This is a genomic window from Vibrio aestuarianus, from assembly GCF_012395185.1.
Taxonomy (GTDB): domain Bacteria; phylum Pseudomonadota; class Gammaproteobacteria; order Enterobacterales; family Vibrionaceae; genus Vibrio; species Vibrio aestuarianus.
Map to the genome: position 1 here is coordinate 1 of NZ_JAAZTU010000017.1, position 57,671 is coordinate 57,671.

Genomic DNA, 57,671 nt, shown 5'->3' on the forward strand with positions numbered 1-57,671 from the left:
GGACATCGCCAGGCTTTGAATATTGTCTAACCAGACACGCAGCGGAGCGGTAGTTCAGTTGGTTAGAATACCGGCCTGTCACGCCGGGGGTCGCGGGTTCGAGTCCCGTCCGCTCCGCCACTTTATTTAAGAGAAGTTTAACTCTTTAAAATAAATAAACGTTAGGGGTGTAGCTCCAATTGGCAGAGCAGCGGATTCCAAATCCGCGTGTTGGGAGTTCGAATCTCTCCACCCCTGCCATCTTAATTTTGCATAATAATGCAAATCAGAAAGCCCAGTTGATTGACTGGGCTTTTTTGTGCGTACTCTACTGCAACATAACTCCCAACGATCAGAACCTACTTTCTTGAGTTTTACGTTGTTGAACTCGAGTGTGGCTGCTTTTCCCTGTTGCTCAACCACATAGACCATGTTCATCGATTCGAAGTTCTGAACACGGTTTTTACTGTCGTTCTTAATGATGACCGATTTGCATGTATAAGCATATTGTCAAAGCTTGTGGCCATGATGCCGCGCGGGGGGAAGCTGGATACAATGGACGAAGGCCAAACCACTATATGTCGCGATGACTTGGCACATCTCGATTTTTGATTTCTTTCTGGGTGTGCAGCCGTCCTCAGTGTACAGCCTTGCTTGGCCGTTGGCGATCAACTCATTGCCAATAATCGCGACCAAATCGTCAGTCGCTGCAAAACGTACATCAAGCAGGTTTTTCACATCATCAATCAGCGTTTGGCTGGCGGTAGAATTGATATAAAAGCTCTCGGTGGCACTGCTCACGTTATAGCGTTTTTGAGAGTTGTCTTTATAGGTTTTGAGTTTGTTGATTGAGTCGATATTCATGGGGCTCCGGCTTTCTATGGCTGGAGATTATATTGAATCGATGTTAAAGCCGTCTTTGTATCGAATGGGGTTTTATATTCTCGCTTTAAAATGTGAAGCGAAAGCGGTATAGCATTAAGACGCTTTCTCGGTTGTATGGTGTAGTTCAAAGGACACTCTCGTTGAGTGGCCTTTTTTATGTCTGTCATAAACGCTCAGATAAAGTGCATGGTGGGCTTTTCTACTGGTTCAATCTAACCGCATAATTCGTTCTTTTCGCTGTGTAATCTCCGCCTGTAATTGTTCATCAGGCGGCTGGTAGTTTTCGCTCGATGAACGCTAACCTGTAAGCTCCTTTACTGTTTTCCCTGGGAACCCGTTGCGAACTTGAAGTCAGAGTCATCGAGCGTTTTTTCCACTGGGAAGCTGGCGAACTTAATTAGTGTTACGAAGGCTTTTACACGTTCGCCGTAATAGGGGATGGTCGTGTATCTGCTCACCTGGCAATGTCTCGGATTGGACGACAGGATCGACAAGTTCATTTGGTTTGTATTGTTTAATGTGCTCTTTGAGCATTGCTACTCCTCCGACTTCAGCCCAGTGATTTTAGCTCATTAAGTAAAACGGTTGCTGGTATCCAATGTGGTTTTTCTTGCACTTCATCCGATTTTATTTACATAAGTGACGTATGTAACTTTTAAAAAGTACTTGGTGATTTGTACTTTGTATAACCACTTTTTATATTTGTAGGTCGATTTCTCCTCTTTAGCGGTTAGAATAGCGACTGTAGTTCTAAGGAGATTATTATGGGTCAATTGTCTATATTAGGCTTTATCGCATTGGGTGGGGCGTTTGGTGCTTGCTCTCGTTACTTAATCTCCGAGTTGTGTGTGGTGCTTCTCGGGCGAGGTTTTCCTTATGGCACACTAATGGTAAACGTTGTCGGCTCATTTATTATGGGGTTATTGATCGCGGCATTTGAGAGTGAGTTACTTGCCACTGAACCGTGGCGACAAATTATTGGTTTAGGATTTTTAGGAGCGCTAACAACATTTTCCACTTTCTCTATGGATAACGTTCTTTTAATGCAGCAAGGCGCTTTCTTTAAAATGGGCCTTAACATTCTATTGAATGTCGTTTTGAGTATTTCTGTTGCTTGGATTGGCTTTCAATTGTTGAACAAAAGTTAACTGAATTAACGTTTCACCTTGGTTAATTAATCTGCTTTCTTTATAATGATTTCACTTGTCGGAGTGCCATAAGGCTGAGACCGTATTTTCGGGATCCGTTGAACCTGATCAGGCTAATACCTGCGAAGGGAACAAGAGAAGATAATCTTGCTAGTGATCTATCTAGTTATATCATCCTCAGATCAAAATTTTAATTTTGATCGACTCTTGTGTATCAATCCGCCAAGCATTTATCCCTAAAACAATGAAAGGAAAATGCTATGTCGAGTCGCAAACAAGCGAGACTAGAAGCCAAACAATTTATCGACACTCTATCTGTCGAGCCTTACCCTAATTCAACCAAAGTTTATATCGAAGGTTCACGCGCTGATATTCGTGTCCCAATGAGAGAAATTAGACTTGCCGATAGCTTAATTGGAGGGACTAAAACAGACCCTGTTTATCAGCCCAATGACCCTGTGTGTGTTTATGATACATCGGGTGTCTATACTGACCCATCCCACACCATCGATTTATACCAAGGTCTTCCGAAGTTAAGAGAGCGCTGGATAGTAGAGAGAGAAGATACCGAGTTGCTTCAAGGCGTTAGTTCTGTTTATGCAAAACAACGTTTAACTGACGAAACGTTAGACCAATTACGTTATGGTAATTTACCTTCTGTTCGTCGTGCAAAGCATGGCAGACGAGTCACTCAGTTGCATTACGCACGACAAGGTATTATTACTCCTGAAATGGAATACATCGCTATTCGCGAAAATATGGGGCGGCAAAAGTTTTCTGATGAACAACTTAACCAACAGCATCCAGGTCAGAGCTTTGGTGCTAACCTTCCACGAGAAATAACGCCTGAATTTGTCCGCCAAGAAGTGGCTCAGGGGCGTGCAATTATCCCAACTAATATTAATCACCCAGAATCAGAGCCGATGATTATTGGCCGTAACTTTTTAGTAAAAGTAAACGCTAATATAGGTAACTCATCGGTTTCTTCTTCTATTGAAGAAGAGGTGGAAAAATTAGTTTGGGCGACTCGCTGGGGTGGCGATACTGTGATGGATCTCTCTACGGGGAGAAATATCCATGAGACACGAGAATGGATTTTACGCAATAGTCCGGTACCAATAGGCACCGTTCCTATGTATCAAGCCCTTGAAAAAGTGAATGGTGTTGCTGAAGATCTAACATGGGAAGTGATGCGCGATACGCTTATTGAACAAGCAGAGCAGGGGGTTGATTACTTTACTATCCATGCAGGGTTGTTATTGCGCTATGTTCCTATGACGGCCAAACGTGTCACTGGGATTGTTTCTCGTGGAGGTTCAATCATTGCGAAGTGGTGTTTGGCTCATCATACTGAAAGTTTTCTTTATACGAACTTCCGAGAAATTTGCGAAATCTGTTCAAAGTATGACGTCGCATTATCTTTAGGTGATGGACTTCGCCCTGGCTCAATTGCCGATGCAAATGATGAAGCACAATTTGCTGAGCTTCGAACCTTGGGTGAGCTGACCAAAATTGCTTGGGAATACGACGTTCAGGTTATTATTGAGGGACCTGGTCATATTCCAATGCATATGATTAAAGAAAATATGGATGAGCAGCTTAAGCACTGCCACGAAGCTCCATTCTATACTCTAGGCCCACTTACAACGGATATCGCACCTGGTTACGATCACATCACTTCCGGTATTGGGGCGGCAATGATTGGTTGGTATGGCTGCGCAATGCTCTGCTATGTCACGCCTAAAGAGCATTTAGGTTTGCCAAATAAAGAAGATGTAAAAACCGGCTTAATTACTTATAAATTAGCCGCGCATGCTGCTGATCTTGCTAAGGGCCATCCTGGCGTTCAAATTCGTGATAATGCTTTATCAAAAGCCCGTTTCGAATTTCGTTGGGAGGACCAATTTAACCTTGCGCTAGATCCTGTTACAGCTCGTGCTTTCCATGATGAAACCTTACCTCAGGAATCAGGAAAAGTAGCGCATTTTTGCTCAATGTGTGGCCCAAAATTCTGTTCGATGAAGATCTCTCAAGAAGTGCGAGAATATGCTAAAAATAGCGAGCAAGTTGCTGCTGATGCAAAGATTTCTGTGAAATTATTGGATGATCCTTTAGAAGGTATGCGAAAAAAATCGCACGAGTTTAAGGCGGCAGGTTCCGAACTATATCATCTAGCGGTGAATAAGCAGACTGTTTGCAGTGAGGAGTAGCTATGACTCTGTTATTAATTCCTCGGCAAGATATTGCTTTAACCGGAGATATCCAACGCATTTTGCTGCTGGCTCAGCAGCAAGGCTTTGATATTAAAGATATAGCATTAGGTGTGAGCCCAACAACGTGCTGCCAACTTGATGATTGGACTATTGATAGTGACTGTTTGATGTCGTCACAAGATGTTTCTGTTTCTGGCTGTAATTTGTTCTTTCAGTATCAATCAGCGATTCCTTCTTCATGCTATGCAGTAAAGAATTTCATTCAACTTGCTCTTGGATCACTGGGTCCTCTTGAGTCGAAAGACCAATGGTACAAAGACCAAGAGCTGTGTTCTCTGCATTACTCTCGCTCATTAGAGTTATCTAATTCTGGTATTACTCATTTCGCTTGGGTTTTAGCCTTGCTGTCTCTTGATTTCCCACTTGAAGATGCTTTGGTACTGGCTCGTGCTGCAATGAATGTTTCACGTGAAACATGGCCTGTAGAAAGTAGCTATTTTCCAAAGCCGACTATTAAACAAGGTTTCCTTGCGACCAATGATGATTTAGCTTTCCCGGTTATGCATAAAGACAACTTGGGGCTATATCCCGTTGTCGATAGTGTCGATTGGATTGAGTGCTTGCTTAAAATGGGTGTAAAAATCATTCAACTGCGAATGAAAAACACAGAGCATCCAGACCTTGAACTACACATCATCAAGGCTATCAAGCTTGGCCAAAGATATGGTGCTCAAGTTTTTATTAATGATCATTGGCAACTTGCGATTAAACACCAAGCTTTTGGTGTCCATTTAGGGCAGGAAGATATTGAAACAGCTGACCTTGAGCAAATTGCAAAAGCTGGACTTTACTTAGGTCTTTCTACTCATGGTTACTATGAGCTTTTACGAGTTGCTCAACTTAAGCCAAGTTACATCGCTTTAGGTCATATATTTCCGACGACAACTAAGCAAATGCCATCTAAACCACAAGGATTAGTCAGACTTAAACTCTACCAACAATTAATAGATGATTTGGCTAAATCCACGGGGATAAATCCCATACCAACGGTTGCGATTGGCGGGATTGATCTCAATAACGCAGCGCAAGTTTGGCAATGTGGCGTATCAAGTTTAGCTGTGGTAAGGGCGGTAACTGAGGCGAGAAACACTAGATCTGCGATCCAAAGTTTCAATTCCATTATGCAAGTTTCTGAGTTGAATTTGCGTGCTGAGAGAAGGGGGACCCATGCTTTCTGATGCCCAGTTTCTTCGTTACCAGAGGCAACTTTCGCTTACTCAAATTGGTGAACATGGCCAACAGACTTTATTAACAAGTAAAGTGCTTGTTATTGGGTGTGGCGGTTTGGGTTCGGCGGCTGTTTTATATTTAGCGGCAGCGGGTATTGGACAATTTGTGATTGTTGATGATGATATTTTAGAAAGTAGCAATTTACATCGCCAAGTGATCTACCGAGAAAATCAAATTGGTAAATCAAAAGTAAGAGCCATGGCTGAACAGATAGCGGCTATCAACAAGGATTGTCGAGTCAGGCCAATAACAAAGCGTATTTTTGATAAACAGTTACAACTAGAAATTTTACTCGCGGATGTGGTTTTAGACTGTACTGATAATATTGAAAGTCGTCATATCATCAATCAAGCATGCCGCAAAGCAAATAAGCCTCTGATCTCTGGAGCTGCGATTGGTTGGCAAGGACAAATAATCACGTTTGATCACTTACCACCATCTCCCTGTTATCGATGTTTGGTTCCAGATGGCGAGCTACCAGCAACACAGCGTTGTGACGAACTTGGTGTCATTGGTCCTGTGGTTGGAGTGATAGGAGCGCTTCAAGCGCTTCAAACAATCAAGCTTCTAACAAAACAGCCTGATTACCAAGCTAATCAAATGACAGTGTTTGATGGCCAAACCTTTCAATTTCAAACATTCAACGTCCCTAAAGATTTGCATTGTAATGTTTGTTGTTTGCCAGTAGCAGATAACATAGGTGAGGAACAAAAATGTCCGATATAACGATAACGATCAATAATCAACCGCATCAAGTCAGTAATGGTTCAAGCCTATTGGATATTGTCACTTTGCTGGCCATATCGACCACTGGAAGTGTTTTTGCCATTGGACCAAATGTCATTCCACGTAGTGAATGGGCTACTACCTTGCTCTGTGATGGAGACACAATTTCACTGTTTCAAGCCATTGCAGGAGGCTAAATGTTAACAATAGCTGGTAGAGAGTTTAGCTCTCGTTTGTTCACCGGAACTGGCAAGTTTGCCAATCGTGATGTAATGGCGCGAGCGCTTGCTCAATCAGGTTCACAAATGGCAACTATGGCTTTAAAGCGTGTTGATTTGAACGATACGAATGATGATATTTTAGCGCCACTTATCGAATCTAATATCCATTTGTTACCTAATACTTCAGGCGCAAAAAATGCTAAGGATGCGGTTTTTGCTGCCCACTTAGCTCGTGAGGCATTAGCAACCAACTGGTTAAAATTAGAAATTCACCCCGATCCTAAGTACTTAATGCCTGATCCAATTGAGACATTAAAAGCAGCAGCGCAACTAGTAAAAGAGGGGTTCACTGTTCTACCGTATTGCCATGCTGACCCTGTGTTGTGTAAGAGATTAGAAGAGGTAGGGTGTGCTGCTGTGATGCCTTTGGGGGCTCCAATTGGTTCGAATAAAGGCTTAGTTTCAAAAGATTTCTTGGAAATTATTATTGACCAAGCCAAAGTTCCTGTCATTGTCGATGCTGGTATTGGTGCGCCTTCACATGCGTCACGTGCTATGGAAATGGGGGCTGATGCAGTGCTGGTTAACACCGCAATAGCAACTGCACGTGACCCTATTAGCATGGCAATGGCTTTTAAAATGGCGATAGAATCAGGACGAATGGCCTATGAATCAGGCTTAGCAACTCAATCTTGGCATGCGGTTGCCTCCAGCCCTTTTACCGCTTTTCTGGATGAGTAGTCATGAGTTTTTTGGAACGTTTTAAGCAGTTAGATTGGGATGATATTAGTTTATCGATCCGAACTAAAACGGCACGAGATGTAGAGCGGGCTCTAGCAAAAGATAAGCTTAATTTGGAAGACTTTAAAGCTCTGATTTCTCCAGCAGCTGAACCTTATATAGAGCAAATGGCGCAGAATTCTTATTCATTAACGCGTCAACGATTTGGTAATACGATCTCGTTTTATATCCCGCTTTATTTATCTAACCTGTGTGCCAATGCTTGTACCTATTGTGGCTTTTCAATGGAAAACCGAATCAAACGGCGTACTTTGAATAGGCAAGAGGTAGAAGGTGAAATTGCAGCCATCAAAAAGATGAAGTTTGATAGTGTGTTATTGGTAACGGGTGAGCATGAAACTAAAGTCGGGGTAGAGTATTTTCGTCAGATACTACCTGTGATCAAAAGTGAGTTTAGTTATGTAGCGATGGAGGTTCAACCGCTTCAGCAAGTACATTATGAGGAGCTTAAAACACTTGGTCTTGATGCGGTGATGGTCTACCAAGAAACGTATCATCCATCTACTTATGCTTCACACCATTTAAGAGGTAATAAGATGGATTTCAATTTCCGACTTGAGACACCAGATCGACTGGCTAGGGCTGGAATAGACAAAATAGGTATCGGCGCGTTAATTGGCTTAGAAGATTGGAGAACTGATTGTTTTTATGTTGCTGCTCATCTGGATTACTTAGAAAAAACCTATTGGCAAACCCGTTATTCCATTTCTTTTCCGCGTTTACGTCCATGTGAAGGTTCATTACAGCCTAAATCTGAAATGTCTGATAAGCAGTTGGTCCAATTGATTTGTGCATTTAGATTATTTAATTCGCAAGTTGAACTCTCTCTATCTACTCGAGAGTCAGCTCATTTTCGAGATAGTGTCATTCCTCTGGGGATTACCAGTATTTCTGCTGCATCAAAGACTCAACCTGGAGGTTATGCGATGAAAGATGTTGAGTTAGAACAATTTACAATTAGCGATGATCGTACTGCACATGAAGTCGAACTCGCTGTAAAAAATCGTGGTTTGCAAGCTGTGTGGAAGGATTGGCATAGTGCCTATTCGGGGTAATGTTTCACGTGAAACATCAGAGTAGATACTCGTTATATTCGGTAAATATCTAGATCACAATTTAGAAGGCGACCAGAGCTGGTCGCCTTTTTAATGGATAAAACATATTGAGTTGAACATGTGACAGAAATTTAAATATCAGTCATGTTTAATTGCGGAGGTTGCTTGGCGTAGCCACTCTTTAGTTTCACCTTCCACCAACGGGCTAACTTGTTGCCATACTTTTTGGTGATAATCGTTCAACCACGCTAGCTCTGGGCGAGTTAGCATATCAACATTAATTGCACGCTTGTCTATTGGACAACGAGTTAATGATTCAAACCCTAACACGCTGAAATCACCTTTGGTTTCCATTTCGACAACCAATTCCAGGTTCTCAATTCGAATGCCAAAGGCGTCTGCTCGATAATAACCAGGTTCATTTGAAAGCACCATACCCGGGAGCAATGCGACATTGTTGAACACTTTACTAATGCGTTGTGGGCCTTCATGTACACTGAGGAAGTGACCGACACCATGACCAGTACCATGATCATAATCATAACCATTAGCCCATAAATGTTGACGAGCAAGTACATCTAGCTGATGGCCACAAGTGCCTTTAGGGAAGCGAGCTCGTGCTAGCGCGATGTGCCCTTTTAATACCAACGTGAATTGCTGAATCATCTCATCACTAGGTTGACCAATGGCGATAGTACGTGTGATATCCGTTGTGCCATCAGTATATTGACCACCAGAATCGACAAGGTAGAGAGAGTTTAAAGCGAGTTGCCCTGGAGTCGCTTGGTTGATGTGGTTGTAGTGACACATCGCTGCATTGCTACCAGCGGCGGAAATAGTATCGAAACTAAGGTCTGCTAATGAAGCGTCTTCTTCTCTAAATGCTTGTAAACGATCAGAGAGAAAACCTTCATCATGGAGTCTTTGATTGGCGACTTCGTTATCTAGCCATGCGAGAAACTTAGCCATCGCAGCGCCATCGCGTACGTGGCAAGCTTTCATCCCTGCAACTTCGGTGGCGTTCTTGGCCGCTTTAGGCAATAAACATGGGTCAGCGTCATCAATTATCTCAACCCCTGAATTTTGTAGAACTAGCGTAAACCAAGCGTTGCTGGTTGCCGAGTCTACAATAACTTTCTGACCACTCAATACACGAAGTTGCGCTTCTAGTTGATCAGGATGGTGGACTCGAACATCTGCGCCTACATGCTGGGTAAATTCGCTTGGAATACGTGATGGATCAAGAAAAAAATCGACACTAGCGTCAACATGAATAATGGCGTGAGAAAGCAGAACTGGTAAACGTGATACATCGAGACCACGAATGTTCAATAGCCAGCAAATCGAATCTAATTCGGTGAGTATTGCCGCATCGGCTTTCTTTTTCATGAGTTGTTGCGCAATCAAGCTACGTTTGCTTTGACTATTTTGACCAACAAACTCATCACTCATAAGGCGTACAGGTGAAACTAAGGCCTCGGGACGATCCGTCCATAACTGATCGACAGGGTTGGTTGATGTCGCTACCAGTTGTAGCTCACCATCCAATTTTCTTTGTGCAGCTTTAAGCCAACTCGCACGATGCATGCGTGGGTCAAAACCAACCTTGCTACCTGTAGCAAGTGTTTCTTGTAGCCAATCGAGAAAGGGCTCTTCAATCAAGTGTCGATATTCAAATGTGCTTTCCGGCACTTGTTTGCGAACTTGAACGGTATAGCGACCATCAACAAAAATAGCGGCTTTATCTTGGGTGATCACGGCAGCACCCGCTGAACCAGTAAAGCCAGTTATCCAATGTAAACGTTCATTATGTTGTGGTACATACTCCCCAAGATATTCATCTTCATGAGGAATAATGACAGCATCAAGCCCTTGTTGTGTTAACCAGCCACGTAAAGCTGAAACACGTTCTGCGATCGAATTATGCATCTGTGTTATATCCTTTTTATAACAGTCCGTTGTATGAATCTCAGTACATCATTACTGAGTGGACGAGTGCAAATAAGCTACTCTTTTTATCTGACTCGCGCAAATTTCAAAATAATAATTATCTAAGGTGTAAGGTTTTGGTTTGGATCATCTGCCTTAACCAGCTTAATGCGGGGTCATTTTCTCTGTCTCTGTGCCAAAAAAGCGTATAAGCCATGGGGGGGAACTCCATTGGTAAAGGAAGAACAACCAGATCCATTTGTTGCGCGACTAGATGGGTAAAATGACTTGGCGCTGTGAAAATGAAATCAGTATAGGTACACAAACTGGCGGCGCTATTGAAGTCTGGAACCGTAATTGCGATATCACGCTCTTTGCCAATATCTGCCAGACGGTAATCGAGCAGCCAGCGGTCATTACCATCACATCGCACTTGTACATGACGCAGCGCAAGGTAGCTTTCTAGCGTCCAATTTTCACGTAAAACCGGGTGATCTTTTCTCACCACACACATTTGGTTGTCTCGGTAAATCTCTTGCTCGCAGATGTCACTGGGGGGCAGCATAGTTAGCTTGGCATCATTAATATCGATATCTTTGCCAGTGATACCTAAGTCGATTTCTCCTAGCTGTAGTTTTTTGAATGTTTGATCATCCCAAGAATGGGTATTGATATTTAAATTAGGTCCTTGGTTAAAAATTACTGGTAAAAAGTGTGGCAGAATCAGTGGGTAAACACTTTCTACTGCGGCTATTTGAAAACGATATTCACTGGTTTGAGGCGAAAATTCCTGCGGCTGAGTAATGATTTCAAGCTGATTAATTAGGATATCTAACTTGGGTTTCAAGAATAAAGCTTGAGGCGTTGCCTTTAGACCATGAGAGTTACGAATAAATAGCGGATCATCGAATTGTTGACGCAGTTTGGCCAGTGATTTGCTCACGGCTGACTGACTCAAACAGAGACGATGTGCAGTACGCGTGACACTCAGCTCTTCTAACAGAACGGTTAAACAAACCAGTAAATTAAGATCGATGCGAGATAACTTCTCAATATTCATCTGTTTTTCCAATTAGGAATAATTAGGATGATTATATGCCATTTCTGTTCATATCATCTTTGCGTTACTATGCATCAGTTCTCAAAGTTGTTCTTTCTTTATATTGGAGTGTTTCGTGAAACAAATAACATCTGGTGCAGACAGTAAGCGCCAGCTGACATTACTGGTTTTGTTGGTACTGTTCAGCCCGTTGGCGATTGATATTTATCTGCCTGCTTTACCGTTAATTTCACAAACATTTCACGTGGAACACGCTTATGCACAAGATACGATCACTTGGTTTCTATTCGCCATGGGGATAGGGCAATTATTTGCGGGCCCCTTGGCGGATAAACTCGGTCGTCGAACTGTTGCATTGGGAGGTATCAGTATCTATGCATTGAGTGCTTGCTTGGCGTGGGCAGCTCAAAGTATTGAGTGGATGCTGATGGCTCGGCTGCTACAAGGCTTCGGTGCTTGTGCAACATCGGTGGCAGCCTTTGCAACAGTTCGCGATATTTTTGGACCAGAACGCAGTGGTAAAATGATCAGCTACCTGAATGGGGCGATCTGTTTCATTCCTGCACTGGCACCAATTCTTGGAAGTTGGTTGACTCAACAGTTCGGCTGGCGCAGTAATTTTAGCTTTATGGCTGGTTTTGCTGTGGTTGTTGGCTCAATGATGCTGATAGGTATGAAAGAAACCAATCCTGAAACGGCAGAGAAGCAAGCATTCTTTAAGTTTTCGCGGTACTGGTCGGTATTGAAAACACCTTCTTTCCTATTCCATGCCTCTTTATGTATGTTAGCCATGGCGGTAATTCTTGCTTACGTAACCTCAGCTCCTGTGGTGTTGATGGAGGGCTATGGTTTAACCATGAACGAGTTCACTTTTTGGTTTGGAATGAATGCCATCATCAATATTGCTGCGTGTTTAACAGCACCTCAATTTATGGATAAATTTGGCACTCATAAAACTTTAGTGGTTGGCATTAGTATATTACTGATCGCCGGAACAATAATGCTTGTACTGGCACAGCAAAAAACTGCATTCGCCTTTATGTTACCTATCTTTATTTCGTCTATTGGATTTGCCTGGATTTTGGGAGCGGCAGCAGGAAAAGCGTTGGCTCCATTTGGCGACAAAGCAGGAACCGCGGCTGCATTGCTTGGACTATTTCAAATGAGTGGCGCTGGTTTATTAGTGGGCTCGCTACAGCGAGCTGGGTTTGAACCTCAGGTGTTAATTGCGTTGCATATGTGGATAATCGCCCCATCGCTATTAATTTTGTTATCAAAAGCAGGGCGATACTGGCATCAAATAGCAGTGCAGCAATAAAATCGGTTTATGCTATTCTATAATCGTTTTAACGAGTGTATATTTGGGCACTTAATTATTTCAATTGCACTTTGGAAGCGAAACAACAATGTCAATGACAACCTATGAAATGGCTCGTATTTGGGAACAGCTCGATGAGTCGCCAGAAAAGGTCATGTTCGGTAAATTGCTTAATGAATTAGGCAACCAAAGTAGTGAGCGTATTCGCAGTGCCGCAAAACAAGTACCACTACCAGTCCTACGTGATTTAGTGTTCCAGTTTCAACACGTGATAGAATCTCGCAAAGGTGAACAAGTGGAAATCATGGCAAAAGAATTGGCAAAGCAAGGTATTTCAGCAGAAGAGCTTCTAAATTACCTGAATAAATAACCAATCTATAAAGTAGATATTGTGGCCAGAGAATATATTCTCTGGCTTTTTATTTATGCGCAAATTATGGATTCACGTTACGGTTGATTGGGTTTTGCAATGAAATAAGTGTTTCAGTTGATTGTACTTCATCAATCGCTTGTAATTTATCGATGAGGACAAACTGTAATTCTTCAATAGAACGACACATCAACTTAACAAAGATGTTGTAAGCGCCAGTGGTGTAATAAGCTTCTACCACCTCGTCTAATGCATTCAGTTTTTCTAAAGCTGAGTGATAGTCTCGCGCTGCATTTAAATTAATGCCAATGAAGCAACAGACGTCATAGCCTAGTTTTTTGGTATTCACGACAACTTCTGTGCCTTGAATAATATCGGCTGATTTCATTTTTTCGATACGTACATGGATAGTTGCAGGGCTAACATTGAACTGTTTCGCCATCTCGGCATAAGGCGTGCGTGCATCTTCCATTAAAATTTTTAAAATCGCTCGGTCGAGATCATCAAGCTTCGCGGCTGTGGCATGCATGGCAAAAGTCCTTATAGTAATACAGCAATTTGAGTCTACCACTCACCATAGTTTCTCGTAAGTCATGGTCTGAGATTAGTTATTAGCTTTAGTCACATCCAGCAAAATTAGTTAAACTCAGGTTTCTGATTATTATCTCTGTTTTTGGAGTCAACTTGCAGCTACAACTGATTTGCGAAGCACCTACACAGCAGCCACGTTTGGATGACTTAGCTCATCGCTGGGGGCTTGAACATAGTCAAACGAGTCAATTTGCGTTGGTGTTAACCGAGTATCGACTTGAGCTACGTAAGTTGGATGAGCCTAAGTTAGGGGCTATTTATGTCGACTTAGTCAGTGGCGCGGTGGCGCATCGTCGCAAGTTTGGCGGAGGGAAAGGTCAATCCATCGCAAAAGCGGCTGGGCTGAATAAAGGTGTCACTCCTAATATTTTGGATGGAACGGCAGGGTTAGGGCGTGATGCGTTTGTACTGGCTTCCTTGGGCTGTAAAGTACAAATGGTTGAACGTCATCCTGTGGTTGCTGCATTGCTCGATGATGGCTTAGAAAGAGCAAAGCTTGATCCTGAGATTGGTACTTGGGTTGGAGAAAGAATGACTTTGCTTCATGCTTCAAGTCATGATGCCCTTGATAAGTTGGCGCAAGATCCTCGTTTTGAAAAGCCAGATGTTGTCTATCTTGATCCAATGTATCCTCATCCGGAAAACAAAAAGCAAACGGCATTAGTTAAAAAAGAGATGCGGGTTTTTCAGTCATTGGTAGGCGCAGATCTCGATGCCGATGCCTTATTAGCCCCCGCGTTGAGTTTGGCGAGCAAGCGAGTTGTGGTCAAGCGTCCAGATTATGCTAATTGGTTAGATAATCAAAAGCCGAGTATGGCAATCGAAACGAAAAAGAACCGATTTGATGTCTATGTTAAAGCAGCAATGTGTTAGCAAAGAGATTACGTAAGAGTAAGAAAATAGCGCCTACATTTTAGTAGGCGCTGTCATTTTATATGACTTCACTTAATTGGTCGTTTTACTTTGGGCCATGACTTTGCGTTTAACCCATGTTTCATTGACCCATAAGGAAAGTAAGATAATCGAGCCACCAATACCAAGGCGCATCAGGTCAACATCTCGGTTCCAAATCATAATATTCACTACCAAGCCCGCAGGAACTAGAGCATTGTTCATGATCGCAAGTGCGCCGGCATTAACCAGACAAGCGCCTTTGTTCCAAGCAAAATAACCAAGCCCAGACGCGATTAACCCCAAGTAAACCAAAATGCCCCATTGCAGCGATGTGGTTGGCAACTTATCACTGTTACCAAACAACAAAAAAGCAGTACTTGCCACTACTAACGCACCTAAATAGAAATAACCAAACACAGTATGCTGCGACAGCGTGACTGGCTGTTTTTCCATCACGTATTTGTATGCGACTTGACCGATGGCAAAACACAGGTTGGCACCTTGTACCACAAAGAATCCCGTTAAGAAGTTATCATTTATCCCTGCAAATTTAATAAATACTGCACCTACAACGGCAATGGCAGCTGTCACTAAATACCAGGGAGAAAAATGTCCTTTGAGTAAATCGTAAATAAGCGTGACATAAATAGGCGTAAAAACGGTAAATAACAGTACTTCTGGTACTGATAGCAGTAAAAAGGACTGATAATAGAAGCAATACATCAGTCCAAGCTGAATTCCGCCAATTACCATCAGTTTTAGGATCAATCGAATGGGAATAGATTTAAATTTAATAAATGGCAGGAATACAAGGCTTGCTAGTGCCACTCGCATCCAAACCGAGAACCAAGAGTCAACCTGACCAGCTAAGTAAACGCCAATCAGGCTAAAAGAAAATGCCCAAAGTAGGGTAACTGCAGATAAATAGATCATGATACATAACGATGATTAATTAATGCTCTGCAGTCTAACTGAGTTTTAGCTTGCCGTCAGTCGTGAAGTGGCACGACCAACATATCTACTGGTGAGCAGTTAATTAACTGACGAGTAGACGACAGTAATTTACTCCAAAAATCTTGGTGGTGACCGCAAACAACCAAATCAATGCTAAATTCATTGATCGTTTCGCACAGCTCATTACTTAAATCACCGCTGCCGACTAAGGTATGTCTAATCGGGTACTGTGCGTAATTTGCCAAAGCTTGCAGTTGTTTTTGAGATGATTCCATCGATTGGTGCTGAGTTTCTGCTAAATTGATATCGATAAGTCCGGTATATAGTTCGGCATAATTGACATCAATGTGGATAAAAGAAATCTCGGCTTCAAGTGGTTTTGCTAATGCTACGGCTTTATCTATCAATAGCTTGCTGTCTTCTGAAAGATCAATCGCAACTAAAATATGTTGATAACTCATAGTGCTATCTCCTGATGGGTTTTATATGAAGATTAGCATCGAGGTTGAGAGTTTTTTGTCGAAGTGATCCCATATCCATATACTGAGTACAAAGTGTTATGGTGGAGTTCATGGTATAGTCAATTCAAATCATAAGAGAAATTAGGAGTCGTCAATGCTGTCACAAGCTATGGTTGAACAATTGAATGAGCAAATTAATCTCGAATTTTTTTCATCCAATCTATACTTACAAATGAGTGCTTGGTGTGAAGACAAAGGATTTGAAGGTGCAGCAGAGTTTTTACGCGTTCACGCTGTAGAAGAAATGCAACACATGCAACGTCTCTTCACGTATGTGAGTGAGACAGGAGCACTGCCTATCCTTGGAGCGATCGCAGCGCCGAAACATGATTTTGCAAGCCTCGGAGAGGTATTTAGCGAAACTTATGAACATGAGCAGATGATTACTCAACAGATTAACAAACTGGCTCATTCGGCATTTACATCTCAAGATTACTCAACATTTAACTTCCTTCAGTGGTACGTGTCTGAACAGCACGAAGAAGAGAAGTTGTTTAAAGGGATTTTAGATAAGCTAGAGTTGGTTGGTGATGATGGAAAAGCACTGTTCTTCATCGACAAAGACCTAGCGGCAATGGCAAAAGCAGGCTCATCTTCTGTAATGGATGCCCAAGCTGTGTAATTTCAGCAAAAAGACTTAGAAGCGGTCGTCTTTTTCTTCGGGTTCTCCATACAGAGGTGTAGGGAGGAAAAGATGATCACTGGAGATACAATTTTATTAGCGTTGATGCTTGTAACAGGGGTAAACCTTGCTCGTTATTTTACAGCACTACGTTCACTTATTTATATCATGCGTGAAGCTCATCCGTTGCTTTACCAGCAAGTAGATGGAGGCGGCTTTTTTACCACGCATGGTAATGTCACTAAACAGGTCCGTCTTTTCCATTATCTAAAAAGTAAAGACTATCACCATCACCACGATCCAATCTTTACAGGCAAATGTGATCGAGTAAGGGAACTCTTTATTCTATCTATCTCATTATTAGCGGTAACCACCTTTGTTGCTTGTATCGTTTAAGCGTTAGAGTAAAGGAGCGAAATCGCTCCTTTACTTTGCCTGACCTAATTCCAATGCTGTGCAGCTAAATTTATTCGTCATTGTTTAGCATTATAAAAGCACTCCAACTATCCTTTAAACGATGATAAAAGGATGGATTCAATGGAAGAAAAAGCCTTATTTAGTCGTCTAAATGAGTTACCTCGTCTACGACAAATATTGCAAGAACTGCTTGAGATGGTTAACCAAAATGACGTTGATTTTGGTGAACTGACACGTAAGATTTCAATGGAACAAGTATTAAGTGCGCGGCTACTGCGCTTGGCTAATTCTGCGCATTTTGGTGGAAGCCGAACTGTGGCATCGATCAACGATGCGGTGATTCGAGTTGGCAGTGGTTCAGTACGCACCATGGTTATCGCCTCAGTATTATCCAGTGCCTTTCCTAAAATTGATACGCTCGATTTAACTCAATATTGGGCCGATACGTTTGAGATTGCTCTTATCGCCAGTAAGTTGGGGGCTGCGATAAAATTAGATGCAAACAGCGCTTTCACCATTGGGATATTACACAATATAGGCTTGTTGATGATCCACTCTTTGGTGCCTAAAGAAGCACTAAAAATACGTGAGTGTGTTGAATCGGGAGAAGATGAAATCGAAGCACAGCGCCATATTATCCATACTGACGCTAATGTGCTTGGTGCTAAGTTAGCCAAAGCATGGAAGTTTCCTGATGAAATGATCGATGCCATTGCCTTTTCAGCTCAACCAGACAAAGCGCAGTTGTCACCAAAATTAGCTCGCGTACTGCATTTTGCTCGTGATATCCATCATCAATGGGATATTCTCACCGAAAAAGAAAAGCTTACTTTCTTGGTGGAGCATTCTGATTCCCGCATTTTAGCTATATCAGCGAGCTTTGCAGAAACAGTGGATAGCGTTCGTGGTTGTGGCCGTGATCTCGCCGAGCAATTAATGGAACGTTAAGTGGTGGCTTGTTGATCTTGTCTTCATTCAATTAGTCGCTAGAATAGCCGCAATGTTTAAGGATGTACGCTCACGCAGTACATCCTTTTTGTTTGTTGTTGGGTGCGTAAAGCGTGCTTGATTAAAGAGTAGGTAGTAAGCATGATTCATCAGTTCGACGTGGTCATCATTGGCGCAGGGGCCGCAGGATTAATGTGTGCCGCACAAGCAGGTATGCGTGGCAGAAATGTTTTAGTGATTGATCATGCTAAAAAGCCGGGCCGAAAAATTCTTATTTCCGGTGGTGGGCGCTGTAATTTTACCAATTATGATGTCTCGGCAAGTAACTACTTATGTCGTAATCCACACTTTGTTAAATCCGCTTTGTCGCAGTACACCAATTGGGATTTTATCTCAATGGTGAGCAAGTACGATATTGCCTTTGAAGAGCGCGATCACGGGCAACTGTTTTGTCTCGATTCAGCTAAAGATATCGTTAATATGCTGCTAACGGAATGCGATATGCCCAATGTTAAGCAGCGTTACCAAACGGATGTTCAGTCTATCGAAAAAACGCAAGACGGTTTTTGTCTGCAAGTTAGTGGGGATACGATTGAGTGTCAATCGCTAGTGGTAGCGACCGGGGGATTATCGATGCCAAAACTCGGCGCCACTCCGTTTGGTTATAAAATAGCTGAGCAGTTTGGCTTGCCTATTGTTTCAACCACTGCTGGTTTAGTGCCGTTTACTTTACACAAGCAAGATAAAGAAGATTTTACTGAGCTTTCTGGTATCGCCATTCCAACGCAAATTACAGCAGAAGATGGCACTGTATTTAAAGAGGCGCTGTTGTTTACTCATCGTGGTTTATCTGGACCTGCAGTGTTACAAATCTCTTCTTACTGGAAAGCAGGGCAAAAGGTGACGATTAACTTAGTACCGGAAATAGATGTGCATGATCTATTGGTTCAATCTCGTGAGCTGCACCCCAATCAAAGCTTGAAAAACACCTTAGCCAAAGCATTGCCAAAGCGTTTAATTGAAGTGTTAATTGAGCGTAAAGAACTAGAAGATAAACCGCTAAAGCAGCTTAATCCCAATGATCTTCTTGCTATCACACATTATTTAGAGAATTGGCAGATTTTACCTAATGGTACCGAAGGGTATCGGACGGCGGAGGTGACCTTAGGGGGGGTTGATACCGATTACCTCTCTTCTAAAACGATGGAGTGTAAGTCTGTCGCTGGCCTATATTTTATTGGTGAAGTGATGGATGTGACAGGTTGGTTAGGTGGGTATAACTTCCAGTGGTGTTGGTCTAGCGGCTTTGTTGCTGGCTCATGGGTATAATTTCTCCTAAACAAATTGAGTCGAAAATGCAGTAGATAGGTTAAAATCCCTCCGACAAAATGGCTAGAGGTTAGCCATTCTTCTTCAGTAGATTCGTTGCATCCTCCACACTGAGTGGGCGACCTAAATAGTAACCTTGACCAAAATGGCAACCAATTTGGTCAAGGTAACTCATTTGTTTTTCATCCTCGATACCCTCAGCGGTAACAATCAGCGATAAGCTATTCCCCATCGCTAAAATGGCCGCGACAATGGCATTGCTTTCTTTATCATCGGGAATGTCATTGATAAACGAGCGATCGATTTTCAACTTTTGTAGTGGTAATCCTTTGAGGTAAGAAAGCGAAGAGTAGCCCGTACCAAAATCATCCAATGCGATACCCACCCCCAGTTCTGCAATTTGCTGCAAATCATGAATCGCTTTTTGCTTGTTTTCGATTAAAAAGCCTTCGGTGATTTCTATTTCTAGTTTATGGGCTGGGAGCTGTGATTCGCTGAGAATGCGGATCAACATTTCGATAAAATTACTCTGTTTAAGTTGTATTGCTGATACGTTCACGGATAACTTGTCTAACAGATATCCCGCATCGAGCCATTGTTTTGCTTGCTGGCAGGCGGTGCGTAAGACCCACTCACCAATTGATTGAATCGCACCGGTTTTTTCCGCCATAGGTATAAATTCGTCGGGTGATACTAAACCCAACTGAGGGTGATGCCAGCGAATGAGCGCTTCAAACCCGAGTAAGGTTTGATTGTGTAGATTAAATTGAGGCTGATACACTAAACTAAATTGCTTGAGTTCGACACCCTGATACAACGCCGATTGTAAGCGTACCCTTGATATGGCGACATCCGTTAGCTCCGGCGAATAAAACGCGTATCCATTACGACCATTCTTTTTCGCTAAATACATCGCTGTATCGGCATTTTTCAGTAGTGCTTCCGGTGTTTGTCCATCTTGAGGGTAATTTGCGATACCAATGCTGGTCGATAATCTTAAAGATTCTTCACCAAAGTCAAAATAGCGCTCAAAGACAGAAAAAATATTATCGAGGATCGGCACTAAAGATTGCTCTGGTGGTAGTTTTGTCAGCAAGATAACAAACTCGTCCCCACCAATTCTTGCAATATGGTCGGTTTTTTTCAGGCACAGCTTAAGACGGTTGGCAAGCTCAACTAAAACTTGGTCACCATAATAGTGGCCAAAGCTGTCATTAATGTGTTTGAAGTGGTCAATATCTAAAAATAAGGTAGCAAAATTGAGCTTCGTAATGTCATAGCGCTTAATTTGGTGGGCTATCTCTTGTAGTAAATTAGTCCGATTCGGTAACTCTGTCAGTGGATCAAAATAGGCCATTTGCTCAAGTTTTGCTTCATGAGCTTTACGTAGAGAGATGTCTTCAAATACACATAGGTAGTTTTTCACCTGCTGGTGGTCATCGAAAACTGGGGTTATCGTTGAGAGCTGTGGGTAGAGAGAGCCATCTTTGCGACGGTTAAGAAATTCACCTTTCCACGATTTATTCTGCGAAAGGTTGTGCCATATTGCTTGATAAAAAGCGTCATCGTGATGACCTGAGCGTAAAATTCGAGGGTTACGACCGATGACTTCATCGGCTTGATAGCCTGTAATTGCGGTGAAGGCAGCATTGACATCAATAACATTGGCTTTGTCGTCAGTGATCATCACTCCTTCACGAGAGTGATTAAAAATTTGTGTGGTGAGGTTAAGTTGATTTTCTAACTGGCGGCGGCGGGTGACATTACGTGTCATGCCCATTGTCCCAAGTAATTGGCCATCTTCGCTATAGATGGGAGCCTTTATCGTTTCCAACCAGACTTCACTTTGATCGTTATCTGTCGATGAGCACTCTTCGACGACTAGCTGAGTTTTATTATCGATAACCCATTGATCTGCAGATATAAATTTCCGGGCCAATTCATCGTCAAACAATTGATAATCGTTTGATCCTAAAATTTGCTGCGTCGATAACCCCCATGCTTTTTCTACTGCCTTATTACACAGTATATAGTTACCATCTGGGCTTTTTAGCCAAGCGTGGTCTTCTAGACTGTCTAAGAACTCTTGTAGTTTTGGTAGAGTGTAGGTGATTTTATCTGGCATCGACAATTCGTTCGCTCAGTTTGGTGACTCTATTTAGGATAGCAGAATCATACTTAGTAATATTGATACGACTATCATTGTTGTTGTTTTACTGACGATCAGCACTAGCTCTTCTTTGTTTTGAACTGCTGAATTACTAAACCTGCAATAATCAGCACCAAACCAATAAGGGTGGTGGGGTGAATGGTTTCACCAATAATGGTAGCCAGTAATAGCAGTGAGATAAAAGGTGAAGCGAAAATGAGATTGCTGATCCTCGCGGTATTGGCCGTGAGCTTTAATGCACTTAACCACAGCACGAAGGTCACACCCATTTCAAATAAGCCGACATAAGTTACTGCGCTCCAACCTTTGATGGTGATCTGTTGCCAACTTGCCCCTTCATAGCAACTTAAGCCAATGGCAAACGGAATGGCGATTAGAAACCCCAGTAAAACCCCAATAACTGGGTCTGCGGTGTTTTTGGTATTGAGAATCCAGTAGCTTGCCCACAGTAGCGTCGATAGTAATGCCAACCCAACACCAAGCGGGCTATCAAATTGCATGGCTAAAATATCGCCTTTAGTCGCGATGACGACGACTCCGAAATAGCTTAGTGCACAGGCAATCCAATCTTGTTTGCGAATGGTTTGCCCTAAAAAGACGGCTGCCATCAGGGTCAGTGTAATAGCCCAGCTGTAATTGATTGCCTGCGCTTGAGAGGCGGGCAGCAATGAATAGGCCTTAAACAAAATAAGGTAATATGCGAGAGGGTTGATTAGCCCAAGTAATAAGTAATACCAAGGGTTGGCGAGAAAGGTACTGACGACTTGATTCAGTTTGCCTTGCACTGCACAAATCACCAATAGTGCCAAGCCTGAAACGATACTCGCAACGGTGAGCATTTGTATCGGAGTAAATTCTGCAAGAGTCAGTTTGAAAGCGGTGGCAACCGTTGACCACAATAATACGGCAGATAAACCAAAACCCAGTGCGCGTCGTTCGTCCATGTATCCTCATTACAATGATTGTTGAAATAGTGTTCAGCGGCGCAAGTCTATAGCTTGCTGTTAACTTGCACAAACTGGACATTTATCCAGTATCGAAATACCATTTAAGCATAACTGATGAAATAGAGTTAAGCCGTTATTATGCAATGGATTATTGAAAACCAAGTGTTAGCGCTTTCAACGTTAAGCAGTGCTGTGATCAGCGGCTCAGCGGTCGGTTGGTGGGTGAAACAAAAACTGAATCTAAAAAGCGAGTTATTGCAGCAGCAGATTGACACTAATAATGCGCATCATCAGCAGCAAATTACCGAGTTAAAACAAGCATTACAACAATCGCAACAAGAGTTAGATGAGCTAGACGAAGAGCGAGATAAAGCTGCGTTTGAGCTTAAACAGTCTCACGGTAAGTTGATGGCCGTAATGGAAAAATTGCGTTATTTCGAAGCAGTAAAACAAGAGCGGCAGCAGTATTCAAATGACTTAAACCAGATGCGAGAGCAGAAATCACAGCTCGAAGCGCAGTTACGCGAACAAGAAGCGCGCCATGAACAGCAAATTCAATCAAGCCAAGAAAAACTGCAACTGTTAGAGCGTGCTGAAGAGCGCTTAAAGCAACAATTTGAACATTTAGCCAATCAATTGTTTGAAGCAAAAACGGCCAAAGTTGATCAACAAAATCGTCAAAGTTTAGAAGGTTTGCTCTCTCCGCTCAAAGAACAACTCGAAGGATTTAAGAAACAGGTCAATGACAGCTTTAACCATGAGGCCAAAGAGCGCCACACATTAGTTCATGAGCTGAAAAACCTGCAACGCCTCAATGAACAGATGACTAAAGAGGCGGTGAATCTAACTCAAGCACTTAAAGGTGATAATAAACAGCAAGGTAATTGGGGTGAGGTGGTGTTAGCCCGCGTGTTGGCCGAGTCAGGCCTGCGTGAAGGGCATGAATATCAAACCCAAGTCAGTTTGCAAAATGACGCCGGCAAGCGTTATCAACCAGATGTTATCGTCCATTTACCACACAATAAACAAGTGGTGATTGACTCGAAAATGGCTTTAGTGGCGTATGAACGTTACTTTAATGCCGAAACTGATACGCAGCGAGAGCGTGCATTAAGTGAGCATTTACTTGCACTGCGAGCTCATATAAAAGGGTTGGGACAAAAAGATTATCATCAACTTAAGGGGCTTCAGAGCCTAGATTATGTGTTGATGTTTATTCCGGTTGAACCTGCTTTTCAGGTGGCGATTCAAGCTGACCCTAGTTTGGTTAAAGACGCCATGGAGCAAAATATTATTTTAGTCAGCCCAACCACATTATTAGTGGCGCTACGTACTATTGATAATTTATGGCGCAATGACAGACAAAATCAAAACGCGCAATTAATTGCCGAACGAGCCAGCAAACTCTATGACAAACTGCGTTTATTTGTCGATGATATGGAAGGCTTAGGTGGGGCATTGGATCGCGCTAACCAAAGCTATCAAGGGGCGATGAATAAGCTGGCGACAGGGCGTGGTAATGCCATTCGTCAAGCTGAAAGCTTCAAACAGCTCGGCGTTGAAATTAAACGTTCGATCAGTAGCGAATGGGCAGAACAATCGCAAAATGAGGCATTGACTGAAAATGCCAAGCAAAATGGGCCGTTAGTAGAAAGACATCAAGCTGAGGATAAAGTAAACTAATCGCCCGCAGTAGCCTATAACAACACGTGCTGCCTAAGAGGAATCATAATGACGGATACAAGCGTGCAATCAAAAACAGCGTTAGAGACAACCAATACCACTCACTTTGGTTTTGAAACCGTAGCGAAAGAAGAAAAAGTGGCCAAAGTGGCACAAGTTTTTCACTCTGTTGCTACCAAATACGACATTATGAATGATCTGATGTCGGGTGGTATTCATCGTTTATGGAAGCGTTTCACGATTGATTGCAGTGGCGCTCGCCCTGGGCAACGTATTTTGGATCTCGGTGGTGGTACGGGCGATTTAACCGCAAAATTTTCTCGTATTGTTGGTGATAAAGGTCATGTGATTCTGGCAGATATCAACAATTCAATGCTGAATGTTGGGCGCGATAAACTGCGTGATAACGGTATCGTGGGTAATGTGCATTACGTGCAAGCCAATGCGGAAGAATTGCCGTTTCCTGATAATTATTTTGATTGCATTACCATTAGCTTTTGTTTGCGTAATGTGACCGATAAAGACAAAGCATTGAGCTCAATGTTCCGCGTATTGAAGCCGGGCGGTCGCTTATTAGTATTGGAATTCTCTAAGCCCATTCTTGATCCATTGTCGAAAGTATATGATGCATACTCCTTCCATTTATTGCCGAAAATAGGCCAGATTATCGCTAATGATGCCGACAGTTACCGTTACTTAGCGGAATCTATCCGCATGCACCCCGATCAAGAAACCTTGAAAGGGATGATGGATGAAGCCGGCTTTGAGCAAACCAGTTACTACAACTTAACGGGCGGTATTGTAGCGCTGCACCGTGGTTATAAATTCTAAGGATTGAGCATGCCGTTTGAGCTTTTAGTGACAGCCGCAATTGAAACGACACTCAACACGTTAATTCAAGACGATCCACAATTGGGTCGTCGTTTATCACGCCTAAAAGGGCAAGTGATCCAAGTTCATCTCAAAGAACTCAACAAAACGTTGACCTTTATTTTTAGTCAGCAAATTGATGTTTTAGCTGACTATGAAGGCCTGCCAGACTGCTATCTCTCGCTTAATTTGTCTGTTTTGCCGCAATTGCGTGAACAAGCCAATATCACCCAGTTGATCAAGCAAGATAAATTGGTGTTGGAAGGCGATATTCAATTGGCGCAAAAATTTGCGCAACTGATGACAGATTGCAAGCCTGATGTTGAAGAGTGGTTGTCGCGTGTCACTGGAGATGTGGTTGCTCACACCTTGGTTCAAGGTTTTAAAAACGCAGGCCAGCTATTGCAAGCGCAAGCTTCTAAACAGCGAAATCATATGGCTCAAGTTTTGACTGAAGAGTGGCGTTTATTTCCTGGTTCGTTAGAAGTGGCACATTTTTGTGATCAAGTCGATGACATAAAAAGCCAGGCCGCGCGTATAGAAGTAAAAATTCAACAATTGTTGGAGCAAGCATGACCCCAACCGAATGGAAGCGTTTATACCGAATCATTAAAGTTCAATTGGAATATGGTTTAGATGAACTCCTGCCAGAGCACCAGTTAACGAAAGCTCCGATACTGGCACGTAAAGGTCTGTTCTGGATTAAAAATCGCCATCCTGATAAACCATTAGGTGAGCGATTGCGTTTAGCACTACAAGAGCTTGGCCCGGTGTGGATTAAGTTTGGACAGATGATGTCTACACGGCGTGATCTTTTCCCGCCACATATCGCAGACCAACTCGCGTTATTGCAAGATAAAGTGGCACCTTTTGATGGCGCATTAGCGAAACTTCAGATGGAAAAAGCGCTAGGTGGCAGCCTTGAAACTTGGTTTGATGATTTTGATATTGAACCGCTCGCTTCCGCTTCAATTGCGCAAGTGCATACGGCAAAACTTAAATCGTCAGGGCGGGAAATCGTACTAAAAGTGATTCGCCCTGATATTCAGCCTGTCATTGATGCAGATATCAAACTCATGTACCGCATGGCACGCATTGTCGCCAAAGCCTTACCGGAAGCTCGACGACTCAAGCCTGTTGAAGTTGTACGTGAGTACGACAAAACCCTTCGTGATGAACTCGACCTACGTCGTGAGGCAGCCAATGCCATTCAACTGCGTCGCAACTTTGAAAATAGCGAAGAATTATACGTACCAGAAATTATTCCTGACTTTAGTAATAAAACTGTCATGGTTTCTGAGCGAATATACGGCATCCAGGTTTCAGACATTGCAGGGTTACAAGCCAATGGCACCAATATGAAACTTTTGGCGGAACGTGGCGTGAGCGTATTTTTCACTCAAGTTTTCCGCGACAGTTTCTTTCATGCAGATATGCACCCTGGTAATGTGTTCGTCAACCCAGAAAACCCAGAAAACCCACAGTGGATAGGGTTAGATTGTGGCATTGTTGGTACGTTAAATAGTGAAGACAAACGTTACTTAGCTGAGAATTTTCTTGCCTTTTTTAACCGCGACTATCGCCGGGTTGCACAATTGCATGTTGATTCAGGATGGGTTCCACGTGAAACCAACATTGATGAATTTGAATTTGCGATTCGCATTGTGTGCGAGCCAATTTTTGCCAAACCACTATGCGAAATTTCATTTGGCCATGTGTTGCTAAACCTATTTAACACAGCTCGTCGTTTCAATATGGAAGTGCAACCGCAGTTGGTGCTACTGCAAAAAACCTTGTTGTATGTTGAAGGGTTAGGACGGCAACTGTACCCACAATTAGATTTGTGGCAAACAGCGAAACCATTTTTAGAAAAATGGATGATGAATCAAGTTGGACCACAAGCGTTAATTAATGCGCTGAAAGACCGAGCACCATTTTGGGTCGAAAAATTACCAGAATTGCCTGAGCTTCTTTACGATAGCCTCAGACAAGCTAAAGCAATGAACCAACGAATGGATCAGTTTTATCAGGGTTACTGTGACACTAAGCGTCAACAGGCGACTGGGAAGTTTTTATTTGGCATTGGTGCCACTTTAATCGTATGCTCGGCAATATTAGTCAACAGTATTTACCAGCCATTGTCACTGACAGTAGGGCTTGTGGGTATCACATTTTGGCTGTTTAGCTGGCGAGCTTATCGTCAATAAGCGGTAAGCTCTAAGAATTGTTATTTTGTTTAAAAAATCCCCGAGGTAAAGAAAATGGGCGGTATCAGTATCTGGCAACTTCTTATCATTGCGGTAATTGTTGTATTGCTATTTGGAACGAAAAAATTACGCGGCATTGGCGGTGATTTAGGCGGTGCAGTTAAAGGCTTTAAAAAAGCCATGAGTGAAGATGAACCTGCGAAAAAAGATGCAGACTTTGAACCTAAAAACTTAGATCAGCAGAAAACGGAAGCGACTGCTGAAACTAAAAAAGATAAAGAGCAGGCATAACACGTGTTTGATATCGGTTTCTGGGAACTGGTATTAATATCTGTTGTTGCGCTGGTGGTTCTTGGGCCTGAACGTTTGCCTCATGCGATTCGCAGCGTGGCTAAATTTGTCAGTACTGCAAAGAACATGGCAAACAGTGTGAAAGATGAATTAGCACACGAGCTTAAAGTTCAAGAACTGCAAGATAACTTGCGTAAAGCTGAGCAAATGGGGATGGAAGATTTATCTCCAGAACTTAAGTCTTCAGTGGAGCAGTTAAAACAAGCTGCGCAAGATGTTCAGCGACCTTATGCGAATCCATCACCTTCAGATGTAGCATCAGAACGTAGTGAAGATATCGTTGAAGCCACTCCCTCTTCAACGGATTCGCAGCCAGCAACGGCAGATAAGAAAGCCGATTAGTCTCTATTGGAGGAGTTACTGCTGCGGCTGTAGCTCCTCTTTTGATCTATTTATATGAGGTTCGATATGTCTTCTGCTGAGCAGACGCAGCCTTTAATTAGCCATTTGTTGGAATTACGAGACCGGTTATTGCGAGCGATTGCCGCCGTGATCGTTATTTTTATCGGCTTGGTGTATTTTTCGAGCGATATCTATGATTTTGTCTCTAAACCGTTGGTAGAGCGTTTGCCCGAAGGGGCAACCATGATTGCTACCGATGTTGCATCGCCGTTTTTTACCCCCTTAAAATTAACCTTGATTGCCTCAGTATTCATTGCGGTGCCATTTATCTTGTATCAAGTTTGGGCGTTTGTTGCTCCAGGCTTGTATAAGCATGAGCGCCGCTTAGTGATGCCTTTGATGTTTTCCAGTTCACTGTTGTTTTACTGTGGCGTCGCTTTTGCCTATTTTGTGGTGTTTCCGTTGGTGTTTGGGTTTTTTACCGCGATATCTTTAGGAGGAGTTGAATTTGCGACCGATATTTCGAGTTATCTGGATTTCGTTTTAGCGCTCTTTTTAGCTTTTGGTATTGCCTTTGAAGTACCCGTTGCCATTATTTTATTGTGTTGGACTGGTGCGACTGATCCTAAGACTTTAGGTGAAAAACGCCCTTATATTATTGTTGGAGCATTTGTCGTCGGTATGCTTCTGACGCCACCAGACTTAGTGTCACAAACCTTACTTGCGATACCAATGTGTTTGTTGTTTGAAGTTGGATTATTCTTTGCACGTTTTTATGTGCGTAAAGAGAGTGATGAAGAGCAACAATAAAAAAGAAAGCATATCGTTGAATAAAAAAAAGCGGCAGATTTGCCGCTTTTTTATCTCATAGATTATTTAAATAGCAAATAATGAGTTTGCGTTTAGATTGGTAATGGTTTGAATTTCATCCAACGACCTATCGGTTAACTGTGCGACACGCTGAGCGACTAACTGCGTGTAAGCGGGCTCATTACGTTTCCCTCTGTGTGGAACGGGTGCCAGATAAGGGCAGTCGGTCTCAAGTATCACCCACTGTAAATTTAACTGTGGAATCACCACATCCATTCCACCATTTTTGAAGGTAGAGACTCCTCCAAGGCCAAGGTGGAATCCTAAATCGTTAATTGCCTTTGCCTCTTCAATGCTACCGCCAAAGCAATGAAATACACCCGTTAGTGATCCATCTTGTTCTTTGGCGAGTAACTGTAAAGTTTCGTTGATTGAATCACGGGTATGAATTACAACAGGTAAATCACGCTCTTTGGCCCAGTTGAGTTGGGTAATAAAGGCCTTCTCTTGTTGAGCTTTGAAGGTTTTATCCCAGTATAAATCGATACCGATTTCTCCCACGGCGATAAAAGGGTGTTTATCAAACCATGACTCAATCACAGTCAGCGTTTGTTCCACATTTTCATCGACATAGCAAGGGTGAAGCCCCATCATTGAATGACAAATGTCAGGGTAGGCCGCTTCGGTTGCTAGCATCGGTTGGATAGAGTCGAGATTGATATTTGGTAGTAGTATTTTTTCAATCCCTTGTGCTTTAGCGCGTTGCACGACTTCATCTCGATCGTGATCAAATTCAGCAGCATAAATATGGGCATGGGTATCAATCATGGTCTGTCTCTATCAATAAGAAATATTCTGAGAGTATACGTAAGTGTGAGCCTGAGATCATTTTTCTGATTTTTGTAGATTGCCGCTAGCGTCACAAAGCGAGAGTGATATGATTTCGCCACACTTGATCAACAGCGGTGCTAAAGAAAGATCGCTTTCTTTGACTGCGAAAAAACAAGGAGAATAGAGTGTCAGTATCCATTCAAGGTCAGTTCCCAGGGCGTCGTATGCGTCGTCTACGCAAGCATGATTTCAGCCGTCGCTTAATGGCTGAGAATCAGTTATCGGTTAACGATCTGATTTACCCAATGTTCATTCTAATGGGGAAAGATCGTCGTGAGCCTGTGGAGTCAATGCCAGGTATTGAACGCCTCTCTATTGATTTAATGTTGGAAGAAGCCCTGCATTTAGCAAACCTTGGTGTACCTGCGATCGCGCTTTTTCCTGTCGTTAACCAAGATGCAAAAAGCTTATGTGCAGCAGAGGCTTATAATCCAGACGGTTTGGTGCAACGTGCGGTTCGTCTACTGAAAGAGCATGTTCCACAAATTGGTGTGATCACCGATGTTGCGCTTGATCCATTCACCACTCATGGTCAAGACGGCATCATCGATGAAACGGGTTATGTGATGAATGATGAAACGACGGAAGTGCTGATCAAACAAGCTTTATCGCATGCTGAAGCTGGAGTAGATGTGGTTGCGCCATCCGATATGATGGACGGCCGTATTGGTAAGATTCGTCAAGCTCTAGAAGAAGCCGGGTTTATTCACACCCAAATCATGGCTTACTCTGCAAAATATGCTTCATGTTATTACGGGCCATTTCGTGATGCGGTTGGTTCAACCGCAAATCTTAAAGGTGGTGATAAGAAAAACTACCAGATGGATCCAGCCAATAGCGATGAAGCTATTCAAGAAGTTGCGATGGACATCAACGAAGGTGCAGATATGGTAATGGTTAAGCCTGGCATGCCATACCTTGATATTGTTCGTCGCGTGAAATCTGAACTACAAGTTCCAACCTTTGCTTATCAAGTCTCTGGTGAATATGCGATGCACAAAGCCGCTATTCTAAACGGTTGGCTGAAAGAGCGTGAAACGGTCATGGAATCATTGCTGTGCTTTAAGCGTGCTGGTGCTGATGGCATTTTGACGTACTTTGCAAAAGATGTAGCGCAATGGCTAGCCGAAGAAAACGCAAAGCCAGCGCAGTATTTACAGACTGACGCTGAATAATATTGATCATACATTTCTAGGCTGACTTTATCCCCTTCCTACTCTAAGTTGTTTGGGTATAGGTCAGCTTTTTTATTTCCTGAAAATTCCCGCATTGACTGTTGTTAATTGTATGAAAAGTAAGATGAATATCCCTTTTCTCTATTGAGCTTATCATTGTGTTTGTGCCGATATAAAAAATAAATGATATTTTTTCTCATTTAAACTTGATAATTAAATGAGAATCATTATTATTAACTTTGTCTTAGGGACGAGGAGAGTTCACAAGGACGTCAAGTTTACGATTCACCAACGATTCGGTGTTAATAGTGACGAGACAAATTGCTAATGAACTTGCACCGCTTCTTTTTGACACGACATTGCTCACATTGCTTCCAGTGTAATTTATAGCTTTATAGCAAAACTGAATGAGTGACTTCACTTAGTTTTGACTTTTTCTGCTAGGCGACATCTTCGGGTGTCGCTTTTTTTATATCTAAACGATCAAGTGATTCCTAGTGGGTGTCTAAAAGGGCAGCGGTAGTCTTTTCCACAATGGATGATCGTAAAAAGATCATGGCAACATTGTTCGATCCTTGTTTTTGTATTTTAAATACAATAAGTTAGGTGTGTCTTTTTGGTGTTTGTGTGCATATTGATAACATGTGGATAAAGTTTATAAACAGAGTTATCCACAGATTGGCTTGTGCGCTGCTGGGCAAATAAGCAAAATCTTTCGAAGCTAGGCGTGTGTTGGCGTGGAAACCTCTGGGCAGTCATGGCATCCTTAGTCATTACATTCTGTATTCTCCTTGGATAGCAAAAGACAATGGCTCGTATACCAGATAACCCGTTCATTCTAATTGATGGTTCTTCATACCTTTACCGTGCATTTCATGCCTACCCTGGCACCATGAGTAATGGTGAAATCCCAACTAATGCCGTATATGGTGTGGTTAATATGCTGCGAAGCATGATGCGCCAGTTTTCTTCTGAGCGCATGGTGGTTATTTTTGATGCGAAGGGGAAAACCTTCCGTGATGAGATGTATCCACAATATAAAGCTAACCGACCACCAATGCCGGATGATTTGCGTTGTCAAATAGAGCCATTACATAACGTAATTCGAGCCATGGGTTTACCCCTTATATCTATTGAAGGTGTGGAAGCAGATGACGTAATCGGCACGCTAGCATCTCAGGCCTCCAAAGTGGGCATGCCTGTCTTAATCAGTACCGGCGATAAAGACATGGCGCAATTGGTAGATGACAATATTACGTTGATCAACACCATGACCAATCTAGTACTTGATCGAGAAGGGGTGATTGAAAAGTTTGGTATTCCACCAGAACTTATTATCGACTATTTGGCTCTGATGGGCGATAAAGTGGATAACATTCCCGGTGTTCCGGGCGTTGGTGAAAAAACTGCTTTGGCTTTGCTACAAGGTATCGGCAGTCTTGAACAGATCTACGACAATTTAGACAAAATAGCCCCATTAGGTTTCCGTGGCTCTAAAACCATGGCGCAAAAACTTTCTGATAATCGTGAGAATGCGTTCCTTTCTTATCAGTTAGCGACCATCAAACTTGATGTTGAATTGGAAGAAAAACCAGAAGCATTACTGAAAACTCAGCCGAATATTGATGAACTAATCAAACTGTACGGGCAGCTAACTTTTAAGTCTTGGTTAACCGAGTTGCTTGACGGTGGAACTGGTGTCATCGAAGCGGATGAAAAGTCGGGCAGTACACCACCTTCTTCATCCAGTTCAGCTTCAGAGGTTGATAGTTCAGCGGTGACGATTGACCGCAGTCAGTACCAAACTATTTTAGATGAAAAAGCATTTAGCGAATGGTTAGCTAAGTTGAAAGCGGCCGACGTATTTGCTTTTGATACGGAAACCGACAGCCTAGATTACATGGTGGCAAATTTAGTTGGTATTTCGTTTGCGACAGAGGAAGGCGTTGCCGCGTACGTTCCTGTGGCTCATGATTACTTAGATGCACCGCAACAGCTTGATCGAGACTGGGTCTTATCACAACTAAAACCGATTTTAGAAGATGATAACCAAGCCAAAGTAGGGCAAAATCTCAAGTACGATGCGAGCGTATTGGCACGCTACGATATTGAGATGAAAGGCATTAAACACGACACTATGCTGGCTTCTTACGTTTATAACAGCGTAGGTGGCAAACATGATATGGACAGCCTAGCATTAAGGTTTTTGCAGCATAGCTGCATTTCATTCGAGCAAGTTGCAGGTAAAGGCAAAAACCAACTGACGTTCAACCAAATCGATCTAGAACAAGCCGCGCCTTATGCTGCGGAAGATGCCGATGTTACTTTGCGGCTCCACCATCGTTTGATGGGCTATATCGAGCAAGATGAAAAACTGAACAGCGTTTATCAGCAAATTGAAGTGCCGCTAGTACCAGTTTTATCGCGTATTGAGCGTACCGGAGTGATGATTGACGATATGCTGCTTAGCGCTCAATCACACGAAATAGCCGCTCGCTTAGATGAGCTTGAGCAAAAAGCGTTTGAGATTGCTGGCCAGCCTTTTAATCTCAGCTCGCCAAAACAGTTACAAACAATCTTGTTTGAGCAAATGGGTTTGCCTGTTATCAAGAAAACGCCAACTGGCGCCCCGTCAACGAATGAAGAAGTACTGCAAGAGTTAGCGCTTGATTACCCATTGCCGAAAGTGATTATTGAGCATCGTGGTTTAGCCAAACTGAAATCCACCTACACCGATAAACTGCCGAAGATGATTAACCCAACCACAGGGCGAGTGCATACTTCTTATCATCAGGCTGTGACCGCGACGGGCCGTTTGTCGTCGACCGATCCGAACTTACAAAATATTCCTATTCGTAATGAAGAGGGACGCCGTATTCGCCAAGCATTTGTTGCACCTCATGGCTGGAAAATCATGGCTGTCGACTACTCGCAGATTGAATTGCGTATTATGGCGCATCTGTCTGGTGATAAAGCACTGCTTGAAGCCTTCCAACAAGGAAAAGATATCCATGCTGCGACCGCTGCCGAGATTCTTGGAGTCAGTATTGATCAGGTGAGTAGCGAACAGCGTCGCCGAGCTAAAGCGGTTAACTTCGGTCTCATTTATGGAATGAGTGTATTCGGGCTAGCCAAACAGCTTGGTATTCCGCGCGGTGAAGCGCAAGGGTATATGGATAAATACTTTGAACGTTATCCTGGTGTAATGCAGTACATGGAAGATACTCGCTCAACGGCAAGTGAGTTGGGATATGTTGAAACCTTGCTGGGACGTCGTTTGTATTTACCTGAAATTAAATCTCGTAATGGGATGCGTCGTAAAGCGGCTGAACGTGCGGCGATCAATGCGCCGATGCAAGGTACTGCTGCCGACATTATCAAAAAAGCGATGTTGTTGGTCGATGCATGGATTGAAGAGTATGGACAAGGACGAGTTAAGCTATTGATGCAAGTACACGATGAATTAGTATTTGAAGTTCAAGAGACAGCTTTAGCCGAAATTGAAAGTAAAGTACAACAATTGATGGAATCTGCAGCGGATCTTAAAGTGCCATTAGTGGCTGATACTGGTCATGGAGATAACTGGGATCAGGCACATTAATCGTTTTTTACACTAAACACCCTAATTTATATGAGCCAGCACACAAATGCTGGCTTTTTTTTATCATGAAATAAGAATGGTGCATTTTATGTGTTCTGTTGTTTAAGAAATATTTAGTGAAAAAAAACTACAAAAAAGTTTCCCATTTCTGACCACTTGTTGTACATTAACTCTCGTAGGGTACAGAGGTAAGATGTTCTATCTTTCAGACCTTTTGTTTCACGTTATTGGATTAGGCTGATTCAGCCGCCCCAGTCAGTATTTGACTGGGGCGTTTTTTATTGGGCGAAACAAAAATCAATTCAGCGATCCCATTCTATTTTCAGTCACGTTATTTTCTTTATTTTGGCTTATCTCTATTTTGTGTGTAACACACGATTTTGTAAGAAATCATCAATCACATTTTTATTATTTCTACTAGAAAATCAAGTTACTTCTAGAGATGTGTTTCGATTTTTTTGTCTTTTATTCAATGGGTTGTGATTTATTTTCGCTTTTATAGAGCAGGAAAATATAGACGCTAAGCTATTGAAAAAGAGCGCGGATTAGGGAATGCTTAACGCATAAGAATAACGATTAATTTTTCTCTCCCGTTGCCCCACCAGGATGGTGGGGATTTTTGTTTTTATCACTTCTCTTTTACTGCACATAAACCTTTGCTGCAATCTGTTAAGGTTCAATATCCGTCGCCCAAAAAAAAGCCCCACCAAACAAAATGGCAGGGCTAGATTATCTATCGACATGGAATTACTCGGGTTGAGAATCGTCGATAGAGGTTGTTTCTGTTAACTCTTCATCGGCTTGCTCTGCGTCTAAATGTGCTAACGCTGGTGCAAACCAAGTGTCCAGTTTATTGCGTAGGATATCGACACCGAGTCCTTTGAGTGAAGAAAAAGCATCAACACTCACATCACCGCCAAACGCTCGCGCATCTTCACGAATTTTTAACACTTGAGCCTTGCGAGCACCACTTTTTAGCTTATCAGCTTTGGTCAGTAGTACTTGTACGGGAATGTTGCAGTCGACTGCCCAGTAAATAAGCTGTTGATCGAGATCTTTCATCGGGTGGCGAATGTCCATCAGTACCACCAACCCTTTCAAACAGCGACGTTTTTGTAGGTATTCTCCGAGCGACTTCTGCCATTTTTTCTTCATTTCTAGAGGAACTTGAGCAAAGCCATAACCCGGTAAATCAACGATGTGGCAACCGTCCATCACCTTAAATAGGTTGATTAGTTGGGTACGACCAGGTGTTTTACTGGTTTTCGCCAAGCTCTTTTGATTCGTCAGGCGGTTAAGCGAGCTTGACTTACCTGCGTTGGAGCGTCCTGCAAACGCAATTTCTATTCCTTCGTCATCAGGTAGATGACGAATGTCAGGCGCACTGGTAATGAAATGCGTGTTTTGATAATGAATTTTTACGCTCACTGTTAACTCCATCTCGACTTTGTGTAGTCGATTGATTACTTTTTTGTGAAATTGTGTAAAATAACCGTGCTCGGCATAAGGTCGCCTATTGTACCATGAGTCGCCACTGAGAGTGAGTAGCAACTGTCTGGTGGTACTGGAAGCTTGATAATTATAAATGGAATGTCATGAAGAAATTAGCGCTAATCTTGAGTCTTTTAGCCAGCTGCTCAGTGTGGGCCCAAGGCAGCATCGAAGCTGGTAAAGCAAAATCTCAAACATGTGTTGCCTGTCACGGTGCTGACGGTAACAGTTTAATTACTACCTATCCTAAACTTGCAGGCCAACACACTAAATATATGGAGAAGCAGTTAATTGAATTGCGACTTGGTATGACCAGCGGTGGCAAGCAAGGTCGTTATGATCCGGTCATGAGTGGTATGGCTATGCCGCTTAGTGATGAAGATATTTCGGATCTTTCGGCTTATTTCGCCTCTTTACCTATTTCAGCCAACTCAACGCCTGAAGATGTCGTTAAGACTGGTAAAGCATTGTATAGCGGCGGTGATGCAGAGCGTGGTTTGACCGCATGTATTGCTTGTCATGGTCCGCGAGGTAATGGCACTGAGCTTTCAGGTTTTCCTAAAATTTCTGGTCAGCATGCTGACTACATCAAAGCTCAGCTGCAAAAATTTCGTGAAGGTTCACGTAACAATGACATGAACGGCATGATGCAAGATGTAGCTAAAAAGCTAACCGATGCTGATATCGAAATTTTGTCTAAATACGTTGGTGGCCTGCACTAATCCCTACATCGTTCGAGCAAAGTTTTATGAAAACGCCCTAGTATTATGCTGGGGCGTTTTCTTTTGTGAGCTTGATCACCGGCTGTTTTTTACCACGAGCGGATAACTTACCCATTGTTGTGTAAGAGATCGACCATACTTGATGGCGCAATCGATGATGGTCACTCTATAAGCTATTGAATTTATGGATAGCTGGATAGTTACTTTGAAAATGAGTGTAAAAATAGCTCAATTGACGTTGAGTCAAATGTGTTGTCGAGTAAAGTAAGCACATCGGCAAGACGCTGGTAAAGGAATTCAGACCAAGGTGGTCTCCAAGGAGCTGGCAAAGGATGCTGCTTTTAGGAATAAGGATTAGCGTAAGCAAGGGAGCTTGCGCGATAAGGATGGTCGACTCGTCTAAAGGTTCGGACAGGGAAAAGGATCAGGCTTGGGATAAGCTCAGTGACAGGATGTCAGCAGGATAGACAAAATTCATCAGGAAGATGAAAAACAATACCTTTTGCATGGAAAGCACCAAGAACAAAAGGAATATTGTGCACGCGATGAGTGCAACACAGTTTCGCCACCTTAGGTGGCACATTTTAGAGAGCGATAGGATGACCTATCGCTTTTTTTATCTTTTTTCACTTAGCTGATGAAAAAATGCTCGGTGACTCTCCACTCTAATGCCAGTTTCTGGTATGTTGCGCATCCCTGTTTGAGGATGTCAGTATGCACACTTGCCCATTATGTTTTAGTGAACAAATTGTTCCATACTTTGAAGATAAGGCTCGCGCTTATCTCCAGTGCCAACAATGTGCGCTAGTGTTCGTCAATCCTGATCATCGCCTTGACGCGAAAGCTGAAAAAGCATTTTATGATCTGCATAACAATAACCCACAAGATATGGGTTACCGCCGCTTTTTATCACGCGTGTGTGAACCAATGTTAGAAAGGATTAAACCTGCATCAAATGGGTTAGATTTTGGTTGTGGTCCCGGTCCAACATTATCGATTATGTTGCAAGAAGCGGGGCACAATATGGCGTTATACGATATCTTCTTTCATCCAGATGAAAAGGTATTGCAAACGACCTATGATTTTATGACTGCCACTGAAGTGATCGAGCATTTACATGAGCCGCACCAAGTTTGGCAGCAATGGTTAAATTTAGTTAAGCCGGGTGGCTGGATTGGGTTAATGACCAAGCTAGTCAAAGACGTAGACGCGTTTGCTGGATGGCACTACAAAAATGATCTCACACATGTGATATTTTTTAGCCGTGAAACCTTCCAGTACTTGGCCAAGCGGGATGAGCTTGAACTTGAATTTATTGGTAATGATGTAATTTTACTGAGGAAACCCCAGTAATGAGCCGTAATAAGAAATCCAGAAAGCCTGGTTCAGCTATTGATGCTGACGTGATTGTAACGCGTAACCGCAGTGAAGCTGATGTTGAAGGACGTCTACGTAAAAGACTGAAGAAAAAGAAAGGTCTTAAAGCGGGCAGCCGACATTCCGATGGTTCTGAGCAAAAGCAGCGCGCAGCAGCGCAAGCACGCGACCCTCGTTTAGGTAGTAAAAAGAAAGTCCCGCTGATTGTTGAGCCAGTGAAAAAGCAGACCAAACAAGAGCGTCGATTGTCAGCAGCACAAGAGCTGGAAATGCTAGAAAACGATGCGCAGTTGAATATCTTACTTGATCGTATCGATAGTGGTGAGAATCTAGGCGCTGGTCTACAAAAATACGTAGATGAGAAGCTTGATCGCATTGAAGCGTTAATGAAGCAGCTTGGCATTTACGAAGAAGATCAAGAAGAAGACGAAGCATTAGAGCCTGTTACAAAGGCAAAAGCTTCACGCTCTGATGATGACCTATTGTCAGATTTCGAAGACTTCGATCTCAACGACTTAAAAGGATAAAGATTGCGATGAATGTAACCTTGTTAGCCATTGCTGGTGGAGTCATTATTCTCAGCTTAGCGTCTTACGCTGGTTACCTTCTGCTGCAACTGAAAAAGCAAAAGGATTTGCAGCTTCAACACCAAACATTGGCCATTGAAAAGCGTAATGCGAATATTTTTGATAGCGTCAATACGCTATGCATGGCGGGTATTCAAGGCCAATGCGATCTCTCTGAGATCAGCATTCGCGTATACTGCATCATGGATTATGTCCAAGGTGAGCAACGCATCGATTTTGATAGCGTGTATCCTGCTATTTCAGAGCTTTACCATATCGTAAAAGATATGCCGCGTGGAGAAGAGCGCCAGCTGCTTCCTAAGCAAGAGCGGATGAAGCAGAATTTGGCTCGCCAGAAAGCAGAAGGCCGTTTAACCGATGCGATTGTTGAAGAATTGAAAGCGTTGCAAACACGCATTGCACCACTGAATAATCAAATCACTATTCAAATGGTGTAAGTTTGGCTCTAGCTTTTTTGAGTGAGTGATCACGCTAGCAGTTTCGAACATTTCTACACAAATTTCGTTTTGCTACCCGACGTACATCATGGTCGTGTGGCAAAATAACCAGTCAAAGTTTCAAACGGAAAGCAAAAGCATGTCTTCGCAAGTCGTACCCAGTCAGCAGATCGTATGGGATCAAGCTGTTTTAGATAAGTACAACTACTCAGGTCCTCGCTATACCTCTTATCCAACAGCGCTTGAATTCCATGAGGCATTCACGGTCGCAGATTATGATATGGCGTGTACTCAGTACCCTGATAGGCCGCTTTCGCTTTATATTCATATCCCGTTTTGTCATAAGCTTTGTTACTACTGTGGATGTAACAAGGTTATCACTCGTCATTCACACAAAGCCGATGAATATTTAGATGTTCTCGAACATGAAATTCGTCAGCGAGCGTCACTGTTACAGTCGCGACGAGTGACTCAACTGCATTTTGGCGGTGGTACGCCAACATTTCTAACGGAGCTGCAAATTAGCCGACTGATGGCTATTTTACGTGGTGAATTTCGGTTTGAAAATGATGCAGAAATCAGTATCGAAGTTGACCCGCGTGAAATTGAATTGAGCATGCTTGATCACCTGCGTAGTGAAGGTTTTAATCGTCTGAGTATCGGGGTTCAGGATTTCAATAAAGAAGTTCAGAAACTGGTTAACCGCGAGCAAGATGAAGCGTTCATTATTGCTATGGTTGAACGTGCTAAACAACTTGGGTTTCGTTCCACCAACCTTGACTTGATTTACGGTTTACCAAAACAGACCAAAGAAACCTTTTCTCAGACCCTTGCTCAAGTACTGGAGATGCAACCGGGTCGATTGTCGGTCTTTAATTATGCGCATATGCCACAATTGTTTGCAGCGCAGCGAAAAATCAAAGATGAAGATTTGCCTGCGTCACAAGAGAAGTTGGCGATCTTACAAGATACTATTACGACTCTGACTGGGGCTGGTTACCAATTTATTGGTATGGATCACTTTGCTCTGCCAGATGACGAATTGGCAATGGCGCAGCGTAACGGTATTTTACACCGCAATTTCCAAGGTTATACCACCCAAGGTGACTGTGACTTAGTTGGTTTTGGTGTATCGGCAATTTCGATGATTGGTGACGCGTACGCACAGAACCAAAAAGAACTGAAAAAATACTATGCGCAAGTGAATGAACTGCGTCACGCATTGTGGAAAGGGGTTGCGCTTGATAGTGATGACTTACTGCGTCGTGAAGTGATTAAGCAGCTAATCTGTAATTTCAAGCTGGATAAAACAGCAATCGAAGCACAATTTAACATCTCGTTTGATCGCTACTTCAAGCAAGATCTCGAATTACTGCAAACCTTCATTGATGATCAGTTAGTTGAGGTCGATGAGAGCCAAATTCGTGTTACCTTACGTGGTCGGCTGCTGATCCGTAATATCTGTATGTGTTTTGACAAATACCTACGAAACCGAGCACGTCAGCAGCAATTCTCTCGCGTTATTTAACCAATAAATTGAATCAATATAGCCACTGAGAAATCAGTGGCTTTTCTGTTTATGGGGTGATGTACTTGTTGGCTGCGACATCCCACAGCGCTTTGACCAATGGATTATCTAATTGAGAGCGTTTACAACAAACGCCCAACTGAAAAGGTTTTATCGGTGCTAATTTGAGGCGTTGAATCTTATCCCGCACAGGGCTGTTGTTGATCACCACATCTGGTGCAATACCCACACCACAGCCTAATGCCACCATACTGACAATAGCCTCATGCCCAGAGATTTGCGCATAAATATTAGGTTTTATTTTCATCTTCTTAAACCACGTATTGGCTCGGTCTCTTGCTGTTCCTGCTTCTGGAACAATGAAAGGGATTAACGACCAATCGGGGTTGTCACTTTGCAGTTGTTCGATAAAACTGCTAATGCCAACCGGAGCGATTACTGATAAAGGAATCTCACTGATGGTTTCAAACTCGATGCGAGCTGGCAATTGATCGGGGAGTGCAGAAATGGCGATATCGGCTTCATCATTCAAAATTTTATCAATCGCTTGAGCGGGGTCACCAGTCGAGAGCTTAAATTCAATATATGGATGACGCACCCGAAAATCAGACAGCAATTCGGGTAAGTGGCTATAGCTTGCGGTTACCGAGCAAAATAGGCGAATTTCACCTTGTAATTCATGGTCTTGATTCTTAATTTTGGCGTTGTATTGCTGCCACTCAGCAATGATTTTTAACGCAACCGGGGCCAGCTTATTACCCGCTGGTGTCAGCTCAACGCTGCGATTGTCACGCACAAACAGTATTTGCCCAGTCTCGTCTTCCAATTTTTGGATCTGACGACTAAGCGCTGAAGGGCTCATGTGCATCGCTGCCGCAGTCTTGCTGAAATTTTTACTATCACACAGATGAATAAACATCTGTAGGTTTTTAATGTTCATAAATAGGTCACATGATGTTGCATTAATTGCAATAACTAATTGTGAATATATCACTTTAAGCAACTTAATGTCTGCTTTAGTATGGGGTTATTCGGCTCACAGAGGCCGACCTGATGGAACCAATTCTTTAAAGGAGAGCCCAGTATGGCTAACTATTTCAATACCTTAAACCTACGCCAACAACTAGACCAACTTGGTCGCTGCCGTTTTATGGATCGCTCTGAGTTTGAAAGTGAAGCCGATTACCTGAAAGGCAAGAAAGTCGTTATTGTTGGCTGTGGTGCGCAAGGCCTTAACCAAGGTCTGAACATGCGTGATTCTGGGTTGGATGTGGCGTACGCCCTTCGTCAAGCGGCGATCGATGAACAGCGTCAATCTTACAAGAATGCAAAAGAAAATGGTTTTGAAGTAGGTAGCTACGAAACGCTTATCCCTCAAGCTGATCTCGTTATTAACCTAACGCCAGACAAGCAACATAGCAATGTGGTTGAAACAGTGATGCCGTTGATGAAAAAAGGCGCGGCACTTGGTTACTCTCACGGTTTTAACGTCGTTGAAGAAGGCATGCAGATCCGCCAAGACATCACGGTGGTAATGGTTGCCCCTAAATGTCCAGGTACTGAAGTTCGTGAAGAATATAAGCGTGGTTTTGGTGTACCAACATTGATTGCCGTTCACCCAGAAAACGATCCTCAAGGTGAGGGTTGGGATATCGCGAAAGCATGGGCAGCAGGCACCGGTGGCCATCGAGCTGGCTGTCTAGAGTCTTCTTTCGTTGCGGAAGTAAAATCAGACCTAATGGGTGAGCAAACAATTCTATGTGGCATGCTTCAAGCGGGTTCAATCGTATGTTACGAAAAGATGGTTGCCGAAGGTATTGACCCAGGTTATGCCGGTAAATTGCTACAATTTGGTTGGGAAACCATTACTGAAGCACTTAAGTTTGGTGGCATCACTCACATGATGGATCGCCTTTCAAACCCTGCGAAAGTTAAAGCGTTTGAATTGTCTGAAGAGCTAAAAGAATTAATGCGCCCACTGTACAACAAACACATGGATGACATTATCTCTGGCCACTTCTCAAGCACAATGATGGCTGACTGGGCGAATGACGATGCAAACCTACTAGGTTGGCGTGCAGAAACAGGCGAAACCGCTTTTGAAAACTACCCAGATTCAGACGTTCAAATCTCTGAGCAGGAATATTTCGACAACGGTATCCTAATGGTTGCTATGGTTCGCGCTGGTGTTGAGCTTGCATTTGAAGCAATGACAGCATCAGGTATTGTTGATGAGTCAGCGTACTATGAATCACTACATGAACTACCATTGATTGCTAACACCGTTGCACGTAAGCGCCTATACGAAATGAACGTGGTTATCTCGGATACAGCAGAGTACGGCAACTACCTATTTGCCAACGTAGCAACGCCGCTTCTACGTGAGAAGTTCATGCCTAAAGTGGGTACTGATGTGATTGGTAAAGGCCTAGGTGAAACTTCTAACCAAGTTGACAACGCAACCTTAATTGAAGTGAATGACGTTATTCGTAACCACCCTGTAGAGTACATTGGTGAAGAGCTACGTGGATACATGACTGATATGCAGCGTATCGCGGTTGGCGGCTAATTGCTAAGTTTGTAACTTAATAATCTACAGCTGATAGAACCCCATACAGATAGGGGTCGATAAATACAAAAGCAAATACAACATAAACAAAAGGCTTGGTCGCTGTTGACCAAGCCTTTTTTATCTCTGCGATGTGTAGGGCGTGTTGACCTTTTGCTGCCGGACACGCTCAAAACGGTATTATTTAGCTGTCAGTTTCGCTTCAAGTTCAGCGAGCTTTTGTTCCATTTCAGTCAACTTCTGACGAGTACGCATCAGTACTTGAGTCTGTACATCGAACTCTTCACGGCTAACCACATCTAGCTTATTTAGCTGACCTTGGATAACTTGGCGAACTTTTTGATCAACGTCTGCGCCGAGGTCTTTGACTGGCTGAGGCATTGAATCGTGAATTTGTTTGGCAATTTGCTCTAGTTTTTTTGGATCAAACATCGTGGCTTACACTCCTGTCAATTTGTACTCATTCTAAGCAATTGTGTTAAGAATGTCGTTATTTGCAATAAGAAAAAGGCCACCGAAGTGACCTTTTTAATGTGATTATAACTGTATCGTGTTACTTATTTTCAGCCAGTTGACGGTGTGCAGCTTTCGCCTCATCAACTCTTGCTAGCTTTTCGAGGTCTTTATCCTCAACAAACACTGGTAATGGTTTGTGTTTTTCTGCTAAGTAGCTGTAAATAACAGGTAATACGAACAGGGTAAAGATCGTACCAATTGCAAGACCTGCCACGATAACGATACCGATACTAAAGCGCTGAGCTGCACCTGCACCAGTTGCGTACATCAATGGGACTAGACCCGCAATCATTGCAGCGGTTGTCATAAGAATTGGACGAAGACGAACTTTCGCCGCTTCCGTTACCGCTTCCATACGAGACTTTTTGTGATGTAACTGCTCTTCTTTCGCTACTTCACAAATCAGAATACCGTGCTTGGTAATCAGACCCACCAGCGTGATCAATCCGACCTGAGAATAGATGTTCATCGTCGCTGCTCCCCATGCTAGAGCAATCAATGCCCCACAAATAGCAAGCGGTACTGATACCATGATCACCAATGGGTCTTTGAGTGATTCAAACTGAATCGCCAATACCAAGAAGATGATCGCCAGTGCCAAACCAAAGGTCGCATACAGTGCACTTCCTTCAGTCACAAATTGACGAGCTTCACCCATATAGTCATGGTTGTAGCCTGAAGGCAGTTTGGTTTGTGCCGTGTTTTCAAACCAATTAATTGCATCGCCCATGGCCGTTCCTGGTGATGGTACTGCTCCCACAGTTGCTGAGTTCAACTGGTTGAAGTGAGGCAGAGATAAAGGCTCTGCTACTACATCAATCGAGATTAAACTGCCCAATGGCACTGCTTCGCCGTTTGCTGAACGAACATAGTAGTTGTTCATTGACTCTGGGTTCAGACGCCATTTACGTTCAACCTGCGGGATTACCTCATAAGAACGACCGTTTAAGTCGATACGGTTAACGTAGCCATCAGACATCATAGTACTTAAAGTAATACCGATATCTTGCATGGTAACGCCATAAGCTCCTGCTTTATCTTTATCGATATTAATCTTCATCGTTGCCGAATCGTAGTTTAAATCGAGGTTTGAATAAACGAAGAGCGGGCTTGCTGTTGTTTCTGCAAGTACATCAGAGGCAACAGTAAATAAGCTTTCAAACGCATTTGGTGTGGTAATAACAAACTGAATTGGTAATCCAGAACCTGCACCAGGTAATTCTGGCATTTGGAAGGTAGTTACCGCCATACCAGGGATGTTAGTCACTAACCCGCCAATGCGATTGGTCACTTCTGCCTGGCTTGCTTCACGCTCACTCCATGGAACCATCGAAGCGATACCAAACGCTTGGTTGGAATTAGGAACACCAGTAAATACCTGTGCAAAGGCAACTTCTGGTTGATCGGACAGAATCTTGTTGACGTCATTCATGGTGTTTTGCATGTAATCTAAGTTCGAGTTTGAAGAACCCGTACCGATCATCATCACCACGCCTTTATCTTCAGAAGGTGCCAGTTCGCTTGGAATGAATTTAAACAATAAAGGCAAACTCATAAACACGATAACAGCAAACGCTAAGACAACCGGTCTGTGAGCAAGAACTGCACGCAACATTTTCTCGTAGCGATTGGTCATGCGTTCTAATGCAGCATGAACTGTGCTTTCAAACTTGCTTGGCTTTTCGTTTGCCTTAAGCATTTTTGAACACATCATTGGTGATAATGTTAATGCAATAATGCCTGATACAAATACCGAACCTGCAAGGGTTAAGGCAAATTCTTTAAACAGTGAACCAGTAATACCGCCCATCAATGCTATCGGTGCATATACCGCGCCTAGGGTTAGTGTCATGGCAATAACAGGAACCGCAATTTCGCGTGTACCGATGATGGCAGCACGAAACGGTGATTCACCTTCTTTAATGTGTCGATCGACGTTCTCAAGAACAACGATGGCATCATCAACGACCAAGCCGATAGCCAGAACCATCGCAAGCAGAGTCATCAGGTTCCACGAAAACCCCATTGTTTGCATAACCATCGCCACACCAATAAGTGATAGCGGGATAGTAACAATAGGGATGATCACGGCACGAAGTGACCCTAAGAACAGTGTGATAACCACCAAAACGATCAAAGCGGCTTCAGCAATCGTCTTAATAACTTCACTAATAGACTCATTAATCGCAATGGTTGAGTCATACATGATGTTCATGGTGATGTTGCTTGGAAGGTTGCGTTGTAGGTGCGGCAACATATCCCGTACGCTGGCGGCGATATTAATCGGGTTGGCACTAGGTGCCGCGTTAATTGCCGCTACTACTGCTTCATTACCATTTGCTGTCGCGCGATAAACATCGTGACTTTTTTCCAATGTGACTTTGGCAATATCACCTAAACGTGTGATTTGGCCATCATTGGACTTAACCACTAGGTTTTCAAGCTCAGTTACATTGGATACTTGAGTATTGGCGCTACCATTGTAGAGAACGAACTCTCCGGTTGCTTGCCCCGTTGCTGATTGATAGTTGTTGGCATTGAGTACACTCATTACATCTGTTGCAGTGAGTTTCAATGCGCCCATTTTTTCAGGATCAAGCCATACACGTAACGCATATTTCAGACCGCCATAAAGGTCGATACTAGCAATACCATTTACCGCATATAGCTGAGGGTTAACAACGCGTTCCAAGTAGTCCGTAATCTGGCTCGACTTTAAATCATCACTGGTAAAGCCGATGTACATTACGGCCGTTGTTGAGCCGGTCGACATGGTTACGGTTGGGTCTTCAGCTTCTTTTGGTAGCTGAGAACGAACCGAGTTCGATTTAGCTAATACGTCAGACAAGGCCGCATTTGGGTCAGTATTGAGCTTCATATTGACCGTAATGGTTGATTTACCTAATACGGAAGATGAAGTCATATAGTCAATATTATCGGCTTGTGCGACAGCTTGCTCCAATGGCTGAGTAATAAAGCCTTGAACCAAGTCAGCACTTGCACCGTAGTAACTGGTGGTGACCGTTACTACCGTATTCGTCATTTCAGGGTATTCACTGACCTGCATTTTGAACATGGCTTGCAAACCGAGCAAGGCTATCAAAAAGCTGATAGATACCGCCAAAACTGGACGTTTTATAAAAACATCAGTAAAGCGCATGATTCCTCCGGTTAAAGCATTGGTGTTTCAGCTGGTGGAGTGGTTGCATCACTTTCTACGATGCGTACTTTAACTCCATTACTTAAACGAACTTGGCCTGATGTGACAACTTTATCACCTGCTTTTACGCCTTCAAGAATGTGCGCAATGTCTGCAGTTCGTTCACCAACTTTCACGACGCTTTGCTTAACGCGTGTTTCACCATTTTCTTCGCTTAGAATATAAACGTTGTCACCGTATAGCGTGAAGGTGATGGCAGTTTGCGGTAGTGTTATTTGGTTCTCCAATTTAGGCAAAATAATGTTCGCACGGGCAAACATGCCGCTGCGAAGCTTGCCATCACTGTTTGGAATATCAGCTTGAACTTGAATTAAACCACTTTGCACACTGACTGCTGGTTCGATAGCGGTGATTGAGCCTTTAAATGGTGAGTCTGGGTAAGAATCAACAAAGATATCCACTTCTTGATCCATCGAAATGCGAGAAATGTCGGTTTGTGGAACCGTAAAACGTAGACGCATTACACTGGTGTCTTCAAGACGAACAATGTCAGTACCAGGTTGTAAATATTGACCTAAATACACATTACGGATACCAACCACACCAGCAAATGGCGCTTTGATTTCGCGGCGATCAATAGAAGCTTTTAGGCTTTCGATATCAGCAGATAAAGAGAAGTAATTCGCTTCAGCTTCATCGTACGCTTCTTTTGAAATAGAGCCCTTGGTGTATAGACCTTTATAACGTTTGTATTTTGCTTCTGCTGCTGGAAGACGAGCTTGCGAACTTTTTAGGTTAGCTTTCTCAACGGCGGAATCTAAAAGTACGAGAGGTTGGTCTTCTTTTACTTGTGTACCTGACTCAAATAAAATTTTATCGATCACGCCGCTTGTTTCGGTAGTGAGTGTCACACCTTGATTTGGCTCAATAAAACCAATTGCTGCAATGACCGGGATCCAATCAACTGATTCCACTTCCGTTATGGTAACTGGAAATTCAGGCTCAGGACGATTAGCCATGTATTCGGCAATTTTTTGTTGTTTAAATAAATTGAAACCTATCACGCTACCAAATAGTAGAATGGCGATAAGTAACATAAAGAATGTCCACTTTTTCATTCTAATCAGAACTCCAAGTTAGTGTTGAGTAATTGCATCCCAACTGGCGTCAATCACGGCATGTAGTGATTGCTCATCCAGTTGAAAACATTCCATTGCTTGTTTACGGGCAAGGGCGACCGTTGTTTCAAAACTTAAAGCAGATAAAACCTGGTTATCCAACGGTTTGAATAACCCCTGCTCTTTGCCTTGATTGAATAGCAAGTCAAATTGGGCAAACATTTTCCGCTCAAGTTCCCTAACATTACAACTAGTTGTTATTGGTAATGATTCATATTGAACTCGATTGCTAAGTATTGCACGTCTTGATTGTGCTAATTGCCAAATGTTTAACCACATTGCAGTAAAGCGTTCTTTCAAAGGCATCTCATCATCGACATTAGCTTGCACCGCATCGGCGATTTGTTGGCAAACATGTAGACGAACAGCGATGAGAAGATGATCTTTATCGTCGAAATAACGATAGATGGTTCCTGCCGCAACACCCGCTTTTTTGGCTAATTTGTGCATAGATAAACCCTGAAATCCGGATTCTGCGATCAGGGATTCTGCTGCAGTTAAGATTTGTTGGTATTTATCGATGTGAATACAGTTAGACATGCTGATATTTCACGGTGAATGAACGTTTGTTCATTATAGACCAAACTATAACCCATTATGCAATACACCAGTGCAGTAAAAAGAAAAAATCTTATCCTTGATAACGTAGTAATCCAAAAGGTACGGCATTATCATAGTCAGCCCAACGAAAAGTGATACGAGTACCGAATGAAGCTCAACCCAAGACAAGACGAAGCCGTTAAATACGTATCCGGGCCATGCTTAGTATTGGCGGGGGCTGGTTCAGGTAAAACTCGCGTAATTACCAATAAAATCGCCTATTTGGTGCAGCAATGTGGCTATAAAGCGCGCAATATTGCCGCGGTGACTTTCACCAATAAGGCCGCACGAGAAATGAAAGAGCGTGTCGGCCAGACTCTCGGTAAATCCGAATCTAAAGGCTTAATGGTGTCAACATTCCATACATTAGGTCTCAACATCATTCGTCGTGAATATAAGTTTTTGGGGTTGAAAGCGGGGTTTTCACTGTTTGATGACCAAGATCAGCTCGCTTTATTGAAAGAATTGACCGAGAAACAGTTAGACGGCGATAAAGACCTGCTTCGACAGCTGCTCAGTACTATCTCGAATTGGAAAAATGACATGTTCACCCCAGAGCAAGCTAAAGGCTTTGCTCAAGGAGAGCAGCAACAGCTTTTTGCTCACTGTTTCGATCTCTATCAAAAACAGATGCGAGCCTATAACGCATTAGATTTTGATGATTTGATTCTGATGCCAGTTGTACTGCTGCAAAATAATGCAGAGGTTCGTCAACGCTGGCAAAATAAACTTCGCTACCTACTGGTCGATGAATATCAAGACACCAATACCAGCCAGTATGAGATGGTTAAATTATTAGTCGGAGAGCGTGGTCGTCTGACGGTGGTAGGGGATGATGATCAATCGATCTATTCATGGCGCGGAGCTAAGCCACAGAACTTGGTGTTGCTCGGGCAAGATTATCCCAATCTCAAACTGATTAAGTTAGAGCAAAACTACCGCTCCACTTGCCGCATATTAAAGGCGGCCAATATCTTGATTGCTAATAATCCGCACGTTTATGAGAAAACACTTTTCTCTGAAATTCCCGAAGGTGAAAAGCTCAAAGTTTTAATCGCGAAAAATGAAGAGCATGAAGCTGAACGAATCACCGGGGAGCTGATTGCCCATAAATTTCTTAACCGCACTGAATATCGTGATTATGCGGTTTTGTATCGTGGCAATCATCAATCTCGTTTGATTGAAAAGTATCTGATGCAAAACCGGGTACCTTACAAATTATCCGGTGGAACGTCTTTTTTCGCCAGAGCCGAAATTAAAGACATCATGGCGTATTTACGAGTGCTGGTGAACCCTGATGATGACAACGCTTTTCTGCGAATTGTGAATACGCCGAAGCGAGAAATTGGTCCGGTTACGTTAGAAAAACTGGGTAGTTATGCCAATATGCGCGGCAAAAGCCTATATGAAGCCAGTTTTGAGCTTGGATTAGAGCATCACCTCTCTGGTCGAGGTTTGGAAAACTTACGCCGCTTTACCCAATGGCTCGTGACCATTTCAGACCAAGCAGAGCGTGGTAATACCGTTGAAGCGGTGCGTTCATTAGTACGCGACATCCATTATGAAGATTGGCTATACGAAACTTCTTCTAGCCCCAAAGCGGCAGAGATGCGCATGAAAAACGTTTCTGATCTTTACTCTTGGATTGTGGCTGATCTAGAGGGTGATAATTATGATCAGCAAGAAAAGTCACTAAAAGAGGTGGTTCAGCGTCTAACGTTACGAGATATGATGGAACGCAGCGAAGGGGAAGATGATAGTGATGCGGTGCAGTTGATGACTTTGCACGCTTCCAAAGGCCTCGAATTTCCTTATGTTTATTTAATGGGAACGGAGGAAGGCATACTGCCTCACCAAACCAGTATTGATGAGGATAACGTCGAAGAAGAGCGACGATTAATGTATGTTGGCATTACGCGTGCGCAAAAAGAGTTAACTTTCACCATGTGTAAAGAGCGCCGCCAATACGGTGAGTTGATTAAGCCAACACAAAGTCGTTTCTTAGATGAATTGCCGTTCGATGATGTTGAATGGGAACAATCTAAAAAACCAGTTAGCCAAGAAGAGCGAATGGCTAAAGGACAAAGTCATATAGCTAACCTACGGGCGATGTTTAAGAAGTAGCTCGATACAGATTATACGATACAAATAAAGAAGGCTTGGTCAGATACCAAGCCTTCTTTATTTAAAGATAATACACTACAAGTCTTTTATCATGTGCTCGATGGCTGCGACGATCTCATCATCAGAACAATCCATACAGGTTCCTTTCGCAGGCATGGCATTAAAACCGTTGATTGCGTGGTTTTTTAGAACGTCCATACCTTGAGCGATACGAGGGGCCCATTCATCGGCATTACCAGCTTTTGGTGCGCCAGTAACACCAGAAGCGTGACAAGCAATACAAAAAGTGCCGTAAACTTTTGCACCATCGCGAGGGCCAGTCGGCTCTTCAACGACAGGCTCACTGCCAGCTAGATAGACATCACCTACAGGTTTAATGCGTTCAGCAATAGCATCGTAGTCAGCTTGGCTTGTTGCCATCGCGGCCGTAGAAAAAGTTAAAGCAGCGAACAAAACGCTTATGATTCGTCGAGACATATCCATTAAACTCACTTTACATTCCAGAGGTAAATTCACGTTTACCTGTTTTTATACTTAGAGTGTGGTTGATTTAAAAGTGATAAAACCTGTTAAATCAATGTAAATATTGGGTGATTATATCCTGAGAAGTTGTTGCAATAAACAACAAGTTGCGATCTTCAAGGGGTGAGTCACATCTGTAATGTATAGATAATGGTTATTATCTGCTGAAAAAGCCGCCAAACGATAAAAAAAGTTGAAAAAATACTAGACGCCCTAGTGTGAACTACGTATTATTCCACTCCGCCGATAGGGCATGCGCCCGTAGCTCAGCTGGATAGAGCGTTGGCCTCCGGAGCCAAAGGTCGAAGGTTCGAATCCTTTCGGGCGCGCCATCCGGACGCTTACTAAGTAAGTGGCAAATTGGCAAAAATAGTGGTGGCTATAGCTCAGTTGGTAGAGCCCTGGATTGTGATTCCGGTGGTCGCGAGTTCGAATCTCGTTAGCCACCCCATTATTTAGGTAACTCCATTTACTTAGTGAATGAAAGTTTCCAGTTTTGATTCAAGCAACATCCCAAGAATCGAAATAAAATTCGTCGGTGAATAGCGCAGCTTGGTAGCGCATCTGGTTTGGGACCAGAGGGTCGGGGGTTCGAATCCCTCTTCACCGACCACTATTTCAATAATCGCAATAGCGGTTATATAAAAAATTAGTGGTGGCTATAGCTCAGTTGGTAGAGCCCTGGATTGTGATTCCGGTGGTCGCGAGTTCGAATCTCGTTAGCCACCCCATTGATTTTCGGTGAATAGCGCAGCTTGGTAGCGCATCTGGTTTGGGACCAGAGGGTCGGGGGTTCGAATCCCTCTTCACCGACCACTATAAAGAAGCCTCAGTCGAAAGACTGGGGCTTTTTTGCGTCTGTGTATTGTATGAGTAACGATAGAATGGGGCCGGGGGTTCGCCTGATGTTCCAGATCTGGCTCTTCAGCGACCACTATAAGAAGCCTCAGTCGAAAGACTGGGGCTTTTTTACATCTGTGCTTTTTTACATCAGTGTATTGTATTAGTCACGATAGATGGGGTCGGGGGTTCGCCTGATGTTCCAGATCTGGCTCTTCATCGACCACTATAAAGAAGCCTCAGTCGAAAGACTGGGGCTTTTTTACATCTATGCTTTTTTGCATCTGTGTTTGACTTCTCACCTCAATTTTAACGTACGAATACCACTATTGATTCCTTACTCATTATGGCAGTGGATTATTATTTTCTTATCCGTAAATCTCAAATTTAAACTTAGTCTAATCAACTGCCATTTATGCTGTATGGTGGTTTTTAGTTTGGCATTCGGTTTGAAAATCTAGTTTTTGTTTCTGTTATGTTGCGTTTTTTGCCGTAAAATAGTTTGAGATTTTATTCTGGTGTTTTTTTTAGAATATATCGATGGTAGGCAATTTTTTAGCGATTAAGGCTATATTTAAAGGTGATTAATGACGTGCCAGAATATTGGTAAGACCAATGCTTCATGCATATGTCATGCATAAAAATACGATTTTACTGCTTTGCTTTTAGGCGATATCGATTTTTTATCCTATGGATGTTGCTTTTCTGTGAAATATTTGCCAAATTGATGGGCTTATAAATTACCAGAATATTGTACTGGTAAGAATGGATTCAATTTGACTGACTTTGAGCCTAATTTGGTTTGAGTTAGTTGCAGACAGGGCAGAATATTGCCAAAGCCGTAGAGGTCTGGGATGTCACTTTTAGAAGTTAAAAACCTGCGTATAGAATATCCGTCACGTCATGGTGTGCATGCTGCAGTAAAATCACTGTCGTTCAATATTGAACGAGGTGAAATTGTTGGTGTGGTCGGTGAATCTGGCGCTGGGAAATCAACCGTAGGTAACGCTGTTATCGATTTATTGAGCCCTCCTGGCCTGATCGCCAGTGGTGAGGTATTCCTCGATGGCGAAAAAATATCGGGCTTATCTCCTGAGCAGATGCGCAGTGTACGCGGTTCTAAAATCGGTTTCATCTTCCAAGATCCGATGACATCATTAAATCCTCTTTTCACAGTTGAACACCAACTCACTGAAACGATTCACGCTAACATGAAGGTTAGCGAAGAAGAAGCTTACCAACGAGCGCTTTCATTAATGAATCAGGTTGGTATTCCTCAACCTGAGAACCGTTTGAAGCAGTATCCGCACCAATTTTCTGGTGGTATGCGTCAGCGTGTGGTTATTGCTATTGCGCTTGCTGGCGAACCTGATCTCATCATTGCCGATGAGCCAACCACAGCGCTGGATGTTTCGATTCAAGACCAAATTCTAAGCCTGATCCGCGATCTTTGCATAAAGAACAATGTGGGCTGCATGTTGGTTACCCACGACATGGGCGTTGTGTCTAATGTTACAGACCGAGTTGCGGTAATGTATCGCGGTGACTTAGTTGAATTTGGCCCAACCGCTAAAGTCTTGGGCGCACCTGATCACTCATACACTCGCAGCTTGATTTCTGCGGTTCCACGTTCAGATAAGAAACTCGACCGTTTCCCACTAGTAAGTTATATCGAAGAAGCTAGTGAGCTAAAGCCGTTAGATGTGAAAAACCACTGGCTAGGCCAAAGTCAGGACAATCGTCAATACACAGGTCCACTGCTGACTGTCGAAAACGTCAATCTTCGTTTTACTACCAAAGATTCGCTATTTGAAAGTCGTCGTGAATACGTGCAAGCCTCGAATAATGTCAGTTTTGATGTATTTGAAGGTGAAACATTTGGTTTGGTCGGGGAGTCTGGCTCTGGTAAATCGACGATCGCGCGAGTCATTGCCGGACTGTACGCACCGAATTCGGGCAAAGTGTGTTTTGAAGGTATTGATTTGACAGGTCTTAAATCGGAAAAAGAACGTCGCCCAATGCGTCGACAAATGCAGATGGTTTTCCAAAACCCATATACGTCGATGAACCCGCGCATGAAAATATTCGATATCATCGCAGAACCAATCCGTTTTCATAAATTAACCAACAGTGAATCAGAAACACGCCAAATTGTTAATGATCTTCTAGAGCATGTTGGTCTTGGTAAAATGGCAGGGGTGAAATACCCACATGAGTTTTCTGGTGGCCAGCGTCAGCGTATTTCTATTGCTCGTGCCTTGGCTACTCGTCCTCGTCTATTGATTTGTGATGAACCAACCTCAGCATTGGATGTTTCGGTACAAGCACAAATTCTCAACCTACTGAAAGATCTTCAAGATGAGTTGAATTTAACCATGTTGTTTATCAGCCATGATTTACCGGTTATTCGCCAGATGTGCGACCGCGTAGGGGTGATGCAAATGGGAACCTTGCTGGAAGTTGCTCCTACCGAGCAATTGTTTACTTCACCACAGCATGAATATAGCCAGCATTTGATTTCTTTAATGCCTGAATTTACAGGTTTAAGAGAAGATGTAGTAACGGCATAAGCCGCAATAATGACTAACTGATATATAACCACCAAGCTTGCTTGGGATTAATAAACAGAAGCAAATACAACAACTAGGGATTTGGATTCCCGCATAAGGAGTTATGCAATGAAAACCATGAAAAGCAAATTAGCAGTGGCTTTAATGGCTGCAGGTTTGAGCTTTGCAGCAAGCGCGGCAGATATTACTGTCGCTTACGATGCTGACCCAGTGTCACTTGACCCGCATGAGCAGCTATCTGGCGGCACACTGCAAATGTCTCACATGGTGTTTGATCCTCTAGTTCGTTACACCCAGACATTTGATTTTGAACCTCGCCTTGCTGAAAAATGGGAGCGTGTTGATGAAACAACCTTCCGCTTTAACCTACGTAAAGGTGTTAAGTTCCATTCTGGTAACGAACTAACGGCAGACGACGTGGTATGGACGTTTGAGCGACTACAAAATTCTCCTGACTTCAAAGCTATCTTTGAACCTTATGAGAAAATGGTAAAAGTAGACGATTACACCGTCGAAATCGTATCGAAAGGTGCTTACCCACTGGTTCTGCAAACGGCGACTTACATTTTCCCAATGGATAGCAAGTTCTATTCAGGTAAAACGGACGACGGTAAAGATAAGTCTGAAGTGGTGAAACATGGTAACTCTTTCGCTTCAACTCATGTTTCAGGTACAGGTCCATTTGTCGTAACGTCACGTGAGCAAGGCGTAAAAGTTGAATTTGCACGCTTCAATGATTACTGGGATAAAGCATCTAAAGGTAACGTTGATAAATTAACGTTGGTGCCAATTAAAGAAGATGCAACACGTGTTGCAGCGCTGCTTTCTGGCGATGTAGATATGATTGCACCAGTTGCACCGAATGACCACAAACGTGTTGAGCAAGCGAAAGGCATTGATCTAGTGACCTTACCTGGTACACGTATCATTACTTTCCAAATGAACCAAAATAGCAATGAAGCACTGAAAGATGTACGAGTACGTCAAGCGATCGTTCATGCGATTAACAATGAAGGTATTGTTGATAAGATCATGAAAGGTTTTGCAACAGCGGCTGGTCAACAAGGCCCTTCAGGCTATGCAGGTTATGATGCCAACCTTGTTCCACGTTACGATCTGAAAAAAGCGAAAGCGTTGATGAAAGAAGCCGGTTACGAAAAAGGCTTCACACTGACAATGATCGCTCCTAATAACCGTTACGTGAACGATGCGAAAGTAGCGCAAGCGGCAGCAGCTATGCTGTCTAAGATCGGCATTAAAGTTGATCTAAAAACCATGCCAAAAGCGCAATACTGGCCAGAGTTTGATAAATGTGCAGCAGATATGTTGATGATCGGTTGGCACTCAGATACTGAAGATTCAGCGAACTTCTCTGAATTCCTAACCATGACTCGTAACGAAGAGACAGGTAAAGGTCAGTACAACTGTGGTCACTACTCAAACCCTGAAGTTGACAAGTTAGTTGAAGCATCAAACGTAGAAACTGATCCTGCAAAACGTGCTGCGATGCTACAAAAAGTAGAAACAACGCTATACAACGATGCAGCATTTGTTCCTCTACATTGGCAGAACCTAGCGTGGGGTGCGAAATCTACACTGGATATCAAACCAATTGTTAACGCGATGGAATTCCCTTACTTCGGTGACCTCGTCGTAAGCGAATAATTACTTAAGCAATGCCGTTACTTCGGTAGCGGCACTTAAGCCATTCAAGGCATCCGCAGTTGGATGCCTTATTAAGATTTAGGTACTTAGCTTTGTTTCAGTCGGTTAGGTGCCATTTTTGAGACTGAATTTCTCCGTTCCTATTAAAGTTATTAAATTTTAAAAAGAACCATCATGGATAGTTAAGGGGCAAGGAATGTTTTCGTTTCTGGTCAAGCGCCTGTTTCAGGCACTGATAGTGATGTTTGTGATCAGTTTAGTGGCGTTTGCCATTCAGGATAACCTGGGCGATCCGTTGCGTGAGCTTGTTGGGCAATCTGTTTCAGAAGCCGAGCGTCAAGCACTGCGTGACGAACTGGGCCTCAATGATCCTTTCGTTACCAAATACACTCGTTTTATTACCGCTGCCGTTCAAGGTGACTTAGGCACATCTTATTTTTTCAAACGTCCAGCCGTTGACGTGATTTTAGACAAGTTAGTTGCCACGCTAGAGCTCGTGCTAGGTGCAACCATCATCATCATTGTTTGCTCGATTCCTTTGGGTGTGTATACCGCCATTCATCCCAAGAGCTTCTTTACTAAGGTCGTGATGGCCGGCAGTAGTATCGGTATTTCCATCCCCGTGTTTTTGACCGCGATTATGTTGATGTATGTATTTTCTATCGCCTTGGGCTGGCTGCCTTCTTACGGGCGTGGCGAAACCGCTAACTGGTTAGGTTGGGAGTCAGGCTTTTTCACTCTTGATGGGTTAGCGCACCTTGTTTTGCCGTGTGTATCACTGGCATCGATCATGCTACCGCTGTTTATCCGTTTGGTGCGTTCTGAAATGCTAGAGGTATTGAGTTCTGAATACATTAAATTTGCCAAAGCAAAAGGCTTGGCATTGAACAAAATTTATTATCAACATGCGTTGAAGAACACCATGCTACCAGTATTAACAGTAGGTGGTGTCCAAATCGGTACTATGGTGGCGTACACCATTTTAACCGAAACTGTTTTCCAGTGGCCGGGTACAGGCTTTCTTTTCCTTGAAGCCATCAACCGTGTCGATACTCCGTTGATCACCGCCTACGTTATTTTTGTGGGTTTGATTTTCGTGGTGACCAATACCATTGTTGACCTGCTATATGGGCTTATTAACCCAACCGTTAACCTAACTGGAAAAGGAGCTTAACCATGAGCCAATTTGCTGCTGCTCCATCTCGTTGGGAGCGTTTCAAACAGTCTGATTTTCTTTATCATTTCTTGCGCGATAAAGTTGCGATGACCAGTTTTGCCATCTTCCTGATGTTCTTAACTCTGTCTATCGCGGCACCATTAATTGCGCCAAGCAACCCGTACGATCTGTCATCGATTGATATTATGGATGCTGAATTACCACCATCATGGATGGATGGTGGAGAAGAACGCTTTATTTTGGGTACTGATGAGCAAGGTCGCGACATATTCTCAACCATGCTTTATGGC

Annotated in this window: 50 protein-coding genes, 7 tRNA genes, 1 pseudogene and 1 riboswitch (1 of these 59 running past the window's edge); of the genes and pseudogenes, 42 read left to right on the forward strand and 16 right to left on the reverse strand. The window is 43.0% G+C overall.

From position 1 onward, the window contains the following. Window positions 1–43 precede the first annotated feature (43 nt). Window positions 44–120: transfer RNA gene (locus HGG78_RS09765), tRNA-Asp, on the forward strand. Between the two features lie 43 nt (window positions 121–163). Further along, window positions 164–240: transfer RNA gene (locus tag HGG78_RS09770), tRNA-Trp, on the forward strand. A gap of 249 nt (window positions 241–489) precedes the next feature. Here the strand turns inward: HGG78_RS09770 and HGG78_RS09775 are convergent. Then, window positions 490–843 (reverse strand): P2 family phage major capsid protein, encoded by a 354-nt coding sequence (locus HGG78_RS09775; RefSeq protein ID WP_172532771.1) that lies wholly within the window; start codon window positions 841–843, stop codon window positions 490–492. A 785-nt stretch (window positions 844–1,628) separates the two neighbouring features. Here HGG78_RS09775 and crcB point away from each other — a divergent pair. The 7 genes from crcB (at window position 1,629) to thiH (ending at window position 8,318) form a co-directional block, all read left to right on the forward strand. After that, the gene (gene crcB, locus HGG78_RS09780) at window positions 1,629–2,012 is read left to right on the forward strand and encodes a fluoride efflux transporter CrcB (RefSeq protein ID WP_053309792.1); all 384 of its coding nucleotides are present in this window, start codon (window positions 1,629–1,631) and stop codon (window positions 2,010–2,012) included. A gap of 49 nt (window positions 2,013–2,061) precedes the next feature. After that, window positions 2,062–2,160: riboswitch (TPP riboswitch) on the forward strand. 112 nt (window positions 2,161–2,272) lie between these two features. After that, window positions 2,273–4,222 (forward strand): phosphomethylpyrimidine synthase ThiC, encoded by a 1,950-nt coding sequence (gene thiC / locus HGG78_RS09785; RefSeq protein ID WP_172532772.1) that lies wholly within the window; start codon window positions 2,273–2,275, stop codon window positions 4,220–4,222. Between the two features lie 2 nt (window positions 4,223–4,224). Further along, window positions 4,225–5,463: a thiamine phosphate synthase gene (gene thiE / locus HGG78_RS09790; RefSeq protein WP_172532773.1), complete on the forward strand. Its 1,239-nt coding sequence runs from the start codon at window positions 4,225–4,227 to the stop codon at window positions 5,461–5,463. Next, entirely contained in the window at window positions 5,453–6,241 is a 789-nt protein-coding gene (locus HGG78_RS09795; RefSeq protein ID WP_172532774.1) for a HesA/MoeB/ThiF family protein, read from the forward strand. The genes thiE and HGG78_RS09795 overlap by 11 nt, the downstream gene beginning before the upstream one ends. Beyond that, window positions 6,229–6,438, forward strand: a complete 210-nt coding sequence (thiS, locus tag HGG78_RS09800; RefSeq protein WP_053309788.1) for a sulfur carrier protein ThiS — start codon at window positions 6,229–6,231, stop codon at window positions 6,436–6,438. Before HGG78_RS09795 ends, thiS begins: the two co-directional genes overlap by 13 nt. After that, window positions 6,439–7,203: a thiazole synthase gene (locus HGG78_RS09805; RefSeq protein WP_172532775.1), complete on the forward strand. Its 765-nt coding sequence runs from the start codon at window positions 6,439–6,441 to the stop codon at window positions 7,201–7,203. 2 nt (window positions 7,204–7,205) lie between these two features. Then, window positions 7,206–8,318 carry a 2-iminoacetate synthase ThiH gene (gene thiH / locus HGG78_RS09810; RefSeq protein WP_172532776.1) on the forward strand — a complete coding sequence of 371 codons (1,113 nt, stop codon included), beginning with the start codon at window positions 7,206–7,208 and terminating at the stop codon, window positions 8,316–8,318. Between the two features lie 138 nt (window positions 8,319–8,456). On the opposite strand, the gene HGG78_RS09815 is transcribed toward thiH, so the two are convergent. Together HGG78_RS09815 and HGG78_RS09820 are read right to left on the reverse strand one after the other, a co-directional pair. Further along, window positions 8,457–10,247 carry an aminopeptidase P family protein gene (locus HGG78_RS09815; RefSeq protein WP_172532777.1) on the reverse strand — a complete coding sequence of 597 codons (1,791 nt, stop codon included), beginning with the start codon at window positions 10,245–10,247 and terminating at the stop codon, window positions 8,457–8,459. 118 nt (window positions 10,248–10,365) lie between these two features. Continuing rightward, complete coding sequence (locus tag HGG78_RS09820) at window positions 10,366–11,307, reverse strand: LysR family transcriptional regulator (RefSeq protein WP_172532778.1); 942 nt, start codon at window positions 11,305–11,307, stop codon at window positions 10,366–10,368. Window positions 11,308–11,422: 115 nt separating this feature from the next. On the opposite strand from HGG78_RS09820, the gene HGG78_RS09825 reads away from it, so the two are divergent. After that, complete coding sequence (locus HGG78_RS09825) at window positions 11,423–12,625, forward strand: Bcr/CflA family efflux MFS transporter (RefSeq protein WP_172532779.1); 1,203 nt, start codon at window positions 11,423–11,425, stop codon at window positions 12,623–12,625. Between the two features lie 88 nt (window positions 12,626–12,713). Beyond that, complete coding sequence (gene tsrA / locus HGG78_RS09830; protein ID WP_053309782.1) at window positions 12,714–12,995, forward strand: H-NS-like global regulator TsrA; 282 nt, start codon at window positions 12,714–12,716, stop codon at window positions 12,993–12,995. A 64-nt stretch (window positions 12,996–13,059) separates the two neighbouring features. On the opposite strand, the gene asnC is transcribed toward tsrA, so the two are convergent. Continuing rightward, entirely contained in the window at window positions 13,060–13,524 is a 465-nt protein-coding gene (gene asnC, locus HGG78_RS09835) for a transcriptional regulator AsnC (protein ID WP_053309781.1), read from the reverse strand. A gap of 155 nt (window positions 13,525–13,679) precedes the next feature. On the opposite strand from asnC, the gene HGG78_RS09840 reads away from it, so the two are divergent. Continuing rightward, window positions 13,680–14,459, forward strand: a complete 780-nt coding sequence (locus tag HGG78_RS09840) for a class I SAM-dependent methyltransferase (RefSeq protein ID WP_172532780.1) — start codon at window positions 13,680–13,682, stop codon at window positions 14,457–14,459. Window positions 14,460–14,531: 72 nt separating this feature from the next. Here the strand turns inward: HGG78_RS09840 and HGG78_RS09845 are convergent, their stop codons facing one another. Then, window positions 14,532–15,413: a carboxylate/amino acid/amine transporter gene (locus HGG78_RS09845; RefSeq protein ID WP_053309779.1), complete on the reverse strand. Its 882-nt coding sequence runs from the start codon at window positions 15,411–15,413 to the stop codon at window positions 14,532–14,534. Between the two features lie 56 nt (window positions 15,414–15,469). Continuing rightward, window positions 15,470–15,895: a universal stress protein gene (locus tag HGG78_RS09850; protein ID WP_053309778.1), complete on the reverse strand. Its 426-nt coding sequence runs from the start codon at window positions 15,893–15,895 to the stop codon at window positions 15,470–15,472. 154 nt (window positions 15,896–16,049) lie between these two features. Here HGG78_RS09850 and ftnA point away from each other — a divergent pair, with 154 nt between their 5' ends. From ftnA to HGG78_RS09870, 4 genes are all read left to right on the forward strand, one after another. Further along, window positions 16,050–16,577, forward strand: a complete 528-nt coding sequence (gene ftnA, locus HGG78_RS09855; RefSeq protein ID WP_053309777.1) for a non-heme ferritin — start codon at window positions 16,050–16,052, stop codon at window positions 16,575–16,577. 72 nt (window positions 16,578–16,649) lie between these two features. Further along, on the forward strand, window positions 16,650–16,973 hold the full coding sequence (uspB, locus tag HGG78_RS09860) for a universal stress protein UspB (RefSeq protein ID WP_053309776.1): 324 nt from the start codon (window positions 16,650–16,652) through the stop codon (window positions 16,971–16,973). A 141-nt stretch (window positions 16,974–17,114) separates the two neighbouring features. Continuing rightward, the gene (locus tag HGG78_RS09865) at window positions 17,115–17,942 is read left to right on the forward strand and encodes an HDOD domain-containing protein (protein ID WP_171980710.1); all 828 of its coding nucleotides are present in this window, start codon (window positions 17,115–17,117) and stop codon (window positions 17,940–17,942) included. A 141-nt stretch (window positions 17,943–18,083) separates the two neighbouring features. Beyond that, the gene (locus tag HGG78_RS09870) at window positions 18,084–19,271 is read left to right on the forward strand and encodes a BaiN/RdsA family NAD(P)/FAD-dependent oxidoreductase (RefSeq protein WP_172532781.1); all 1,188 of its coding nucleotides are present in this window, start codon (window positions 18,084–18,086) and stop codon (window positions 19,269–19,271) included. A 70-nt stretch (window positions 19,272–19,341) separates the two neighbouring features. Here the strand turns inward: HGG78_RS09870 and HGG78_RS09875 are convergent, their stop codons facing one another. Continuing rightward, the gene (locus tag HGG78_RS09875) at window positions 19,342–21,396 is read right to left on the reverse strand and encodes a putative bifunctional diguanylate cyclase/phosphodiesterase (RefSeq protein WP_172532782.1); all 2,055 of its coding nucleotides are present in this window, start codon (window positions 21,394–21,396) and stop codon (window positions 19,342–19,344) included. Window positions 21,397–21,500: 104 nt separating this feature from the next. Beyond that, window positions 21,501–22,385: a DMT family transporter gene (locus HGG78_RS09880; RefSeq protein ID WP_172532783.1), complete on the reverse strand. Its 885-nt coding sequence runs from the start codon at window positions 22,383–22,385 to the stop codon at window positions 21,501–21,503. Window positions 22,386–22,526: 141 nt separating this feature from the next. On the opposite strand from HGG78_RS09880, the gene rmuC reads away from it, so the two are divergent. The 7 genes and pseudogenes from rmuC to tatC all read left to right on the forward strand — a co-directional run bounded on the left by rmuC (window position 22,527) and on the right by tatC (window position 28,651). After that, complete coding sequence (rmuC, locus tag HGG78_RS09885) at window positions 22,527–24,071, forward strand: DNA recombination protein RmuC (RefSeq protein WP_172532784.1); 1,545 nt, start codon at window positions 22,527–22,529, stop codon at window positions 24,069–24,071. 48 nt (window positions 24,072–24,119) lie between these two features. After that, window positions 24,120–24,902 (forward strand): bifunctional demethylmenaquinone methyltransferase/2-methoxy-6-polyprenyl-1,4-benzoquinol methylase UbiE, encoded by a 783-nt coding sequence (ubiE, locus tag HGG78_RS09890; protein ID WP_172532785.1) that lies wholly within the window; start codon window positions 24,120–24,122, stop codon window positions 24,900–24,902. A gap of 9 nt (window positions 24,903–24,911) precedes the next feature. Next, a complete protein-coding gene (locus HGG78_RS09895) occupies window positions 24,912–25,517 on the forward strand; it encodes a ubiquinone biosynthesis accessory factor UbiJ (RefSeq protein WP_172532786.1) in 606 nt (201 codons plus the stop codon). Beyond that, a complete protein-coding gene (gene ubiB, locus HGG78_RS09900) occupies window positions 25,514–27,148 on the forward strand; it encodes a ubiquinone biosynthesis regulatory protein kinase UbiB (RefSeq protein WP_053309768.1) in 1,635 nt (544 codons plus the stop codon). Before HGG78_RS09895 ends, ubiB begins: the two co-directional genes overlap by 4 nt. Before the next feature lie 54 nt (window positions 27,149–27,202). Then, entirely contained in the window at window positions 27,203–27,439 is a 237-nt protein-coding gene (gene tatA, locus HGG78_RS09905) for a Sec-independent protein translocase subunit TatA (protein WP_053309767.1), read from the forward strand. A 3-nt stretch (window positions 27,440–27,442) separates the two neighbouring features. After that, a pseudogene (gene tatB / locus HGG78_RS09910) lies at window positions 27,443–27,740 on the forward strand (Sec-independent protein translocase protein TatB); the annotation flags it as partial. 167 nt (window positions 27,741–27,907) lie between these two features. After that, window positions 27,908–28,651, forward strand: coding sequence for a twin-arginine translocase subunit TatC (gene tatC, locus HGG78_RS09915; RefSeq protein WP_053309765.1), 744 nt, complete (start codon window positions 27,908–27,910; stop codon window positions 28,649–28,651). Window positions 28,652–28,717: 66 nt separating this feature from the next. Here the strand turns inward: tatC and HGG78_RS09920 are convergent, their stop codons facing one another. Next, entirely contained in the window at window positions 28,718–29,479 is a 762-nt protein-coding gene (locus HGG78_RS09920) for a TatD family hydrolase (protein ID WP_172532787.1), read from the reverse strand. Window positions 29,480–29,667: 188 nt separating this feature from the next. Here HGG78_RS09920 and hemB point away from each other — a divergent pair, with 188 nt between their 5' ends. The 3 genes from hemB (at window position 29,668) to spfP (ending at window position 34,559) form a co-directional block, all read left to right on the forward strand. After that, window positions 29,668–30,717 carry a porphobilinogen synthase gene (gene hemB, locus HGG78_RS09925; RefSeq protein ID WP_172532788.1) on the forward strand — a complete coding sequence of 350 codons (1,050 nt, stop codon included), beginning with the start codon at window positions 29,668–29,670 and terminating at the stop codon, window positions 30,715–30,717. A gap of 808 nt (window positions 30,718–31,525) precedes the next feature. Continuing rightward, a complete protein-coding gene (polA, locus tag HGG78_RS09930) occupies window positions 31,526–34,318 on the forward strand; it encodes a DNA polymerase I (RefSeq protein ID WP_172532789.1) in 2,793 nt (930 codons plus the stop codon). A gap of 193 nt (window positions 34,319–34,511) precedes the next feature. Next, window positions 34,512–34,559, forward strand: coding sequence for a small protein SpfP (spfP, locus tag HGG78_RS19330; RefSeq protein ID WP_438356636.1), 48 nt, complete (start codon window positions 34,512–34,514; stop codon window positions 34,557–34,559). Between the two features lie 506 nt (window positions 34,560–35,065). Here spfP and yihA read toward each other — a convergent pair. Next, window positions 35,066–35,746, reverse strand: a complete 681-nt coding sequence (yihA, locus tag HGG78_RS09935; RefSeq protein ID WP_053309761.1) for a ribosome biogenesis GTP-binding protein YihA/YsxC — start codon at window positions 35,744–35,746, stop codon at window positions 35,066–35,068. Between the two features lie 167 nt (window positions 35,747–35,913). On the opposite strand from yihA, the gene HGG78_RS09940 reads away from it, so the two are divergent. The 5 genes from HGG78_RS09940 (at window position 35,914) to hemN (ending at window position 40,460) form a co-directional block, all read left to right on the forward strand. Next, window positions 35,914–36,531 (forward strand): c-type cytochrome, encoded by a 618-nt coding sequence (locus HGG78_RS09940; protein WP_172532790.1) that lies wholly within the window; start codon window positions 35,914–35,916, stop codon window positions 36,529–36,531. 714 nt (window positions 36,532–37,245) lie between these two features. Next, window positions 37,246–37,884 carry a class I SAM-dependent methyltransferase gene (locus HGG78_RS09945; protein ID WP_053309759.1) on the forward strand — a complete coding sequence of 213 codons (639 nt, stop codon included), beginning with the start codon at window positions 37,246–37,248 and terminating at the stop codon, window positions 37,882–37,884. Next, on the forward strand, window positions 37,884–38,435 hold the full coding sequence (yihI, locus tag HGG78_RS09950) for a Der GTPase-activating protein YihI (RefSeq protein ID WP_053309758.1): 552 nt from the start codon (window positions 37,884–37,886) through the stop codon (window positions 38,433–38,435). The genes HGG78_RS09945 and yihI overlap by 1 nt, the downstream gene beginning before the upstream one ends. Window positions 38,436–38,443: 8 nt before the next feature. After that, on the forward strand, window positions 38,444–38,932 hold the full coding sequence (locus HGG78_RS09955; protein WP_172532791.1) for a DUF2489 domain-containing protein: 489 nt from the start codon (window positions 38,444–38,446) through the stop codon (window positions 38,930–38,932). Between the two features lie 139 nt (window positions 38,933–39,071). Next, window positions 39,072–40,460 (forward strand): oxygen-independent coproporphyrinogen III oxidase, encoded by a 1,389-nt coding sequence (gene hemN / locus HGG78_RS09960; protein ID WP_053309806.1) that lies wholly within the window; start codon window positions 39,072–39,074, stop codon window positions 40,458–40,460. A gap of 49 nt (window positions 40,461–40,509) precedes the next feature. Here the strand turns inward: hemN and ilvY are convergent, their stop codons facing one another. Next, window positions 40,510–41,400 (reverse strand): HTH-type transcriptional activator IlvY, encoded by an 891-nt coding sequence (gene ilvY, locus HGG78_RS09965; RefSeq protein WP_172532792.1) that lies wholly within the window; start codon window positions 41,398–41,400, stop codon window positions 40,510–40,512. Window positions 41,401–41,544: 144 nt separating this feature from the next. On the opposite strand from ilvY, the gene ilvC reads away from it, so the two are divergent. After that, a complete protein-coding gene (gene ilvC, locus HGG78_RS09970; RefSeq protein ID WP_053309755.1) occupies window positions 41,545–43,029 on the forward strand; it encodes a ketol-acid reductoisomerase in 1,485 nt (494 codons plus the stop codon). A 180-nt stretch (window positions 43,030–43,209) separates the two neighbouring features. Here ilvC and ubiK read toward each other — a convergent pair whose 3' ends face one another. The 4 genes from ubiK to HGG78_RS09990 all read right to left on the reverse strand — a co-directional run bounded on the left by ubiK (window position 43,210) and on the right by HGG78_RS09990 (window position 48,423). Beyond that, window positions 43,210–43,461, reverse strand: coding sequence for a ubiquinone biosynthesis accessory factor UbiK (gene ubiK / locus HGG78_RS09975; RefSeq protein WP_168524770.1), 252 nt, complete (start codon window positions 43,459–43,461; stop codon window positions 43,210–43,212). A gap of 121 nt (window positions 43,462–43,582) precedes the next feature. Beyond that, complete coding sequence (locus HGG78_RS09980; RefSeq protein WP_168787097.1) at window positions 43,583–46,705, reverse strand: multidrug efflux RND transporter permease subunit; 3,123 nt, start codon at window positions 46,703–46,705, stop codon at window positions 43,583–43,585. A gap of 11 nt (window positions 46,706–46,716) precedes the next feature. After that, the gene (locus HGG78_RS09985; RefSeq protein WP_172532793.1) at window positions 46,717–47,823 is read right to left on the reverse strand and encodes an efflux RND transporter periplasmic adaptor subunit; all 1,107 of its coding nucleotides are present in this window, start codon (window positions 47,821–47,823) and stop codon (window positions 46,717–46,719) included. Window positions 47,824–47,841: 18 nt separating this feature from the next. Further along, on the reverse strand, window positions 47,842–48,423 hold the full coding sequence (locus HGG78_RS09990) for a TetR/AcrR family transcriptional regulator (protein WP_172532794.1): 582 nt from the start codon (window positions 48,421–48,423) through the stop codon (window positions 47,842–47,844). Between the two features lie 168 nt (window positions 48,424–48,591). Here HGG78_RS09990 and rep point away from each other — a divergent pair, with 168 nt between their 5' ends. After that, the gene (gene rep, locus HGG78_RS09995) at window positions 48,592–50,607 is read left to right on the forward strand and encodes a DNA helicase Rep (protein WP_172532795.1); all 2,016 of its coding nucleotides are present in this window, start codon (window positions 48,592–48,594) and stop codon (window positions 50,605–50,607) included. Between the two features lie 75 nt (window positions 50,608–50,682). Here the strand turns inward: rep and HGG78_RS10000 are convergent, their stop codons facing one another. Continuing rightward, window positions 50,683–51,090, reverse strand: a complete 408-nt coding sequence (locus HGG78_RS10000) for a c-type cytochrome (protein WP_053309749.1) — start codon at window positions 51,088–51,090, stop codon at window positions 50,683–50,685. Window positions 51,091–51,384: 294 nt separating this feature from the next. On the opposite strand from HGG78_RS10000, the gene HGG78_RS10005 reads away from it, so the two are divergent. The 9 genes from HGG78_RS10005 to HGG78_RS10045 all read left to right on the forward strand — a co-directional run. Further along, window positions 51,385–51,461: transfer RNA gene (locus tag HGG78_RS10005), tRNA-Arg, on the forward strand. Window positions 51,462–51,504: 43 nt separating this feature from the next. Next, a tRNA-His gene (locus HGG78_RS10010) sits at window positions 51,505–51,580 on the forward strand. 85 nt (window positions 51,581–51,665) lie between these two features. Further along, window positions 51,666–51,742: transfer RNA gene (locus HGG78_RS10015), tRNA-Pro, on the forward strand. Window positions 51,743–51,784: 42 nt separating this feature from the next. Next, window positions 51,785–51,860 (forward strand) — tRNA-His (locus HGG78_RS10020). 8 nt (window positions 51,861–51,868) lie between these two features. Continuing rightward, window positions 51,869–51,945: transfer RNA gene (locus tag HGG78_RS10025), tRNA-Pro, on the forward strand. 878 nt (window positions 51,946–52,823) lie between these two features. Continuing rightward, entirely contained in the window at window positions 52,824–54,539 is a 1,716-nt protein-coding gene (locus HGG78_RS10030; RefSeq protein WP_053309748.1) for a dipeptide ABC transporter ATP-binding protein, read from the forward strand. A 108-nt stretch (window positions 54,540–54,647) separates the two neighbouring features. Continuing rightward, window positions 54,648–56,204, forward strand: coding sequence for an ABC transporter substrate-binding protein (locus tag HGG78_RS10035; protein ID WP_053309747.1), 1,557 nt, complete (start codon window positions 54,648–54,650; stop codon window positions 56,202–56,204). 196 nt (window positions 56,205–56,400) lie between these two features. Continuing rightward, window positions 56,401–57,378 (forward strand): ABC transporter permease, encoded by a 978-nt coding sequence (locus HGG78_RS10040; protein WP_053309746.1) that lies wholly within the window; start codon window positions 56,401–56,403, stop codon window positions 57,376–57,378. A gap of 2 nt (window positions 57,379–57,380) precedes the next feature. Continuing rightward, window positions 57,381–57,671, forward strand: the 5' portion of a protein-coding gene (locus HGG78_RS10045; protein ID WP_053309745.1) for an ABC transporter permease. It continues 648 nt past the right edge of the window; 291 of the gene's 939 nt are visible here — the first part of the coding sequence; it begins with the start codon at window positions 57,381–57,383; its stop codon lies beyond the right edge, outside the window.

What these genes read in the sequence shown, in the direction of transcription:
- HGG78_RS09775 (WP_172532771.1), bottom strand. Translation starts at nt 843, where the DNA reads ATGAATATCGACTCAATCAACAAACTCAAAACCTATAAAGACAACTCT.
- crcB (WP_053309792.1), top strand. Translation starts at nt 1,629, where the DNA reads ATGGGTCAATTGTCTATATTAGGCTTTATCGCATTGGGTGGGGCGTTT.
- thiC (WP_172532772.1), top strand. Translation starts at nt 2,273, where the DNA reads ATGTCGAGTCGCAAACAAGCGAGACTAGAAGCCAAACAATTTATCGAC.
- thiE (WP_172532773.1), top strand. Translation starts at nt 4,225, where the DNA reads ATGACTCTGTTATTAATTCCTCGGCAAGATATTGCTTTAACCGGAGAT.
- HGG78_RS09795 (WP_172532774.1), top strand. Translation starts at nt 5,453, where the DNA reads ATGCTTTCTGATGCCCAGTTTCTTCGTTACCAGAGGCAACTTTCGCTT.
- thiS (WP_053309788.1), top strand. Translation starts at nt 6,229, where the DNA reads ATGTCCGATATAACGATAACGATCAATAATCAACCGCATCAAGTCAGT.
- HGG78_RS09805 (WP_172532775.1), top strand. Translation starts at nt 6,439, where the DNA reads ATGTTAACAATAGCTGGTAGAGAGTTTAGCTCTCGTTTGTTCACCGGA.
- thiH (WP_172532776.1), top strand. Translation starts at nt 7,206, where the DNA reads ATGAGTTTTTTGGAACGTTTTAAGCAGTTAGATTGGGATGATATTAGT.
- HGG78_RS09815 (WP_172532777.1), bottom strand. Translation starts at nt 10,247, where the DNA reads ATGCATAATTCGATCGCAGAACGTGTTTCAGCTTTACGTGGCTGGTTA.
- HGG78_RS09820 (WP_172532778.1), bottom strand. Translation starts at nt 11,307, where the DNA reads ATGAATATTGAGAAGTTATCTCGCATCGATCTTAATTTACTGGTTTGT.
- tsrA (WP_053309782.1), top strand. Translation starts at nt 12,714, where the DNA reads ATGTCAATGACAACCTATGAAATGGCTCGTATTTGGGAACAGCTCGAT.
- asnC (WP_053309781.1), bottom strand. Translation starts at nt 13,524, where the DNA reads ATGCATGCCACAGCCGCGAAGCTTGATGATCTCGACCGAGCGATTTTA.
- HGG78_RS09845 (WP_053309779.1), bottom strand. Translation starts at nt 15,413, where the DNA reads ATGATCTATTTATCTGCAGTTACCCTACTTTGGGCATTTTCTTTTAGC.
- HGG78_RS09850 (WP_053309778.1), bottom strand. Translation starts at nt 15,895, where the DNA reads ATGAGTTATCAACATATTTTAGTTGCGATTGATCTTTCAGAAGACAGC.
- ftnA (WP_053309777.1), top strand. Translation starts at nt 16,050, where the DNA reads ATGCTGTCACAAGCTATGGTTGAACAATTGAATGAGCAAATTAATCTC.
- uspB (WP_053309776.1), top strand. Translation starts at nt 16,650, where the DNA reads ATGATCACTGGAGATACAATTTTATTAGCGTTGATGCTTGTAACAGGG.
- HGG78_RS09865 (WP_171980710.1), top strand. Translation starts at nt 17,115, where the DNA reads ATGGAAGAAAAAGCCTTATTTAGTCGTCTAAATGAGTTACCTCGTCTA.
- HGG78_RS09870 (WP_172532781.1), top strand. Translation starts at nt 18,084, where the DNA reads ATGATTCATCAGTTCGACGTGGTCATCATTGGCGCAGGGGCCGCAGGA.
- HGG78_RS09875 (WP_172532782.1), bottom strand. Translation starts at nt 21,396, where the DNA reads ATGCCAGATAAAATCACCTACACTCTACCAAAACTACAAGAGTTCTTA.
- HGG78_RS09880 (WP_172532783.1), bottom strand. Translation starts at nt 22,385, where the DNA reads ATGGACGAACGACGCGCACTGGGTTTTGGTTTATCTGCCGTATTATTG.
- rmuC (WP_172532784.1), top strand. Translation starts at nt 22,527, where the DNA reads ATGCAATGGATTATTGAAAACCAAGTGTTAGCGCTTTCAACGTTAAGC.
- ubiE (WP_172532785.1), top strand. Translation starts at nt 24,120, where the DNA reads ATGACGGATACAAGCGTGCAATCAAAAACAGCGTTAGAGACAACCAAT.
- HGG78_RS09895 (WP_172532786.1), top strand. Translation starts at nt 24,912, where the DNA reads ATGCCGTTTGAGCTTTTAGTGACAGCCGCAATTGAAACGACACTCAAC.
- ubiB (WP_053309768.1), top strand. Translation starts at nt 25,514, where the DNA reads ATGACCCCAACCGAATGGAAGCGTTTATACCGAATCATTAAAGTTCAA.
- tatA (WP_053309767.1), top strand. Translation starts at nt 27,203, where the DNA reads ATGGGCGGTATCAGTATCTGGCAACTTCTTATCATTGCGGTAATTGTT.
- tatC (WP_053309765.1), top strand. Translation starts at nt 27,908, where the DNA reads ATGTCTTCTGCTGAGCAGACGCAGCCTTTAATTAGCCATTTGTTGGAA.
- HGG78_RS09920 (WP_172532787.1), bottom strand. Translation starts at nt 29,479, where the DNA reads ATGATTGATACCCATGCCCATATTTATGCTGCTGAATTTGATCACGAT.
- polA (WP_172532789.1), top strand. Translation starts at nt 31,526, where the DNA reads ATGGCTCGTATACCAGATAACCCGTTCATTCTAATTGATGGTTCTTCA.
- HGG78_RS09940 (WP_172532790.1), top strand. Translation starts at nt 35,914, where the DNA reads ATGAAGAAATTAGCGCTAATCTTGAGTCTTTTAGCCAGCTGCTCAGTG.
- HGG78_RS09945 (WP_053309759.1), top strand. Translation starts at nt 37,246, where the DNA reads ATGCACACTTGCCCATTATGTTTTAGTGAACAAATTGTTCCATACTTT.
- yihI (WP_053309758.1), top strand. Translation starts at nt 37,884, where the DNA reads ATGAGCCGTAATAAGAAATCCAGAAAGCCTGGTTCAGCTATTGATGCT.
- HGG78_RS09955 (WP_172532791.1), top strand. Translation starts at nt 38,444, where the DNA reads ATGAATGTAACCTTGTTAGCCATTGCTGGTGGAGTCATTATTCTCAGC.
- hemN (WP_053309806.1), top strand. Translation starts at nt 39,072, where the DNA reads ATGTCTTCGCAAGTCGTACCCAGTCAGCAGATCGTATGGGATCAAGCT.
- ilvY (WP_172532792.1), bottom strand. Translation starts at nt 41,400, where the DNA reads ATGAACATTAAAAACCTACAGATGTTTATTCATCTGTGTGATAGTAAA.
- ilvC (WP_053309755.1), top strand. Translation starts at nt 41,545, where the DNA reads ATGGCTAACTATTTCAATACCTTAAACCTACGCCAACAACTAGACCAA.
- ubiK (WP_168524770.1), bottom strand. Translation starts at nt 43,461, where the DNA reads ATGTTTGATCCAAAAAAACTAGAGCAAATTGCCAAACAAATTCACGAT.
- HGG78_RS09980 (WP_168787097.1), bottom strand. Translation starts at nt 46,705, where the DNA reads ATGCGCTTTACTGATGTTTTTATAAAACGTCCAGTTTTGGCGGTATCT.
- HGG78_RS09985 (WP_172532793.1), bottom strand. Translation starts at nt 47,823, where the DNA reads ATGAAAAAGTGGACATTCTTTATGTTACTTATCGCCATTCTACTATTT.
- HGG78_RS09990 (WP_172532794.1), bottom strand. Translation starts at nt 48,423, where the DNA reads ATGTCTAACTGTATTCACATCGATAAATACCAACAAATCTTAACTGCA.
- rep (WP_172532795.1), top strand. Translation starts at nt 48,592, where the DNA reads ATGAAGCTCAACCCAAGACAAGACGAAGCCGTTAAATACGTATCCGGG.
- HGG78_RS10000 (WP_053309749.1), bottom strand. Translation starts at nt 51,090, where the DNA reads ATGGATATGTCTCGACGAATCATAAGCGTTTTGTTCGCTGCTTTAACT.
- HGG78_RS10030 (WP_053309748.1), top strand. Translation starts at nt 52,824, where the DNA reads ATGTCACTTTTAGAAGTTAAAAACCTGCGTATAGAATATCCGTCACGT.
- HGG78_RS10035 (WP_053309747.1), top strand. Translation starts at nt 54,648, where the DNA reads ATGAAAACCATGAAAAGCAAATTAGCAGTGGCTTTAATGGCTGCAGGT.
- HGG78_RS10040 (WP_053309746.1), top strand. Translation starts at nt 56,401, where the DNA reads ATGTTTTCGTTTCTGGTCAAGCGCCTGTTTCAGGCACTGATAGTGATG.